Annotated in this window: 59 protein-coding genes and 1 pseudogene (2 of these 60 cut by a window edge); 18 read left to right on the top strand and 42 right to left on the bottom strand. The window is 50.7% G+C overall.

Going from position 1 to position 57,671, the window contains the following annotated elements:
- The 23 genes from AC6B99_RS13450 to AC6B99_RS13340 all read right to left on the bottom strand — a co-directional run.
- Positions 1–28 carry the start of a TP0910 N-terminal domain-containing protein gene (locus AC6B99_RS13450; protein ID WP_496663537.1) on the bottom strand. It extends 1,898 nt beyond the left edge of the window, so 28 of the gene's 1,926 nt are visible here — the first part of the coding sequence; its start codon is at positions 26–28; its stop codon lies off the left edge, out of view.
- Between the two features lie 293 nt (positions 29–321).
- Positions 322–933, bottom strand: coding sequence for a ribonuclease HII (gene rnhB, locus AC6B99_RS13445; protein WP_496663536.1), 612 nt, complete (start codon positions 931–933; stop codon positions 322–324).
- Positions 934–993: 60 nt separating this feature from the next.
- Positions 994–1,869 (bottom strand): ribosome biogenesis GTPase YlqF, encoded by an 876-nt coding sequence (ylqF, locus tag AC6B99_RS13440; protein WP_056038305.1) that lies wholly within the window; start codon positions 1,867–1,869, stop codon positions 994–996.
- A gap of 24 nt (positions 1,870–1,893) precedes the next feature.
- On the bottom strand, positions 1,894–2,565 hold the full coding sequence (lepB, locus tag AC6B99_RS13435; protein WP_081418927.1) for a signal peptidase I: 672 nt from the start codon (positions 2,563–2,565) through the stop codon (positions 1,894–1,896).
- A 100-nt stretch (positions 2,566–2,665) separates the two neighbouring features.
- Positions 2,666–3,007 (bottom strand): 50S ribosomal protein L19, encoded by a 342-nt coding sequence (rplS, locus tag AC6B99_RS13430; RefSeq protein ID WP_056039073.1) that lies wholly within the window; start codon positions 3,005–3,007, stop codon positions 2,666–2,668.
- 171 nt (positions 3,008–3,178) lie between these two features.
- Positions 3,179–3,922, bottom strand: a complete 744-nt coding sequence (trmD, locus tag AC6B99_RS13425; RefSeq protein WP_099520693.1) for a tRNA (guanosine(37)-N1)-methyltransferase TrmD — start codon at positions 3,920–3,922, stop codon at positions 3,179–3,181.
- A gap of 1 nt (position 3,923) precedes the next feature.
- Positions 3,924–4,448 carry a ribosome maturation factor RimM gene (gene rimM, locus AC6B99_RS13420; protein WP_496663535.1) on the bottom strand — a complete coding sequence of 175 codons (525 nt, stop codon included), beginning with the start codon at positions 4,446–4,448 and terminating at the stop codon, positions 3,924–3,926.
- Between the two features lie 275 nt (positions 4,449–4,723).
- Positions 4,724–4,954: a KH domain-containing protein gene (locus AC6B99_RS13415; protein ID WP_056038316.1), complete on the bottom strand. Its 231-nt coding sequence runs from the start codon at positions 4,952–4,954 to the stop codon at positions 4,724–4,726.
- 26 nt (positions 4,955–4,980) lie between these two features.
- Positions 4,981–5,253, bottom strand: coding sequence for a 30S ribosomal protein S16 (gene rpsP / locus AC6B99_RS13410; RefSeq protein ID WP_046230688.1), 273 nt, complete (start codon positions 5,251–5,253; stop codon positions 4,981–4,983).
- Positions 5,254–5,293: 40 nt separating this feature from the next.
- A complete protein-coding gene (gene ffh, locus AC6B99_RS13405; protein WP_430162034.1) occupies positions 5,294–6,670 on the bottom strand; it encodes a signal recognition particle protein in 1,377 nt (458 codons plus the stop codon).
- A 23-nt stretch (positions 6,671–6,693) separates the two neighbouring features.
- Positions 6,694–7,062, bottom strand: a complete 369-nt coding sequence (gene ylxM, locus AC6B99_RS13400; RefSeq protein ID WP_494881228.1) for a YlxM family DNA-binding protein — start codon at positions 7,060–7,062, stop codon at positions 6,694–6,696.
- Between the two features lie 239 nt (positions 7,063–7,301).
- Positions 7,302–8,315 (bottom strand): signal recognition particle-docking protein FtsY, encoded by a 1,014-nt coding sequence (gene ftsY / locus AC6B99_RS13395; protein WP_496663534.1) that lies wholly within the window; start codon positions 8,313–8,315, stop codon positions 7,302–7,304.
- Between the two features lie 62 nt (positions 8,316–8,377).
- Positions 8,378–11,956 (bottom strand): chromosome segregation protein SMC, encoded by a 3,579-nt coding sequence (gene smc / locus AC6B99_RS13390; protein ID WP_496663533.1) that lies wholly within the window; start codon positions 11,954–11,956, stop codon positions 8,378–8,380.
- Positions 11,957–12,106: 150 nt separating this feature from the next.
- Complete coding sequence (gene rnc / locus AC6B99_RS13385; protein ID WP_056038330.1) at positions 12,107–12,808, bottom strand: ribonuclease III; 702 nt, start codon at positions 12,806–12,808, stop codon at positions 12,107–12,109.
- Entirely contained in the window at positions 12,798–14,039 is a 1,242-nt protein-coding gene (fabF, locus tag AC6B99_RS13380; RefSeq protein WP_496663532.1) for a beta-ketoacyl-ACP synthase II, read from the bottom strand. Before fabF ends, rnc begins: the two co-directional genes overlap by 11 nt.
- Before the next feature lie 153 nt (positions 14,040–14,192).
- A complete protein-coding gene (gene acpP, locus AC6B99_RS13375; RefSeq protein WP_046230681.1) occupies positions 14,193–14,426 on the bottom strand; it encodes an acyl carrier protein in 234 nt (77 codons plus the stop codon).
- Between the two features lie 95 nt (positions 14,427–14,521).
- Entirely contained in the window at positions 14,522–15,271 is a 750-nt protein-coding gene (gene fabG, locus AC6B99_RS13370; RefSeq protein ID WP_056038335.1) for a 3-oxoacyl-[acyl-carrier-protein] reductase, read from the bottom strand.
- 13 nt (positions 15,272–15,284) lie between these two features.
- Positions 15,285–16,217 (bottom strand): ACP S-malonyltransferase, encoded by a 933-nt coding sequence (gene fabD / locus AC6B99_RS13365; protein ID WP_496663531.1) that lies wholly within the window; start codon positions 16,215–16,217, stop codon positions 15,285–15,287.
- Positions 16,218–16,232: 15 nt separating this feature from the next.
- Positions 16,233–17,219, bottom strand: coding sequence for a beta-ketoacyl-ACP synthase III (locus AC6B99_RS13360; protein WP_056039075.1), 987 nt, complete (start codon positions 17,217–17,219; stop codon positions 16,233–16,235).
- A 10-nt stretch (positions 17,220–17,229) separates the two neighbouring features.
- Positions 17,230–18,219 carry a phosphate acyltransferase PlsX gene (gene plsX / locus AC6B99_RS13355; RefSeq protein ID WP_056038340.1) on the bottom strand — a complete coding sequence of 330 codons (990 nt, stop codon included), beginning with the start codon at positions 18,217–18,219 and terminating at the stop codon, positions 17,230–17,232.
- Positions 18,203–18,799, bottom strand: a complete 597-nt coding sequence (gene fapR, locus AC6B99_RS13350) for a transcription factor FapR (protein WP_494864019.1) — start codon at positions 18,797–18,799, stop codon at positions 18,203–18,205. The genes plsX and fapR overlap by 17 nt, the downstream gene beginning before the upstream one ends.
- A 306-nt stretch (positions 18,800–19,105) precedes the next feature.
- Positions 19,106–19,279 carry a 50S ribosomal protein L32 gene (rpmF, locus tag AC6B99_RS13345; protein ID WP_042160385.1) on the bottom strand — a complete coding sequence of 58 codons (174 nt, stop codon included), beginning with the start codon at positions 19,277–19,279 and terminating at the stop codon, positions 19,106–19,108.
- Positions 19,280–19,317: 38 nt separating this feature from the next.
- Positions 19,318–19,845 carry a YceD family protein gene (locus AC6B99_RS13340; RefSeq protein ID WP_056038343.1) on the bottom strand — a complete coding sequence of 176 codons (528 nt, stop codon included), beginning with the start codon at positions 19,843–19,845 and terminating at the stop codon, positions 19,318–19,320.
- A 383-nt stretch (positions 19,846–20,228) separates the two neighbouring features.
- On the opposite strand from AC6B99_RS13340, the gene AC6B99_RS13335 reads away from it, so the two are divergent.
- Positions 20,229–21,473, top strand: coding sequence for a nucleotidyltransferase (locus AC6B99_RS13335; protein WP_496663530.1), 1,245 nt, complete (start codon positions 20,229–20,231; stop codon positions 21,471–21,473).
- Positions 21,474–21,483: 10 nt separating this feature from the next.
- Here AC6B99_RS13335 and AC6B99_RS13330 read toward each other — a convergent pair whose 3' ends face one another.
- Positions 21,484–22,587 carry a YlbL family protein gene (locus AC6B99_RS13330; protein ID WP_496663529.1) on the bottom strand — a complete coding sequence of 368 codons (1,104 nt, stop codon included), beginning with the start codon at positions 22,585–22,587 and terminating at the stop codon, positions 21,484–21,486.
- 287 nt (positions 22,588–22,874) lie between these two features.
- Here AC6B99_RS13330 and AC6B99_RS13325 point away from each other — a divergent pair, with 287 nt between their 5' ends.
- On the top strand, positions 22,875–24,101 hold the full coding sequence (locus AC6B99_RS13325; protein WP_496663528.1) for a nucleoside recognition domain-containing protein: 1,227 nt from the start codon (positions 22,875–22,877) through the stop codon (positions 24,099–24,101).
- A 46-nt stretch (positions 24,102–24,147) separates the two neighbouring features.
- Here the strand turns inward: AC6B99_RS13325 and coaD are convergent, their stop codons facing one another.
- Positions 24,148–24,651, bottom strand: coding sequence for a pantetheine-phosphate adenylyltransferase (gene coaD / locus AC6B99_RS13320; protein WP_496663527.1), 504 nt, complete (start codon positions 24,649–24,651; stop codon positions 24,148–24,150).
- Entirely contained in the window at positions 24,638–25,231 is a 594-nt protein-coding gene (gene rsmD, locus AC6B99_RS13315) for a 16S rRNA (guanine(966)-N(2))-methyltransferase RsmD (RefSeq protein ID WP_494863970.1), read from the bottom strand. Before rsmD ends, coaD begins: the two co-directional genes overlap by 14 nt.
- Positions 25,232–25,865: 634 nt before the next feature.
- Here rsmD and AC6B99_RS13310 point away from each other — a divergent pair.
- The 3 genes from AC6B99_RS13310 to AC6B99_RS13300 are packed head-to-tail and all read left to right on the top strand — an operon-like array spanning position 25,866 to position 27,132.
- Complete coding sequence (locus tag AC6B99_RS13310; protein WP_496663526.1) at positions 25,866–26,423, top strand: hypothetical protein; 558 nt, start codon at positions 25,866–25,868, stop codon at positions 26,421–26,423.
- Between the two features lie 24 nt (positions 26,424–26,447).
- Positions 26,448–26,921 (top strand): hypothetical protein, encoded by a 474-nt coding sequence (locus AC6B99_RS13305; RefSeq protein ID WP_496663525.1) that lies wholly within the window; start codon positions 26,448–26,450, stop codon positions 26,919–26,921.
- Between the two features lie 46 nt (positions 26,922–26,967).
- The gene (locus tag AC6B99_RS13300) at positions 26,968–27,132 is read left to right on the top strand and encodes a hypothetical protein (RefSeq protein WP_496663524.1); all 165 of its coding nucleotides are present in this window, start codon (positions 26,968–26,970) and stop codon (positions 27,130–27,132) included.
- Positions 27,133–27,267: 135 nt separating this feature from the next.
- Here AC6B99_RS13300 and AC6B99_RS13295 read toward each other — a convergent pair whose 3' ends face one another.
- The 5 genes and pseudogenes from AC6B99_RS13295 to AC6B99_RS13275 all read right to left on the bottom strand — a co-directional run bounded on the left by AC6B99_RS13295 (position 27,268) and on the right by AC6B99_RS13275 (position 31,801).
- Positions 27,268–27,975, bottom strand: a complete 708-nt coding sequence (locus tag AC6B99_RS13295; RefSeq protein WP_496663523.1) for a DsbA family oxidoreductase — start codon at positions 27,973–27,975, stop codon at positions 27,268–27,270.
- 85 nt (positions 27,976–28,060) lie between these two features.
- Positions 28,061–28,839 (bottom strand): annotated as a pseudogene (locus AC6B99_RS13290) (class I SAM-dependent methyltransferase).
- Positions 28,840–28,895: 56 nt separating this feature from the next.
- A complete protein-coding gene (locus tag AC6B99_RS13285) occupies positions 28,896–30,341 on the bottom strand; it encodes an MDR family MFS transporter (RefSeq protein WP_496663522.1) in 1,446 nt (481 codons plus the stop codon).
- A complete protein-coding gene (locus AC6B99_RS13280; RefSeq protein WP_496663521.1) occupies positions 30,338–31,255 on the bottom strand; it encodes an NAD(P)/FAD-dependent oxidoreductase in 918 nt (305 codons plus the stop codon). Before AC6B99_RS13280 ends, AC6B99_RS13285 begins: the two co-directional genes overlap by 4 nt.
- A gap of 60 nt (positions 31,256–31,315) precedes the next feature.
- The gene (locus AC6B99_RS13275; RefSeq protein WP_496663520.1) at positions 31,316–31,801 is read right to left on the bottom strand and encodes an RrF2 family transcriptional regulator; all 486 of its coding nucleotides are present in this window, start codon (positions 31,799–31,801) and stop codon (positions 31,316–31,318) included.
- Positions 31,802–32,261: 460 nt separating this feature from the next.
- On the opposite strand from AC6B99_RS13275, the gene AC6B99_RS13270 reads away from it, so the two are divergent.
- A complete protein-coding gene (locus AC6B99_RS13270; RefSeq protein ID WP_496663519.1) occupies positions 32,262–33,506 on the top strand; it encodes a TerD family protein in 1,245 nt (414 codons plus the stop codon).
- A gap of 22 nt (positions 33,507–33,528) precedes the next feature.
- On the opposite strand, the gene AC6B99_RS13265 is transcribed toward AC6B99_RS13270, so the two are convergent.
- Both AC6B99_RS13265 and AC6B99_RS13260 read right to left on the bottom strand, forming a co-directional pair.
- Positions 33,529–34,641: a saccharopine dehydrogenase NADP-binding domain-containing protein gene (locus tag AC6B99_RS13265; RefSeq protein WP_494863979.1), complete on the bottom strand. Its 1,113-nt coding sequence runs from the start codon at positions 34,639–34,641 to the stop codon at positions 33,529–33,531.
- Positions 34,638–35,396 (bottom strand): class I SAM-dependent methyltransferase, encoded by a 759-nt coding sequence (locus AC6B99_RS13260; RefSeq protein WP_063892606.1) that lies wholly within the window; start codon positions 35,394–35,396, stop codon positions 34,638–34,640. The genes AC6B99_RS13265 and AC6B99_RS13260 overlap by 4 nt, the downstream gene beginning before the upstream one ends.
- A 148-nt stretch (positions 35,397–35,544) precedes the next feature.
- Between AC6B99_RS13260 and AC6B99_RS13255 the strand changes: the two genes are divergently transcribed.
- The gene (locus AC6B99_RS13255; RefSeq protein ID WP_496663518.1) at positions 35,545–36,630 is read left to right on the top strand and encodes a helix-turn-helix transcriptional regulator; all 1,086 of its coding nucleotides are present in this window, start codon (positions 35,545–35,547) and stop codon (positions 36,628–36,630) included.
- 35 nt (positions 36,631–36,665) lie between these two features.
- On the opposite strand, the gene AC6B99_RS13250 is transcribed toward AC6B99_RS13255, so the two are convergent.
- A complete protein-coding gene (locus AC6B99_RS13250; RefSeq protein ID WP_056038374.1) occupies positions 36,666–37,235 on the bottom strand; it encodes a pyridoxamine 5'-phosphate oxidase family protein in 570 nt (189 codons plus the stop codon).
- 216 nt (positions 37,236–37,451) lie between these two features.
- Here AC6B99_RS13250 and AC6B99_RS13245 point away from each other — a divergent pair, with 216 nt between their 5' ends.
- Both AC6B99_RS13245 and AC6B99_RS13240 read left to right on the top strand, forming a co-directional pair.
- Entirely contained in the window at positions 37,452–38,024 is a 573-nt protein-coding gene (locus tag AC6B99_RS13245) for a nitroreductase family protein (protein WP_056038377.1), read from the top strand.
- 98 nt (positions 38,025–38,122) lie between these two features.
- A complete protein-coding gene (locus AC6B99_RS13240) occupies positions 38,123–38,281 on the top strand; it encodes a hypothetical protein (RefSeq protein ID WP_200931650.1) in 159 nt (52 codons plus the stop codon).
- A gap of 11 nt (positions 38,282–38,292) precedes the next feature.
- On the opposite strand, the gene AC6B99_RS13235 is transcribed toward AC6B99_RS13240, so the two are convergent.
- A complete protein-coding gene (locus tag AC6B99_RS13235; protein WP_056038380.1) occupies positions 38,293–39,063 on the bottom strand; it encodes a glucosaminidase domain-containing protein in 771 nt (256 codons plus the stop codon).
- Positions 39,064–39,375: 312 nt separating this feature from the next.
- Here AC6B99_RS13235 and AC6B99_RS13230 point away from each other — a divergent pair, with 312 nt between their 5' ends.
- Positions 39,376–40,752: a glycosyltransferase family 4 protein gene (locus tag AC6B99_RS13230; protein ID WP_235533220.1), complete on the top strand. Its 1,377-nt coding sequence runs from the start codon at positions 39,376–39,378 to the stop codon at positions 40,750–40,752.
- Positions 40,753–40,997: 245 nt separating this feature from the next.
- Here the strand turns inward: AC6B99_RS13230 and AC6B99_RS13225 are convergent, their stop codons facing one another.
- The gene (locus AC6B99_RS13225; RefSeq protein WP_496663517.1) at positions 40,998–41,951 is read right to left on the bottom strand and encodes a GDP-mannose 4,6-dehydratase; all 954 of its coding nucleotides are present in this window, start codon (positions 41,949–41,951) and stop codon (positions 40,998–41,000) included.
- Positions 41,948–42,994: a mannose-1-phosphate guanylyltransferase gene (locus AC6B99_RS13220; RefSeq protein WP_056038387.1), complete on the bottom strand. Its 1,047-nt coding sequence runs from the start codon at positions 42,992–42,994 to the stop codon at positions 41,948–41,950. The genes AC6B99_RS13225 and AC6B99_RS13220 overlap by 4 nt, the downstream gene beginning before the upstream one ends.
- A 343-nt stretch (positions 42,995–43,337) precedes the next feature.
- Here AC6B99_RS13220 and AC6B99_RS13215 point away from each other — a divergent pair, with 343 nt between their 5' ends.
- The gene (locus AC6B99_RS13215; RefSeq protein WP_056038390.1) at positions 43,338–43,910 is read left to right on the top strand and encodes a hypothetical protein; all 573 of its coding nucleotides are present in this window, start codon (positions 43,338–43,340) and stop codon (positions 43,908–43,910) included.
- 145 nt (positions 43,911–44,055) lie between these two features.
- On the opposite strand, the gene AC6B99_RS13210 is transcribed toward AC6B99_RS13215, so the two are convergent.
- The 3 genes from AC6B99_RS13210 to AC6B99_RS13200 all read right to left on the bottom strand — a co-directional run bounded on the left by AC6B99_RS13210 (position 44,056) and on the right by AC6B99_RS13200 (position 47,126).
- Positions 44,056–45,123 carry a GT-D fold domain-containing protein gene (locus AC6B99_RS13210; protein ID WP_496663516.1) on the bottom strand — a complete coding sequence of 356 codons (1,068 nt, stop codon included), beginning with the start codon at positions 45,121–45,123 and terminating at the stop codon, positions 44,056–44,058.
- A 137-nt stretch (positions 45,124–45,260) separates the two neighbouring features.
- Positions 45,261–45,983, bottom strand: coding sequence for a glycosyltransferase (locus AC6B99_RS13205; RefSeq protein ID WP_494881210.1), 723 nt, complete (start codon positions 45,981–45,983; stop codon positions 45,261–45,263).
- Positions 45,984–47,126 (bottom strand): glycosyltransferase, encoded by a 1,143-nt coding sequence (locus AC6B99_RS13200; RefSeq protein ID WP_496663515.1) that lies wholly within the window; start codon positions 47,124–47,126, stop codon positions 45,984–45,986. It lies immediately after the preceding gene.
- A 200-nt stretch (positions 47,127–47,326) separates the two neighbouring features.
- Between AC6B99_RS13200 and AC6B99_RS13195 the strand changes: the two genes are divergently transcribed.
- The 3 genes from AC6B99_RS13195 to AC6B99_RS13185 all read left to right on the top strand — a co-directional run bounded on the left by AC6B99_RS13195 (position 47,327) and on the right by AC6B99_RS13185 (position 50,528).
- Complete coding sequence (locus AC6B99_RS13195) at positions 47,327–48,001, top strand: class I SAM-dependent methyltransferase (protein WP_056038397.1); 675 nt, start codon at positions 47,327–47,329, stop codon at positions 47,999–48,001.
- An 81-nt stretch (positions 48,002–48,082) separates the two neighbouring features.
- Positions 48,083–49,192: a glycosyltransferase family 61 protein gene (locus tag AC6B99_RS13190; RefSeq protein WP_327204931.1), complete on the top strand. Its 1,110-nt coding sequence runs from the start codon at positions 48,083–48,085 to the stop codon at positions 49,190–49,192.
- A gap of 163 nt (positions 49,193–49,355) precedes the next feature.
- Complete coding sequence (locus tag AC6B99_RS13185; protein WP_494881207.1) at positions 49,356–50,528, top strand: glycosyltransferase; 1,173 nt, start codon at positions 49,356–49,358, stop codon at positions 50,526–50,528.
- Here the strand turns inward: AC6B99_RS13185 and AC6B99_RS13180 are convergent.
- Positions 50,525–52,471 carry a DUF4214 domain-containing protein gene (locus AC6B99_RS13180; RefSeq protein ID WP_494863985.1) on the bottom strand — a complete coding sequence of 649 codons (1,947 nt, stop codon included), beginning with the start codon at positions 52,469–52,471 and terminating at the stop codon, positions 50,525–50,527. The two genes, AC6B99_RS13185 and AC6B99_RS13180, sit on opposite strands and share 4 nt — an antisense overlap.
- 209 nt (positions 52,472–52,680) lie before the next feature.
- On the opposite strand from AC6B99_RS13180, the gene AC6B99_RS13175 reads away from it, so the two are divergent.
- From AC6B99_RS13175 to AC6B99_RS13160, 4 genes are all read left to right on the top strand, one after another.
- Positions 52,681–53,343, top strand: a complete 663-nt coding sequence (locus AC6B99_RS13175; RefSeq protein WP_081418929.1) for an acetyltransferase — start codon at positions 52,681–52,683, stop codon at positions 53,341–53,343.
- A gap of 15 nt (positions 53,344–53,358) precedes the next feature.
- Entirely contained in the window at positions 53,359–54,474 is a 1,116-nt protein-coding gene (locus AC6B99_RS13170) for a DegT/DnrJ/EryC1/StrS family aminotransferase (protein WP_496663514.1), read from the top strand.
- A 304-nt stretch (positions 54,475–54,778) separates the two neighbouring features.
- Positions 54,779–55,303: a histidine phosphatase family protein gene (locus AC6B99_RS13165; protein ID WP_496663513.1), complete on the top strand. Its 525-nt coding sequence runs from the start codon at positions 54,779–54,781 to the stop codon at positions 55,301–55,303.
- Positions 55,304–55,353: 50 nt separating this feature from the next.
- Positions 55,354–56,766, top strand: coding sequence for a hypothetical protein (locus AC6B99_RS13160; protein WP_496663512.1), 1,413 nt, complete (start codon positions 55,354–55,356; stop codon positions 56,764–56,766).
- A gap of 111 nt (positions 56,767–56,877) precedes the next feature.
- Here AC6B99_RS13160 and gmd read toward each other — a convergent pair whose 3' ends face one another.
- A protein-coding gene (gene gmd / locus AC6B99_RS13155) for a GDP-mannose 4,6-dehydratase (protein ID WP_496663511.1) crosses the window boundary here: on the bottom strand, positions 56,878–57,671 show its 3' portion. Its footprint extends 322 nt past the window's final position; the window shows 794 of its 1,116 coding nt (coding positions 323–1,116); the start codon falls outside the window, past its right edge; its stop codon occupies positions 56,878–56,880.

The following is a 57,671-nucleotide window of genomic DNA, read 5'->3' as shown; positions in this document are numbered from 1 at the left end:
TGCTTCTCATCATTTGTCCAATATTCATTGCCATCGCTCCCGTTTTACGATGAAATTCAGCTTACGCCCGTCAGGCTTCATCCTGCTTCGCTATCAAAACATGCTTTATTACCTTTATCGGCTAGTCGCCTGCGTATGATGAATCAGCTTTTTCGCCGCTGGCTCAATCTACTCGATTTAACCCTCATTATACAAAAAAAGACGGCGCATGCGCTGCACCAACAGCACGCCGTCTTTCTTAATTTTAGCAAGTCTAGCAATCACCAGAGCAGCCGATTCTATTATCAAAATAAGCATATAAACTTATAATCTGCTGCTCAGTTAAAATAATTGCTGCTGCTCCGCAAATATTTTCCCAAGAAAGGTTTTGCGATGCAGCGGGCTCGCCCCATACTCTAGCAGCCGCTCGCGATGCAGCTTCGTCGGGTAGCCCTTATGTACAGCTATTCCATATTCTGGGTACAGCTGCTCCCATTCATCCGCACATAAACGATCGCGCGTTACTTTGGCCAAAATCGATGCAGCAGCAATCGTCTGGCTGTTGGCATCCCCTTTGATGATCGCAAGCTGCGGCTTTGGCACATCCACTTTCTCTGCATCAATGAGCAAATAATCAGGCTCTATCGCCAATGATTCGATTGAAAGCTTCATTGCAAGCCTAGCAGCCTGCTTAATATTAATGCGGTCAATTTCAGCAGCTTCTACACGGGTAACCGACCACGCGATACACTTTTCGATAATGATATCATAAAGCTGATCCCGCTTTTTCTCCGAGAGCTTCTTGGAATCATTTACCCCTTCAATGACCAGATCAGGCGGCAAAATGACAGCAGCAGCGACGACATCGCCGAACAGGCAGCCCCGGCCAACCTCATCCACACCAGCAATGGCCTGGCAGCCTTCACTCCACAGCTTACGTTCATACTCCAGCATATCCGCCTATCCCCCGCTTCAAATCCTCAGGACTACAAGGACACTCATTGCATCAAAAATCTAGCTATTTTGCTTCCACGGTGCTTCAAGCGAAATATGGCCGAACTTGCCCGCACGCAGCTCCCGCAAAATAATGCCCGAAACCTTCTCCAGGTCAACTCGCGCTCCGCTCTGCAAACAACCACGCTTGCGTCCGATTTCCTCCATCACCTTGACGATTTCATCAGACTCATTCGTATCCGGCTGTTCCATCGTCAACTCGAAGCGCTCTTTCACACTGTTCCAGTAACGGTCAACCAATTCCTTCAAAGCAAAAAACGCAATATCTTCAATATTCAAAACCTGCTCGCGAATCGCACCTGTCATCGCAAGGCGATAGCCGACAAGCTCATCCTCGAACTTTGGCCACAAAATGCCCGGCGTGTCTAGCAGTTCCATATCCTTGCCTGCTTTTATCCACTGCTGGCCTTTTGTTACTCCAGGGCGATCACCAGTAAGCGCAATATTGCGACCCGCCAGACGGTTAATCAGCGTCGATTTCCCTACATTCGGAATGCCGACGATGAGACCGCGCACCGCTCTTGGATTAATGCCTTTTGCGATCTGACGGTCAATTTTTTCCTGCAGCAGTTCTTTTGCTTTAACCGGAACCTCGTTTACCCGCGTTCCTGTTGAAGAATCGACCGCAATACATTCATGGCCTTCTCCCTTAAAATACGTAATCCATTGCTCTGTCACCTTAGCATCTGCTAGGTCAGACTTGTTGAGCACGATCAGCCGCGGCTTGCCGCCCAAAATTTCATCGACAATCGGGTTGCGGCTGGACATTGGAATACGTGCATCAAGCAGCTCGATCGTTACATCAATCAGCTTGAGCTTGTCCTGTATTTGTCGTTTCGCCCGCGTCATATGACCGGGGAACCATTGAATCGTCAATTTCTCACCTCATTCAAATGCCATTTAATGCTTAATAAAGCTCAGCTTGTTCAGCGGCCAGAAAATAACTTCCGCCCGTCCTACAAGCTCTTTATCCGAAATATAACCAAGGGCACGGCTGTCCTGGCTGTTGCTGCGATTGTCGCCCATTGCGAAAATCGTATCCTCCGGCACAGTCGCTTCCGTTATTCGCTCATTAGGAAAATCTGATTCTGTATTATAAAGCTGACCATTTGCCTGAGCCTGTTTAATGGCATCCGCAATGTATGGCTCTTCCAATTTCACATCATTAATGAAGACGTCATCGCCTTGAACCTTGATCGTATCTCCCGGCAGTCCAATGACGCGTTTAATAAAATCTCTGCCTTGTTCCGGGACATGGAATACGACAACCTCGCCTCTGTCAGGCTCACGGAATTTGTACAAAATTTTATTCACAATGAGACGCTCGCCTGTTTCAAAGTTTGGATGCATGGATTCACCTTCAACCATAAACGGCGCAAACAGAAAACTGCGGATAATGACGACCAGCACGACTGCTATAGCAAGCGCTTTGATCCACTCTACCGTTTCTTTCATCGCTTTTGCTTTTTGGCTAGGCGCTGCCTTGTCAGACTCAGCAGATGGAGTAGCCGTTTCGGCGCTATCTGATGTGATTTCAGTTACATTTTCATCATTACGTGATTGCTGGTCCATAAAAACGCCTTCTTTCCATCCTCGAATTCATACTTTCTGACAAGCTGTAAGAATAACGAAAGGGAGCTTGTTTAACCAAGCCCCCTCTTGTCTATTCGACTTAACGAATTTCTTTAATTCTAGCTGCTTTACCACGAAGGTTACGTAGGTAGTACAGTTTAGCGCGACGTACTTTACCACGACGTGCCACATCGATACGATCGATTTTAGGCGAGTTCAACGGGTAAGTTCTTTCGACGCCAACACCGTAGGAAATTTTACGTACTGTAAAAGTTTCGCTAATACCGCCGCCACGACGTTTGATTACAACGCCTTCAAATAGCTGGATCCGCTCGCGGGATCCCTCGATAACTTTAACGTATACTTTCAACGTGTCACCGGGACGAAAGTTAGGAAGGTCTTTGCGAAGCTGCTCTTGCGTAATCGCTTGTACGAGATTCATCTTGGATTCACTCCTTCCACCATAGACGTTCTTAATAGCTCTCCAACTTCCCATTTGAAATTGGGTCATTACCATTAGCGGACCGTCCGATTAATACGAACAACATTTGAAATCATACCATATTCAAACCCAAATTTCAACATCTTTTTCCGGGCTTGCCAACATTATCGCTTAAGACTGCTGTTTGTCCAAGGAAGCAAGCCATTTACGCTCCTTGGCGGTCAATTCAGCCTTCTCCAGCAGGTCAGGACGCCTGCTCCGTGTGCGAAGCAGCGATTGCTCGCGGCGCCATGTCTCGATGCGGCTATGGTGGCCGGAAATAAGCACCTCCGGCACCTCCATATCACGAAATACAGCGGGCCTTGTATAATGCGGATGCTCCAGCAAGCCTGTGCTGTATGAATCTGTTACTGCCGAAGTTTCATTGCCAAGGACGCCAGGAAGCAGGCGTGCTACGCTGTCGATAACAACCATCGCAGGAAGCTCCCCGCCAGTCAGCACATAGTCGCCAATCGAAAGCTCATCCGTTACTAAATGCTCGCGTATACGCTCATCATAACCCTCGTAATGACCGCAAATCATAATCAGATGCTCTTCCTTCGCCAGCTCCTCTGCCTTCTGCTGGGTGAAGGTTTCCCCTTGTGGACACATTAAAATAACACGCGGACGGGATCCTGTTCCGACCTGCTCCATTAAGTGCTCAACAGCCGAAAATACAGGCTCTGCTTTAAGCACCATGCCTCCTCCTCCGCCATACGGATAGTCGTCTACCGTATTATGCTTATTGCCGGAGTAAGCGCGAAAATTAATGGCATTCAGTGCTACGATGCCTTTTTCCTGTGCCTTGCCAAGAATACTGGCCCCAAACACGCCATCGAACATTTCAGGGAAGAGCGTAAGCACATCTACTCTCACGCTAAATCAACCCTTCCATCAGATGAACGGTTACCGTCTTCGTCGCAATGTCTACGTTCAGCAGTACTTCATCGATAACGGGAATTAGCACTTGGCTTCCTTTTCCTTTAGGGCGGTCCACGACCCACACATCATTAGCGCCTGGCCGCAAAATTTCAGAAATGGTGCCCAGCTCCTCTCCCTCGTCTGTTACGACGCGGCAGCCGATAATTTCATGGAAATAATATTCCCCTTCATCCAGCTTCCCAAGCTGCTCCTCTGCTACCTTCAGCAGCCAGCCCTTGTACTTCTCCACTTCATTAATATTATTATATCCCTTAAGCTTAATAATATAATTGCCCTTATGCTCACGGGAGCCCGCAATCTCTACTTCCAGCTTCGTGCCATGCTCCTCATGAATCATAACGAGCTTATTGCCTACTGCAAAACGCAGATCTCCAAAATCGGTCTGGGACAGCACCTTCAACTCGCCGCGCAGACCATGTGTATTAACGATTTTGCCAACTGTAAACCATTTGCCGCTCATTATTCATGTATCCTTTCTTTCGTGTTTTCTTTTTATTATGATCAGGATTTTGCATAAATCAATGAAGCGCAGAACGCCGATAAGCGGTTGATCCGCTATTCAAGGCCATTTATGCAAAATCCTCATGATACACGCATAAACGGCTGACGCCGGCCCAAAAAAAGGCGGCAGCAGCCGTTTTGCGTAAAAACAGAAAATATCCGCTATGAATATGACTGTTTTTATATTTTGAAAAAGGGTTAGGGTAAACTACCCTAACCCTCTCCGAATACGTTTTACGATATGATGTCCACGATAACCCGCTTCTCTGATTTGACAGCTGCGGAGGTTACAACCGTACGCATCGCTTTCGCAATGCGGCCTTGCTTGCCGATAATTTTACCGACATCCTCCGCATGAACCGACAGCTCATATACGATGCCGCGGTCATCGTCTCTTTCCTTCACGTTTACGTCTTCCGGATGATCCACTAACGCCTTTGCTATGACAAGAATCAATTCTTTCATTATAAAGGCCCTCCGCTGTTCAACAGTTATTTCTGTTGCTTAAGCTCATGGAACTTTTTCATTACGCCTGCTTTGGAAAGCAAGTCGCGAGCTGTATCCGAAGCTTGCGCTCCGTTTTGCAGCCATTTCAAAGCTTTTTCTTCGTTGATGGATACTTGAGCCGGTTGTGCAACCGGGTTATAAGTACCGATCTCCTCGATAAAGCGACCGTCGCGCGGCGAACGGGAGTTAGAAACAACTACGCGATAAAAAGGGGCTTTGTGAGCACCCATACGTTTCAAACGAATACGTACTGCCATGTGAAATTCACCTCCTTCAATTAATAAACCTATTTGCTATTTAAAATGGAAACTTCATGCCTTTGCCCAGCATGCCTTTAAGGCCCTTCTTGCCGCCCTTAAGGCCTTTAGGCCCCATCATGGACGAAAACTGCTTCATCATTTTGCGCATGTCATCGAACTGCTTGATCAGTCGATTGACTTCGGCAACCGACGTTCCGCTTCCAGCAGCAACCCGCTTCCGGCGGCTGTGGTTAAGAATTTCCGGCTTCGTCTTTTCTTCCTTCGTCATCGAGCGCACAATCGCCTCAATACGGCCGATTTGCTTCTCATCGATTTTCATGTCTTTAAGGCCTTTGACCTTGCCCATCCCTGGCAACATATCCATCAACTGATCAATCGGCCCCAAATTGCGAACCTGCGCCATTTGCTCCAGAAAATCATCAAATGTAAACTCGGCCGTGCGCATCTTGCGCTCCATCTCGGCAGCTTTGTCTGCATCAATGTTCATCTGGGCTTTCTCGATAAGAGAAAGCATGTCGCCCATGCCGAGAATCCGCGATGCCATCCGGTCTGGATAGAACGGTTCAAGCGAATCGATCTTCTCGCCCATAGCAGCAAACTTGATTGGCTGGCCTGTTACAGCTTTAACGGATAATGCCGCACCACCACGGGTATCGCCATCAAGCTTCGTCAATACAACACCGGTGAGCTCAAGCTGCTCATGGAAGCTTTGTGCTACGTTGACTGCATCTTGACCTGTCATGGAGTCAACAACGAGCAGCACTTCATCAGGCTTAACCAGCTGATGAATTTGCTTCAGCTCGTCCATCAGCGTTTCGTCAATATGAAGTCGGCCCGCTGTATCAATAATGACGTAGTCATTATGATTATCTTTCGCATGCTGCAAGCCTTGCTTCGCAATTTCTACCGGAGAAGCTTGATCGCCAAGCGAAAACACCGGAGCATTGATTTGCTCGCCGAGCACTTGCAGCTGCTTGATAGCGGCTGGACGATAAATATCACAGGCTACAAGCAAAGGCTTATGATTGCTCTTCTGTAGAAGCTTGGCAAGCTTGCCGGACGTCGTTGTTTTACCTGCGCCCTGCAAACCGACCATCATAATAACCGTTGGCGGTTTATTCGCTTTCGCCAGCTTGCTTTGCGTACCGCCCATCAGCTCGGTCAGTTCTTTATTAACGATGTTAATAATGACCATGCCTGGAGTAAAGCTTTTCTCCACTTCCTGACCAATAGCCTGTTCCTTTACTTTGGCGATAAAATCTTTGACGACTTTAAAGTTAACGTCTGCCTCCAGCAGCGCAAGACGCACTTCACGCATCGCCTCGTTTACATCAGCATCGGATACTTTGCCTTTGCCCTTCAGCTTGCTAAAAACGTTTTGCAATCGGCTTGACAAGCTTTCAAATGCCGCCATGATCCATCACCTCCGTTATTTCCTTACCTGTTGTTCGTCGTTATTAATTGCTCGATTATATCTAGAATTCCCTGCTTGGCATCCATACCTAGGGAAAGCTCTGTTACGCTATTTCCCAGATGTTCGGCAAGCTGCTGCAGCGCTTCATGCTTCTCCAGCAAGCGAAGCTTGCCCTCGTAGCTTTCAAGCACCTGCACCGCGCGCTTCACATGCTCATAAACTGCCTGCCTGCTAATGCCGGATTCCGCTGCAATTTCCCCAAGCGAGAAATCATCGTGAAAATAATATTTAAGTGAAGTCCTCTGCTTCTCAGTGAGCAGGGGCTCATAAAAGTCAAACAATAAATTAATTCGGGTCGTCTTCGCAAGGGCGTCTGGTTCACTAGCATTCATGACCTTTGCTCCTTCCCGTCAAGGGTAAATCCTTTACACCTAAGCAACGTCTCTTATCTTACACGATTGAAGCAGGCACTGTCAAGCTTTAAACCTTGTCATCCCTAGTTGAACGCATTTTAGGCCAAGCGTAAACGGCCGAAAGCCGTCCTCAGGCGGTAAAGCTAACATTTCGCGGTGAAATATAAGCGGAGTATAAGGGGAATCTTATACTCCGCTTATATTTTCAAAAAGCTGATTTATTGCTGCGTTTCAGCCTCTTCTGGCTCTTCTTGATCTTTAATAAGACCAGCAAATAGGGCGTGTACAAACTGCTCCGAATCAAACTGTTGCAAGTCCGTCATCTTCTCGCCTAAGCCTACCAGCTTCACAGGCAAATTCAACTCATTGCGGATAGCAATGACGATTCCGCCTTTAGCTGTACCATCAAGCTTCGTCAATACGAGGCCGGTTACGCCGCTTTTCTCGCCGAACAGCTTCGCTTGGCTGAGTGCATTTTGGCCAGTAGTCGCATCGAGCACCAGCAGCACCTCATGAGGCGCATCTGGAATTTCACGCTGAATGACGCGGAAAATTTTATTGAGCTCTTCCATCAAATTGGACTTGTTTTGCAGCCTTCCCGCTGTGTCGCAAAGCAAAATATCTACGCCCCGCTGCTTCGCCGCCTGCACCGCATCAAACATGACGGCTGCCGGATCGGAGCCGGACTGCTGCTTAATGACGTCAACGCCTACGCGCTGGCCCCACACCTCCAGCTGCTCAATGGCACCAGCGCGGAACGTATCGCCCGCTGCCAGCAGGACGCTTTTGCCCTCATTTTTATACTTGTAGGCCAGCTTGCCGATCGTCGTCGTTTTGCCAACGCCATTGACGCCGACGAACAAAATAACAGTAATGCCGCTACCCGACATGCGAAGCGCTGTTTTCTCGTTGTCATCACCCCTCAGCAACTCAACGAGCTTCTCCGACAATACCGGCTGCAAATCCGCCGCATCTTCGATTTTGCGTTTTTTCACTTCTGCACGCAGCTCGTCAATCAGCTTCATCACGGTATTGACGCCTACATCGGCGCCAATCAAAATTTCTTCAAGCTCCTCGTAAAACTCCTCGTCAATCTTTTTCCGGCGCGTAATGAGCTCTTCTACTTTTTCGACAAACGCTGTGCGGGTTTTGGATAACCCTTCTTTAAATATCATCGTGACCGCTTCCGTCTTGGAAGCGATGCTTTCCTTCAATCTTTTGAAAAAACTCATCGCGATTGCTCCTCCGTCTTCGTAACTATGCTATATGATTTCCTCATTCTTAGAGCCGCATGCTACGCGGTAGCCTGCTCCTCTTCTTCCTCCAGACGCACCGATACGAGCTTCGATACTCCGCCTTCCTCCATCGTTACGCCATACAGCACATCGGCTTCCTCCATCGTGCCTTTGCGGTGGGTAACGACGATAAACTGCGTGAGCTCGGAAAATTCACGCAAATATTGGGCAAACCTCGATACATTCGCTTCATCAAGCGCTGCCTCTACCTCATCCAATACGCAGAAAGGCACTGGCTTCACCTGCAAAATAGCAAACAACAGCGCAATTGCCGTAAGCGCCCGCTCACCGCCGGAGAGAAGCTGCAAGTTTTGCAGCTTCTTGCCTGGCGGCTGCGCTACAATATCGATACCCGTATCTAGCACGCGATCCGGCTCGACTAGAACAAGATCTGCCCGGCCGCCGCCGAACAGCTTTGCAAACACGATGCTGAAGTGACCTCTGATCGCTTCAAAAGTCGTTTTGAACCGTTTCGACATTTCATCGTCCATCTCGCGAATAACTTGATAAAGCGTTGTTTTGGCTTCCACCAGATCATCTTTCTGCTCCGATAAAAACTCATAACGCTCCTTGACGCGCTCATACTCGTCAATAGCGCCCAGATTCACGTCACCTAGCATCGTAATTTGGCGCTTCAAATCACGAACTAGATTTTGCGTGCCAATGACATCTTCAGGCACAGGGTATTGCTCTCTAGCCAGCTCAATGCTCAGCTCGTATTCCTCGCTAAGCTTGCGCAGCAAATTGTCCAGCTCCACATCAAGGCGATTGGCGGCGATTTCATTTTGGCGCAGCTGCTCCTCGATTTGCCGGAGCTGCGTACGCTGCTCCTTCGTCTCGCTTTCGCCCTCTTCCAGCTCACGGATTCGATCCGCTCTTGCCGAACGCTGCAAATCCGTCTGCTCCGAGCATTCCTGCTTCTTAAGCTTCAGGTGATTAAGCTGCTCCACCTGCTGCACGCTCTCCTCTGCATGGCGAGCAATCTCTCCTTCCTGCTGTGCAAGCAGCGAACGGACATTGCCAAGCTCCTGCTTCGCTCGTACAATATCAGCCCGAACACGGGCGGCTTGATCTTCAAACGACTGCTTTTCTTGATCCGTCTTGGCTGAGCTGATTTTCAAATCGGTCAGCTGGCCTTGCAGCGCTTCCTTCGCCGTTTCGCTCGCTTTGCGGCGCTCCTCGGCAAGCTTGATCGCCTCCTGCAGCCTAGCTTCATCTGCTACCAGCTTCTCAAGCTTCGCCTGTGCTTCCTCAGTAGCAGCCTGCATCGTTTGCTGCTCTGCCAAATGGCTGCTGCGATCAGCGGAATACAGCTGTTCCTGCTCATTAAGCTGCTTTTCCTCAGACAGCATCTGCTGAAGCTCTGCCCGCACCTGCTGCTCGTCAATACGCGATTGCTCCGAACGCGAGCGCAGCTCCTCCATATTTTGCGATCGGATCGACTGCTCCTTGCGTAGGTCGCTGAGCTTGTCGCGGAGCTGCTTCATCGTTGCCTCAGCTGCCGTAATTTCCTCATCCAGCCCTTCAATTTGCCGCTGCCGTCCAAGCAAGCTTGCTCCTTTTTTCTGCAAGCTTCCGCCTGTCATCGAACCCCCGGCATTTACAACATCGCCCTCTAGCGTTACAACCCGGTAGCGATATTGACATTTTGAAGCGATACGGTTCGCCTGCTCCAAATTTTCAGCAAGCAATACATTGCCGAGCAAGTTTTGAATAATAGACTTATATTGCGGGTCGCAAGAGACCAGATCAGCAGCAACGCCTACAAAACCTTCTGCGTTTTCAGCAAGTCGTCTGTCATGCTCAGGCACTTGCCTTCCGCGAATGACATCGAGAGGCAGAAAAGTAGCCCGGCCGAGCTGACGCTGCTTCAAAAATGCAATCGCTGCGCGAGCTGTCTTCTCATCCTCCATGACCACATGCTGAAGCGCACCGCCAAGCGCTGTTTCAACCGCTACCTCGATCCGCTCTGGCACGCGAACCAGTTCAGCAACCGCGCCATGAACGCCGCTAATGCCGCCCGAAGTGCGGCGCGACGCCTTGAGCACCTCCCGAACGCCGTGCATAAAACCGTCGAGTGCATCCTGCATTTCTTTCATCGTATCGCGACGGGAAATGCTGGCGTCGATTTTTTGCTCCCATTTGCGAATAGCAGCAGCCGCTTCATCTACATACTGCCCGGTCTGCTTCGCTTTTTCAGCCTCATCTATGTATTTGTTGCGAGCGCCATTAATATCTTTCAAAATCGCTTCCAGCTGTGCTTCCAGCTGCGCACGTCTAGCTCCACTTTTCCGCTTCTGCTCTTTCCACTTCAGCTCATCCTCGCCAAGACGCTCCATCCGCCGTCCAACAGCTTCCTTCTGCTGCTGGGCATAACGAATTTCGTTGCGCAGCTCCGCCATTGCACTAAGCACATCAAGCAGTTCGCCCTTCAGCGTCTCCTCGGCATCCGGCGCAGCTCCGCCAACAACGCCAATAAGACGGTCTTCCTCTTCAGCCAGCTTCGACTTCAAATCGGCAAGCTGCAGCTCCAGAGCAGTTGCACGGCTGCGGAATTCCGCCTCTTCCTGCATCAGCGTGCCAATGCGGGCATCCTGAGACGCAGCAGATTCCTCAAGCTGCAGCTTGTTATGCTCCAAGTTGCGTTTGCGTTCCTTCAAAACCTCGCCGTAGCCTTCGCATTTTTCATAATCCTCGCTATATTGCAGCATCGCTTCATGAAGGCGGTCGAGCTTCTCCTCAATTTCGCGCAGCGCAAGGCGATCCTTCTCCAAATGCGCATCATGCTTGCTCACAACCGTTGACAGCTCCAGCTCGCTTTGCTTGAGCACCTCCAGCTTGGCATTTGCCTCCGACCAAGATTTATGGACCGAATCAATGTTGTGAACGTACATGGAAATTTCTTTCGTTCGCAGCTGCTCCCGCAGCGCTTTATAATGAATCGCTTTCTCCGATTGTTCCTTGAGCGGCCCTACCTGGTCTTCGAGCTCAGTAACCAAATCGTGAATGCGCAGCAGGTTCTGCTCCGTCTCATCAAGCTTCTTCTGCGCTTCACGCTTGCGCGATTTATATTTAACGATACCGGAAGCTTCTTCAAAAATACCACGGCGATCCTCAGACCTAGTGCTTAGTATTTCCTCAATTCGGCCTTGTCCGATAATCGAATAAGCTTCCTTGCCGATTCCCGTATCCATAAACAGCTCTGTAATATCCTTGAGCCGACATGATTGCTTGTTAATCATATATTCACTGTCACCGCTGCGATGGACACGGCGGGTTACTGTCACCTCATTGTACTCCAGTGGCAGTGCTCCATCCGTATTGTCGAGCGTCAGCGACACTTCGCCATAATTGACTGCTTTGCGCGCATCGCTTCCGGCGAAAATAATATCTTCCATTTTGCCGCCGCGAAGGCTTTTGGCGCTTTGCTCGCCGAGCACCCAGCGGATGCCGTCGGAAATATTGCTTTTGCCGCTGCCGTTAGGGCCGACCACTGCCGTAATCCCCGTAACGAACTCCATCTCCGTCTTATCGGCAAACGATTTAAAACCTGCTAGTTCAATACGCTTAAGGAACATAAATTGTCTTTCACCTCACCCGCTATTGTACCACAAAATCCAGACGCCGGATAACCTCACTTTATGCCTTCTAGCATCCTTTCTTACAATAAAAAAAGAGGCTACCAGGATTTGTAACAATCCTGGTAGCCTCTTCCTATAGCTTCCTCTTTACGGCTGAGCGGAAAGGGAGTGCCACGCTTCTTCCGCTGCGCGCTGCTCCGCTTCCTTCTTCGTCCGACCGCTGCCGCTGCCGCATCTGGCATCACCCAAAATCACTTCCACGACAAACTCGCGATCATGCGCCGGTCCGCGCTCCTCGGTAATCCGGTATTCTACCGTACCGAGCCCATGATGCTGGGCGCGCTCCTGCAGCTTGGATTTGAAATCCTTCACGAGCAGTCCGTAATCGTTCGATTCGATGAATGGAAACACATGCTCTTCAAGAAAAGCACGGGCCCGGTCCATACCCGCATCGAGAAAAATCGCACCGACAAACGCTTCAAACAAATCCGCCAGCAGTGCCGGCCTTTGTCTGCCGCCCAGCTGCTCTTCGCCCCGTCCCAGCAGGACGTAGGCGCCAAGAGCGAGCCGTTCCGCAAAAAGGGCAAGTGACGGTTCACATACGACCGAGGCGCGCATACGCGTAAGCTCGCCCTCCGGCCGACGTGGATATGAGCGAAACAGAAATTCCGAGACGAGCAGCTGCAATACCGCATCGCCCAAAAACTCCAAACGCTCATTATGCTCGATTGTGCCATGTTTATGCTCATTTACATACGACGTATGCGTGAAAGCTTGCTTCAGCAGCCTATGTTGTTTGAAGCGTAGCCCCAGACGCGACTGCAGCTCGCTTAGAGAATCATGCTTCATAAACTTTCATCACGATCGTCGCATTATGACCGCCAAAACCGAAGGAGTTGGACATTGCGATACGAACATCCGCTTTGCGCGGCTCATTCGGCACATAATCCAAATCACATTCTGGATCTTGGTTGTCTAAGTTAATCGTTGGTGCAATGACACCGTTTTGCAGCGTCAAGCCTAAAATAACCGCTTCCACTCCGCCGGCTGCGCCAAGCAAATGTCCCGTCATCGACTTCGTCGAGCTGACTGCCAGCTTATAAGCATGGTCGCCAAATGCTTTCTTAATCGCTTTCGTCTCCGAACGGTCGCCTACTGGCGTTGAAGTGCCGTGAGCATTAATATAATCGATTTCTTCTGGAGCAAGTCCAGCATCTTTGAGCGCTTTCACCATACAGCGTGCTGCGCCGTCTGGATCAGGCTCTGTCATATGATGCGCATCGCCGCTCATGCCATAGCCAATAATTTCAGCGTAGATCCGAGCTCCACGTTTTTGGGCATGCTCGAGAGATTCCAATACAAGCACGCCTGCACCCTCGCCCATAACGAAACCATCGCGGTCTATATCGAAAGGACGGCTTGCTTTGCTTGGCTCATCATTGCGAACGGACATGGCGCGCATGGAGCAGAAGCCGGCCATTCCCGTTGGACGGATAGTCGCCTCAGCACCGCCGCACAGCATGACATCAGCGTCGCCGCGCATAATCATCTTATAAGAATCACCAATGGAATGCGTGCCTGTCGCACAAGCGGTAACCGCCGTGCTGTTCGGGCCTTTCGCGCCAGTTAGCATTGATACTTGACCAGATGCCATATTGGCAATCATCATTGGAATAAAAAACGGGCTGACGCGCTTCGGGCCTTTTTCCAGCAAAATATTATGCTGATCTTCCCAAGTGCCCAGGCCGCCAATACCGGAACCAATCATAACGCCTACGCGTTCTTCATCAGCGTTTTCACCGATTTTCAAATCTGCATCCTTAACCGCCAATTGGCTGGCTACCGCAGCGAACTGCACGAAGCGGTCCATACGGCGCGCTTCCTTCTTGTCCAATCCGAAATCCTCCGGATTGAAGTTTTTGATTTCTGCGGCAATGTACGTAGGGTATTCCGAAAAATCGAACGCTTCCACAACGGACACACCAGACTTGCCTGCGAGCAAATTGCCCCAAAACTCCTCAAGCTCATATCCGAGGGAAGTCATAACTCCCATACCTGTAACGACAACTCTTTGCTTCATTTCGATTCACCTCTATGAACTGCAATATAGATAACACGCTGCTGCGCTGTATCTTTTATATATAAATAGCTCTTACGCTCATTTATTCGTATTCATAATCACATGCCCTAGATGGAGAGAAGTCCCGTTTGTGACAACGGGACCCAGGCTTCCTTAGTTAAGAGATTGTATGTATTTAACAACTTCTCCTACTGTTGTGATTTTCTCTGCATCTTCATCAGAGATCTCCATATCGAACTCGTCTTCAAGCTCCATGACCAATTCCACGACATCGAGCGAGTCAGCGCCGAGGTCATCTTTAAATGAAGCTTCAAGCGTTACTTCCGCTTCGTCTACACCTAGGCGGTCTACAACGATACGTTTTACGCGATCTATTACTTCGGACATCCGGTTCACCTCCTCTTTGGTATTATACGAGAATTAAAACTAAAATGCCATACGTAACCGTTTTAATTCCCGGCAAGGCCTTTGCGGCACTTTTTTTACATGTACATGCCGCCATCTACATGAATGGTTTGACCCGTCATATAGCCTGCTACATCAGACGCCAGAAAACGCACAGCTGCTGCAATATCCTCAGGGCTGCCAAGGCGCGCAAGCGGAATTTGACCGGCAAGCGATTCCTTCATTTCTTCTGGAAGCTTGTCCGTCATTTCAGTCTGAATGAAGCCTGGCGCGACGCAGTTGACCGTAATGCCACGCGAAGCCAGTTCCTTCGCGCTAGCTTTCGTAAGGCCAATAACGCCAGCCTTAGCGGCAACATAGTTAGCTTGTCCAGGATTGCCAAGCACCCCAACGACGGATGAAATATTAATAATGCGGCCTGAACGCTGCTTCATCATTGGACGAGTAACCGCCTTGATGCCATTGAATACGCCCTTCAAGTTCGTCTCAATAACTTGGTCAAATTCCTCTTCCTTCATACGCATGATCAGGTTGTCTCTTGTAATTCCGGCATTATTCACCAAAATATCAATAGCACCGAACTGCTCCAGCACATCCTTGACCATAGCCTCGAATTCAGCCGCCTTGCCTACATTAGCCTGCAGTACAATTGCACGGCGTCCAAGCGCCTCTACAGCTTGAGCTGTCTCAGCGGCGGCTGCCTCGCTGCCCGAATAGTTAATGGCCACATCGGCCCCGGCTTCTGCCAGCGCGATCGCAATCGCTCTGCCAATTCCACGGGAAGCGCCCGTTACAAGCGCCTTCTTGCCTTCCAAATTCGCGAACATGATAAAACCTCCCCTATTCGGCTGCTTGCAAAGCATCCAGAGCTGCGATGCTGTTAAGCGAGATCACCTTGACGGATTTATCGATTTTTTTGATCAAGCCGGCAAGCACCGTGCCTGAACCGATTTCCACGAAAGTATCTACGCCTTCCGCGATTAAATAACGAACGCTGTCTTCCCACAGTACGGGCGAGTAGACTTGCTCGACCAGCAGTCCGCGAAGTTCCGCCGCATCCGTCACTGCACTAGCAGTAACGTTAGCTACAACAGGCACAGCTGCATCGCTCATGCTTACGTCTGCCAATACGCCAGCAAGCTGCTGGGCAGCAGGCTTCATAAGCGATGAATGGAAGGGGCCGCTAACCTCAAGCGGAATGACCCGCTTGAATCCTGCTTCCTTGCCGCGTTCGACAATCGCCTGAACACCAGCCGCAGAACCGGAAACGACGATCTGCCCTGGGCAGTTCACGTTCGCAAGCTCGACAACATGGCCTTCTGCCGTCACTGTACGGCATAGCTCGGCAAGCGCCTCGCGCTCTGCGCCAAGCACAGCTGCCATTGCGCCATGTCCACCCGGAACCGCCTGCTCCATAAAGAGACCGCGGGAACGCACTGTACGAACGGCATCCTCAAAGGACAAAACGCCCGATGCTACTAGCGCGCTGTACTCCCCAAGGCTGTGGCCCGCTACATAGTCCGCTTTCAAACCGCGGCCTTCTAGCGCTTGCAGCAGCGCGACGCTTACCGTAAGCAGCGCAGGCTGCGTATTCGCCGTCTGCTTCAGCGTATCTTCCGGCCCGTCAAAAATAATCTCGCTCAGCTTGAAGCCAAGCGCTTCGTCTGCCTGTTCAAAAACCTGGCGCGAACGCGCGAACGCTTCATAAACATCTTTGCCCATCCCTACAGCCTGAGCACCTTGTCCTGGAAATACAAAAGCGGTTTTACCCATCCTGCAATCCCTCCGTTACCAAATCAATACAGAAGCTCCCCAAGTCAGTCCGCCGCCAAAGCCGACGAATACGAGAGCGTCTCCTTCTTTCACACGATTTTGCTCAACCGCTTCTGCCAGCGCAACCGGAATCGATGCTGCGGACATATTGCCGTAGTTGTTCAAATTAATCATGCATTTCTCCTCAGACAAATTCAGACGGTTAAGCGCCGATTGAATGATTCGAATATTCGCCTGATGCGGAATAAGCAGATCGATTTGATCCTTCGTCATATCCGCTTTGCGAAGCGCTTCCTCTGCTGCGCTGCCCATAATGCGCACCGCAAATTTAAACACATCATTGCCAGCCATATGGATAAAATGCTGCCGTGATGCGACACTTTCCTCCGAAGCCGGCATGCGGGAACCGCCGCCGCTTACTTTCAGCAGCTCACCGCCGCCTCCATCCGCTCCGAGCTGGAAAGACTTGAAGCCTCTGCCTTCTGGCACCTCGCCAAGCACAACCGCACCCGCACCGTCGCCGAACAAAATGCATGTATTGCGGTCTGTGTAATCCGTTATGCGCGAAAGCGTCTCTGCGCCAACAACAAGCACATGCTTATACAAGCCGGAAGAAATCATGCTCGTTGCTGTCGCAAGGCCATAAATAAAGCCCGAGCAAGCTGCGGAAAGATCGAATGCTGCCGCCTGCTTGGCTCCAAGCTTCTCTTGAAGCAGACAGGAGGTCGATGGAAACGCCATATCAGGTGTTATCGTCGCCACGATAATGAGGTCGATATCCTCTACCGTAAGTCCCGCAGCTGCAATCGCAGCTTTGGAGGCTTGATAAGCGAGGTCTGAAGTCGCTTCTTCGGGGGCAGCCATCCGGCGCTCGCTAATCCCGGTGCGGGTAACGATCCACTCATCATTCGTTTCGACCATTTGTTCAAGCTGCTGATTCGTAATAATACGTTCAGGCACATATTTGCCTGTACCAATAATGCCTACAGGATGCAAATTCACCACAACACACTCACTTCCCGCTTATTTCCGCTGCGATCGATTCGGTCAGCTTGCCTTGAATGGCAATTCGCGCCTGGCGAATCGCGCTTTTGACAGCTACCTCGTCAGAGGAGCCGTGGCATTTCATGACGAGCCCGTTCAAGCCGAGCAGCGGAGCGCTACCATGTTCTTTATAATCCATTTTGTTTTTGAGCTTGCGCAGCTTCGGCAGCATAATCGCTCCGGCCAGCTTCGTAAGCAGCGTTTCGCCAAAAGCGTCTTTGATGAAGCCAAACAGGCTGCCTGCCGTGCCTTCCATCGCTTTCAACATAATATTTCCAGCAAATCCGTCGCAAATGAGAACATCACAGCTGCGGCTAAGCACGTCTCTTGCCTCAACATTTCCGATAAAATGAATCGGCGACTGTTCGAGCAAATCGTATGCCGCCTTAGTCAGCTCATTGCCTTTGCGAGCTTCCGTTCCAACGTTGAGCAGCCCGATACGCGGCTTTTCCATTCCATGCACTTTGGAGCGATAAATGCTTCCCATAATAGCGTATTGCAATAAATGTTCTGGCTTCGCGTCCATATTAGCGCCCAAATCAAGCGCCAGCATGCCGACATCGTCCATCGTCGGAAGCATAGGCGCGAGCGCCGGGCGCTCAATGCCGTCCAGACGGCCGACAACGAGCAGCCCTGTCGTCATCAATGCTCCGGTATTTCCGGCAGACAGCATCGCATCTGCCCGTTTTTCACGGACGAGCTGTCCCGCCACGACCATGGAAGCCCCTTTTTTACGCCTAACAGCCTTTACCGGCTCATCATCAGGTCCGATAACCTCATCGGCATGACAAAGACTAATATTGGCTGGCTTATTGCCACCCATCAACTGCTCGATGATGGCAGTATCGCCAACCAGTACAAGCTCCGTATCCGGCCACTCGTGCGCGGCTTCAAGCACGCCCTTCACAATGAGCCCTGGCGCATTATCTCCGCCCATAGCGTCAATGGCGATCCGCATGTTCGTCCCCTCCTTCATTCTCCGCCTCCCCCGCGGAGCGGAAAATCACAAAATTCCCTTGAAAAACCATTTCTTCACCAACATACGTGAAAATTTCGACCTTCGCTTTGGAGCGTTCGCCGGAAATGGACCTCACATAGGCTTTCGCTATGCATTTTTCATCTAATTTTACCGGGCGAATGAACCGAATGTCCGCCGTTACCGTTAAAGCGATGGGATTGTCGATAATGGCGACGGCCAGCGAATTGGCTTGGGCAAAAACATGATGGCCCCGGGCAATGCCGGTTCGCGAGAACACATGCTCCTCACGTATTTCAAAGATCGAAATTCCGCTCTTGTCCAGCTGAAGATCAACAATATCACCTATCACTTCATGAAGCGGCAATGACCGTACCGTATCGTACGAACGCTCCGCCATCAGCTTCAGCCGCTCGCGCAGTTCGGGAATACCAAGTTCCATCCGATCCAGGCGGATCGTTTGGATGCTTACCTTTAAATGCCTGGTAAGCTCCCGGTCTGTCATGAACGGATTTTCCTCCATAAGTTTGGCAAGCAGCTGATGCCGCTGCCGTTTGGGCATTCGTTCGATCGTCGGCACCACCTTGGACTGGCGTGAGCAGGCACAAAAACGGCCTTTATCACCAATCATATATTTTATAAAAACGCCGGTCCAACAGACCAACATCTGCTATTATCACCTGGTACTAAACTTCTCTATAAAAAAAAGCCTCTGTAAGCAGCGAAGCAATCCTAGACGGTTACTTCCACCTAACTAAAGGCGGCTTCGTCCCGAGAAGAAACGAAAAACGCTGCTATAAGGAGCTAAACGTGTGCAAAAAAACAGCACCTCACCAAGCGATGAAGTGCCATTGTGAGATCCCGGAAATTATTGAGCAATAATTTCTTTCGTTTTGTAGTATCCGCACACTTTGCATACGTGATGAGCCAATTTCAGCTCTCCGCATTGCTCGCATTTTACCATACCTGGCACAGCCAGCTTAAAGTGAGTGCGACGTTTGTCGCGGCGAGTTTTGGACGTTCTTCTTTGAGGTACTGCCATGTTTAACACCTCCTTCACAATATTCGCGAAGCGATACACTATTGATCCTTGAACAAATCCTTCAATGCTGCAAAACGATGGTCTAGCTTCTCGTTGTTGCAACTGCATGTCTGTTCATTTAAGTTCTGTCCGCATGTGTGACAAAGTCCTTTACAATCGCTCTTGCAAAGCGGGGCAAACGGCATAAACAGTTGAAGCGCCTCTTCCACATAAGGCTGCAAATTCAATCTTTCACCGGATACCGCAATGAAGTCGCTGTCGTCATCCTCTTCCTGCTCATCCTCGTCTTGGCCACGTTTCGGCGCAGGCTCAAACTGCTCGGAGAAAGGAATGACTGTATGCTCCTGAACGGCTTCCAAGCATCTGGAGCAAGCAAGCTCCCAATCGATCGTCATTTGACCATCAACCAAGATCGACCCTGCATTTCCTTCTACCTCAAGCGCTACATGGAGCGGACCTGTGTGAATCACATCAGCCCGTCCTTCAAATAGAGGGGCAACATCAATGGATTCATTGATTGTATGCTTCAACCTCTTGGACATCGTTTCTTCTACATGAAACTGCATATTATCACCTCAAACAAACAAAATTTATTATAGCTATTTTATAAGGGTTTTGTCAACATTTTCACAGAGGATTAGCTATTTTCCACTTTCAACGGTTGAAAATGAGGGTCACGATTCATATGTTGATCATAGCTGTGCTATTCTTAAAATATAAGCAATTATAAGTTGTACACTTATTATAGGCTTATATTTCATCGCGAAACGGCTGCTTTGCCGCCAGAAGACGTCTTCAGTCGTTTACGCTTGAAATATAAGCAATTATAAGTTTTACAACTACAATAGGCTTATATTTCTCGGACTGAAACGCGCCGCACCGACAAAGGACGGAGGGCAGCCGTTTCACCTTGTAATGCAATCATTTTACAATTAAGGAGCACGGTTATATGCGTACGGTAGGATTAATTGTTGAATATAATCCGTTTCATAACGGCCATCGCTATCATTTGCAGCAGTCGCTGCTGGCAAGCAGGTCTGACGCCGTTGTCGCTGTCATGAGCGGGCACTTTCTCCAGCGCGGCGAGCCTGCCGTGATGGACAAATGGAGCCGTACGGAAGCTGCGCTGCGCGGAGGCTGCGATCTCGTCATTGAGCTGCCTGTAGCCTACTCTACTCAGGCGGCGGAATGGTTCTCCTACGGCGCCGTTGCACTGCTGGAGGCAACGGGCGTCGTCGATGGCTTCTGCTTCGGCACGGAAAGCGGCGATTTGGCTCCACTTATGGATGCCGCCTCCGTCATCGCCCAGGAGCCGCCCGCTTTCGCCTCGCAGCTCAAGGAGCTGCTGGCTACGGGAATGAGCTACCCGAGCGCTTACAGCAGCGCGGTAGCCGCTTATTTGGGCAGCATAGGCAAGGCGGAGGCTGCCGCTTTTCCTTTTGCCATGCCCAACCATACGCTGGGGCTGCATTATTTGATCGCCCTTGCGCGTCTTGGCGGGCGTATGGAGCCTTTTACGATTCGCCGCGAGAAAGCCGCTTACAACCAGGAAGACGTAACGGACAGCGCCATTGCCAGCGCTACAGCCATACGCAAACAGCTTCTGCTGGAACGGCAGCTTTCAGGCATTAAGCCATTCGTGCCAGACACAACCTATGACGTATTGGCACGCGAATGGGATGCAGGGCGAAGTCCCGTAAGCTGGGACAGCTTCGCCTCGCCGCTGCTGCATGCCATCGTCACCCGTTCAGCAGCGCAGCTGGCCGAGCTGCATGAAATAACGGAGGGGCTTGAACACCGCATCCGCAAAACGCTGCCTCGCCTAAAGGAGCTTCAGGTGGAGCATTTGCTTGCTGAGCTCAAAACGAAACGTTATACCCGAACGAAGCTGCAACGGTCTCTGCTTTCGATCTTGCTTGGACATGCCAAGTCGGATTTCACACCGGACAAGCTGCGGAGCGGGCTGCAATATATTCGCGTGCTTGGTTTTAGCGAAAAAGGCAAAGGGCTGCTGCGAAAAATGCGCACGACCGCGACGTTGCCTGTCCTATTAAGCGCATCGGCTGCCGAGCAGCCCTACCGTTATTTAGAGCTCGATACGCAAGCTACTGCTGCCTATATGCTCGCTAATACAGGAAGCCAGCAGCCGGTCGCCTTATTTCGCGACTATTATGCCAAGCCGATCATGCTCTAATTCACACGGCCTATTTTTCGCTGACATACTGCTCAATGACCTGCTTAGCCTCGCTAAGACTATTCACGCTGACGACCTTCATGCTCGTTCCTATGTCCTTCGCCTTGTCCGCAGCCTCCTTGTAGTTCGCGGACGGGGCGAGAAACAGCTCAGCTCCCTCGCGGCTTGCCGCAATGACCTTGAACGCAATTCCGCCAATTTCACCGACCGTCCCATCCGCTGCGATTGTACCTGTTCCGGCAATAATCGCGCCACCCGTCAAATCCTGCTTGCCGAGCAGCAAATCAAGCGACTGCAGAGCAAACATCAACCCCGCCGAGGGGCCGCCAATGGCTCCTGCATCGATTTGCAGCTTAAAGCGGCTGTCATCCGGCTGCAGGCTGCGAAGCTCAGCGAGCTGTACACCGCCAAGCGCGCTAGGAAGCTTGTCCAACGTTAAAGGAGCCTCATAGGCGCCCAGCGTAATCGCAACGTCTTGCACCGCTCCTCCCCGTTTTACGGTAAATACAGCCTCATCGCCAGCCTTATAGGCTCCAAGCTCAGTGACGATTTGCTTGGCATCCGCAAATGGCTTGCCGCCTTTTAAGGAAACGAGAACATCTCCAAGCTCCCATCCACTTCCCTCACTGCCGTCACTGTCCTGCAACACATCCGACACCGCAATGCTGTCGACCACTGATTGATAGGAAAGATGGGCGAAGCGGTACGCGGCTTCAATAGCTTGATTTTGCGAGCCTTGCATGACGACGGTCATTCTCTCGGCATATTCCTGCTCCGTATAACCGCGTAAAATCGATGAGCGGCTGTATGTCGCGATATCCTTATCCCATGCCGAAGAGAGGGTTTCCCACCAATTCGCATCCGAGAGCCTGACAGCCGTCATAAGAAAAGCTCCCTCTTCTGGCGTCGAATTGAGCGATGGGCTTGATGAAGGCTTCACCGCTGCATCGTCATTCCGCTCCTCTACCAAACGCACCATCGGCTTCGTCGGAGCAGCAAGCCCAGGCTCGTACATGACATAAGGCGTTGGTGCGTACAACAGCAAATACATGAATAAAGCGGTCGCCAACATAATAAAACCTAGCTGCCTTACTCCAGACGATTTCAAGGACAACTTGCGCCCCTCCGTTCCTCATAAAGCTTCTTTATCACATATAACAACGGTCTAACGGGCCAAGCGAGTGCATACATATCGTACAAGCCGCTATACTAGCTGCCATTTGCAATCTCCCAACGCTCTCAAGCAACCGTAGTATTGCAAAATTTCTCTTTGGCGGCCTTACAGGCGCTGCAAATAGCCCGCATTTTCCATAAGCGCAGCTGTAAAATGGATATTCTCGCCCTTATCGAAGGCATTCCATTCCCTACGATACGATGACCTGAAATGGAGTTGATCGTCCAGTGGCTAAAACCTTGCTCGCAGCGCTAGCATCCATTCTGCTGGTCGGAGCTGTTATTTACCAGTCCGAGGCAGCCTTTCAAGCTTCCCTTCAAGGGCTGACCTTATGGTGGAATATTGTTTTTCCCGGGCTGCTGCCGTTTCTCGTCCTATTTGAGCTCATTACCGCCTTTGGCCTCGTTCACGGAATTGGCGTGCTGCTCCAGCCCCTCATGGGCCGATTGTTCCGCCTTCCCGGTGAGGCTGCACTGCCCTTGCTGTTCGGCTGGCTATCCGGCTTTCCCGCCGGTGCTGAAACGACGGCCGTGCTTCGCAGGCATGGGCATGTTACGCTCCAAGAAGGCCAGCGACTGCTCGCCTTTTCACATATGCCAAATCCTATTTTCATGCTTGTCGTTCTTGGCGCAGGCTTTATGCATCAGCCGGAGCTGGGGCTCTTGATCGCAGCAGCCGTCTGGCTGTCTGCGCTGTGGACCGCCTGGCTGCTGCTGCTCACCAGCAGGTCCGAGGCTTTCCCGGCCCGCGCCGCCCAGGTGCAGGAAGGCCGATTGGTCGAGCGGGCGGCCAAGGCGATCATCGCTGCGCGGGAGAGCGACGGCCGCGGCTTCGGGCGGGTGCTCGGCGAAGCCGTATCCGGTGGCGTGCAGAAGCTGATGCTGATTGGCGGACTGATCATTTTCACCGCTGTCATCGCCCGGCTTATGCAGCCGCTTTGGCTTTTTATCAGCTCAGGAAGCTGGTGGGAAGCGCTCTTCCTGCCCGCGCTGCTCGAAAGCCATATCGGCACCTACACAGCTGCCGTATTGGAAGCACCGAACCTGGCACCTGTGCTGAGCACAGCAATCACCGCCGCGATACTCGCATGGAGCGGCATCAGCGGGCTGCTGCAGGCAGGCTACTCAACGAGCGGCACAGATCTTAAGCTGCTCCCGCTCGCTGGCGCCAAGCTGCTTCATGCCGGGCATGCCGCTTGGTTCGTGGTGCTCTTGTGGAAGCCGGCGCAGCTGATTCTCGCCAGCGCCCCTTTTGATTTTTTGCGGCAAGCCGCTAGCGCGCTGCCAGCTGTTTCATCAAACGGGGCGTGGATGAATAGCCCTTTTCCGGGCTATTTTCACGCGCAGCATTTCCCTAATATATGGCCCTATACGTTGGCTGCATCAGCGCTGCTCGTACTGCTGCTCGCAGCGTTGTATATGCTGGCACGAAGAGAGGCTGAAACACCTAAATAATGCCTGGTTTCAACTATGGATACAGCTTAATTAAGCCAAGTGCCTTCTACTGTTTCGACATGTACTTCTCAGTCAGGCGCTTCTCCACCGCAGGCGGAACGAGCTCAGATACCGCACCTTGAAACTGCGCGATCTCTTTCACGATGCTGGAGCTGAGATAGGAGTATTTCGGATCGGTCATCATAAAAATTGTATCAATATCCTCATCGAGCAGCCGGTTCGTCGATGCCAGCGTAAGCTCGTATTCAAAATCCGTCACGGAACGAATGCCCCGTACAATTACGTTGGCGTTGCGGGACTTCATAAAACGCACAAGCAGATCGCGGAAGCTTTCAACCGAAACATTCGTCAAGTCCGATGTCAGCTCAGTGATCATTTCCTTGCGCTCCTCCAGGCTGAACAGCGGATTTTTGCTCGTGTTATTAAGTACAGCTACTATTAAATGGTCGAACTGCTTCGCCGAACGGCGGATAATATCCAAATGCCCAAAAGTGACAGGGTCAAAGCTTCCAGGGTATACGGCTACGCGAATCTGGTCATTCGTCTGCATCGTTAAGTCCTCCATTTTGAGCTTCATTCGGCTCGTAGCGATAAATTGTTACCGTCGTGTCGCCGTATTTGTTTTTTTTCATTTGAAAAAAGCCGTTCCACTGCTCTTCATAGCTATGGGCTGCGTCATGTTCAACGACAATCGTTGCCCCGTCTTCAAGCATGCCATGGTCAGCCATATACGTCATGAGCTTGTCCGCCGTTATGATTCGGTAAGGCGGGTCCAGAAAAACAAGCGAGAAAGCGATTCCACGCTTTTCCAGTAATTTTAGCGCCCGTTCCGCATCGTTGCGGTAAATTTCCGCTTCCTGCCCCATGCCGGCCGCCTGCGTATTGTGGCGAATGATGTCGATGCTATTTTTCTCCTGATCGATAAAAATCGTCCGCTCGGCCCCCCTGCTCCAAGCCTCTATGCCAAGCCCTCCGGTTCCAGCAAACAAATCCAGCGCAACGCCCCCATCAAAAAAAGGCCCTATCATGCTGAAAATCGCTTCCTTCACCTTATCGGTCGTAGGTCTTGTATTGTTGCCAGGCACCGCCTTCAGCGGTCGTCCCTTGGCTGCGCCCGCAATGACTCTCACTGCCAAATGCCCCCTTTATTCGCTATCCCGCCTATCGTACCATAATTGCCCCGGGATGTTAAAGAGGATGAAGCTTTTGTAAAAAAAGCTCGACTATCGCCAATTTACAGCTTCTAAGGAATAAAAAACCACAGCCCGCAATTGTTGCTGACACTACGCGGCTCGGGACACAGCCTCCTTTTTTTGAGGACAGAGGTTCCGCTATTCTGGCTTTTGATCCGATTTTATGACGTATGCGGACAGGAAATCCGTTATCTCCCTCAATATCCTGACAAAATGGCTGTTTGCAGCGTATTAACGTCCCCTGAGTCCGCGGGCTTCCGTTAACACGTGATTCTGTCGAAATAACCGCTGCTGTGTCCGCCAACTATCTTTGTGCAGGGAGTAAAACCCGGAAGCGAAGTGCATAGAGCGACCTTTCGGTATATAGGTTCACGTTGGTCAGAGGCGACATACCCGGCAGGAGAGGCAATACGTCTGGTACTAAAATCGATCTAGATCAGGCTTGCATACACGGACTAGCTAAGTGGATTGATAGAAACTACCATACTCTCTACTCCTTCTTCCACATATCGCCAAAACATAACTTTTGTAGTATATTGGTGTCGAAACAATGATAAAGGGAGCGGACACATTGCAAACGAGAAAAACATTTTACAAAAAGATTAGTTATGGCCTATTAACAGTGGTCGCTATTGGCGTTCTGAGTGGGTGCTCTTCGGATGAAGCGGCTACTGCATCACCAAGCCCTTCAGCGAAGATTGAGACTTCGGCATCGCCTTCACCAGAAACCGAGGCAACTGCCGCACCGACCGCCGAGCCTGAAAATGACTTGAACGTAAGTGAACAGCTTACGCTTGGTTATATTAACTCCTACTACAACGAAACCGATGTAGAGGCCAGAAAGAAATTTGCTCAGGAGTATATGCATCCTGATGTTCAAAGCATATTTGCATTTGCCGCATCTGCGGTTATTGATGAGAAGGATCATTTTTTAAATCCGAAAGTTGTGGAAACGGTCGACTATGAAAAAGACGGAACGAAAGGCTCCTTGACCTTGGTTAAAGGAGACGGGGATAAGGAGTTTATCGGCCTTATTATAGAAGATAAATTCAGCTTTGGATTCATTTCAACCGCAACTAGCGATGATATGAAGGCCGCTTTTGAAGGGGTTCGCGAGCAATTCAAGTAGATTTTAGTATAGGAGTCGGTATTGTTGAAAAGAAGAACACTGTTGTTCAATCAGACCCGGTTTATCATTGTCGCTCTCGTGGCAGGCAGTCTGGTTAGGATCATTTATACGGGGAATAAAGATAAGCAAATAGCGGATGAAGTGCCATCTCCCCCTTCAATAACAACGAGTTCGGAGCGGCTGACATCCTTTTCCCCTTCACCAGAAGTGCAGCTGCCTGAATACGAAATAACGGAAGAACGTATGGATGACTCCGGTATTTGGCATGTTACGCTCGGTACGCTAACCGTCAATCAACAAGAGCTGAAAAAGCTTGTGCAGCATGCCTGCTCAATCGCACTCACTAAATCGCAGATTGTCAATTCTGTGTTTGTTGATGTCGTCCAGAACGATAATTCTTCCTCTAAGCTCGCTACCGGTAAAATAGCATTAACGAGTACAGGCGAAGCCCAAACCGGATCGAAAAAGCTGGAAGTCGCCTTCCAGCTAAACAGTTAATTTATATTATTTCATAACGAATACACGATAGGAGCAAGCATGAACAATGAAGAGCCAGCCGTTTTATAAAAAATGGTTGTTTTGGGTAATCACCGTCATTTTGATTGCTGGCCTTGTTAATGGCAGGCTGCGTGATGATGATTCCGCAGGCACATCTTCGGTGAGAAGTAATGAAAGCGAGCTCGATAAGGCTTCGTCCAAGTCGGAATAGCTGTACTAAGAAGGACGATTCCTCGAACGCTGAGAACGCAAAAGCTGAAAGTGTCGTTGTTAAAGATGTAGAAAGCTTCTCTATAATATAGCAATAATAAATTTGAGCTCAGCTTTTTTAGCTGAGCCCAACAAGCTAAACGCTGCAAGCCCCATCCGAGCAGCTATTATCCCCTTCTGAACGATTTTCTTCTTCAAACTTTATGGATTTACGTTCCTCCTCCCAGATCGTGTTTATGGCATTTAAAAAGACATCCTCAGACTGAGCGCCTGAAATGAAATATTTATTATTTAAAACGAATGTCGGTAAGCTTGAAATGTTTAACTTCTTAGCCTTGGCGATGTCATCCAACACCTCAGCTTTATAAGCATCAGAGGCCAACATATCTGCCACTGCCTGTTCGTTAAGCCCCACTTCTTTCCCCAAGGAAACAAGGACTTTGTGGTCGGCAATATTCAAGGATTGGGAAAGGTAAGCGCGAAAAAGACGTTCGGTTAACTCCGCTCCTTTTTCCGACTTCGCTGCAAAATGAACCAGACGATGCGCATCAAACGTGTTGGCAACAATAACGGGATCGTAATTGGCTACTAGCCCAGATTCTTTTTTAATCATTTCTGCTACCTGCGCTTGCTTGGCTTTCAATTGCTCGACAGTCATTTGCTTTTCAAAGGCTAGCTGCTGCACGCTTAAAGTTCTGTTTTCTGCATGAGGATGGAGTTGAAAGCTACGATATACAACGTCAACTTCATCCTTCATTGCAAATCTTTCAAGCGCATTCTCAAGTTTTCTTTTACCGATCACGCAAAAGGGACAACCGAAATCTGACCAGACCTCTATTCTCATCGTTCATTCCTCCATTGATAAAATAATTAGTTTCTTAATACTCAACGAGTCGTATATGAACTCCGTTTTTCCTCGTAGACATGGGCTAATCCTGCAAACGGATTAGAACTTTGCCATAACGTCCGCCCACTTGAATAACTACTTTACTGGAAGGATACGCTTGTTCCATCTAGAAATTTCTTTCGTTTTCTTTTCGCTTGTAATGAGTGATTCGTAGACGTAACCTTTAAGATAGAGCAGATGCAGCAAATATCCCATTTCAGTAAGCTTCGATCTGTACGATTGACTAGTGACGAGCGGCCAAATCTCATTCACTAAACTGTGCTCCGTTGGAACGACCGGCATACTGATATAACAGTACTTTCGAGAGCACTGAAGCAGTTTCTCCACACTTTTCCAATTGTGAACAACCGGACTCATTGAGACAAAGACAAGGTCAAAGGACTTCTTCCATCCTTTGGTCTCCAAATCAATATCTTCAAACGGCAAGGATACAATATTCACCTGGTCTTCTGCGAATTTCGAGGTATTCTCCTGCAGCAACTCAATTAGAGGGGGAGAAGTCTCTACAGCCGTTATTCGGGCGCCCCGCTCAGCGAACGGCACAGAGAACACACCTGATGCAGCGCCAATATCGAGGATAGAGGCGTTTTCGAATCGAACCCCCTGTCCCTCAAGCCAATGCATAATTCGTAAAGTCCGCTCTCTTCCCTCTTCACTAAATGATTGCTCGTTGAAAGTCTTGGCCTTATGGTCAAAAGACCGGGTAGGATCAATTCCCTTCCTTCTCATCCTATCTAGTGTCAAATCGGAATCTTCTTTCCACGCTTTTTCCCATATGGCTGCATTAAAGAAATCGTTCATATGCGCTCCTCATTCTTTCTTGTGTTTTTTATGATTTTCTAGAGGCAAGTACCGAATCAAGACTCACCCTGCCCCAGTTCCTTTTCCTGTTCTGTCGCTTTTCCTTTTCGCAGGAAAAGACCCAGCACCAGTGCAACGAGCGCAACGACAACGCCGAACCAAAAAGCATTGTTTATACCGGCAGCCAGACCCTTGATGATTTCGTTTGGTGACTGTGCATCGCTCACGTTACTCAAATATTGTTTCTGACCATTCGACATAATACTAATGTACAGGGCAATACCGATTGCGCCAGACACCTGCTGCAAAGTGTTCAGGATCGCCGTCCCGTGCGGGTGCAGATGACGCGGCAACTGGTTAAGCCCAGCGGTCTGTACAGGCATCATCACTAACGCGATGCCCACCATCAGCGTGATATGTGCAGCGATGAGGAAGCCAGTCGCTGTCGTTTCGCCGAATCGGGTAAATAGCCACAACGAGACGACAGCTATGGCCAATCCGGGAATGACAAGAACGCGGGGGCCGAATTTATCAAATAGCTTGCCTGAGATGGGAGCCATCAGCCCGTTCAGAATTCCACCGGGCAACAATACCAGACCCGACTTGAATGCCGTCATCATCAACACCCCCTGCATAAACATCGGGAGCATGATCGCGGACGAGAAAAACGTCATCAAAAGCACGAACATCAGTACGGCGGCAAGCGCGAATACGGGATAGCGGAACGCCCGCAAATCCATGACGGGCTCATTAAGCAACAACTGCCGCCAAATAAACAGCGCAAGGGAAACGCCCCCTGAGGCTATCATCCAAATTACTAAGGGCTCCGACCAACCCTGTTCACCGGCACTGCTAAAACCATAGACGATTCCGCCGAAGCCGATAGTTGACAATAGGATGGACAGAATGTCCACTCGCGGTTTGGTTACTTCCGACACATTCTTCAGAACGGCGGCTCCTACAATAATGGAGAGCAGCGCAATCGGCAATACTAGATAGAACAACCAGCGCCAGGAAAGCCCGTCAACAATCAAGCCCGAAAGCGTAGGTCCGATAGCTGGCGCGAACATGACGACGAGCCCTAACATCCCCATTGCGCCTCCCCGTTTTTCCGGCGGATAGATGGTCATGATAATGTTCATAATAAGCGGCAGCAGCATGCCGGTACCAATCGCTTGAATGATTCGCCCTACCAGCAACACTCCGAACTCCGGCGATATCGCTGAGATGAGCGTACCCGTGAAGAACAGGCTCATTGCTGACAAGAACATTTGTCTGGTGCTGAACCATTGCTGCAATACTGCTGTGACCGGAACAAGCACGCCAACGACCAGCAAGTAGGCGGTGGTCAGCCACTGAACCGTCGTTGCAGACGCCCCGAACGATTTCATCAATTCAGGGAAGGCATTGCCCATTAACGTTTCATTCAAAGCGGCGACAAACATGCCGACAATCAGTGCGACCATAATTGGACCGCGTTTTAAGTTGTTTAAATCGATCATAATTTTTTCCTCCAAGCTTCTGCATTTAGTTCATTGTTGATGACCGCGGCGGTGAATGCCCCCATTGAAGCTGCTGCTATGGCCTGATGCAATTGCGATGCCACATCCCCGGCGCTATAGATGCCAGGAATGTTCGTTCTTCCAAATTCATCGATAACGATCACACCCGTTTCCGTGATTTGGCAGTCCATCTTTCTCGGCAAATCCGATCCCGTAACCAATTCCGGCTTGAAAAAGATTCCCCTGCATGGAACGGTCGTGCCGTCTTCAAGAACAACCTGCCGTACGATCCCGTCACTAGAGTCGATCTGCCGAATCGGTGAGTCAAACAATGGCACTTGATTTCGCCTAAGTTCCTCGCGTTCGATATCTGTCAGTTCGTGGGGGCCATTCGTGCAGACGGTAAAATGATTCGTCCACCCGGATATGAGTGGAGCGAAATGCATAAGCTCATATCCCCTCGTAATGACGACAAGCGGCTTATCTCTTAACTCCCAGCCATCGCAATACGGGCAGACAAAGGCGCTTTTTCCATAGACCTCCTCGAGCCCTGGAATGCCCGGCAGCCGATCCTTCATCCCGATAGCAAACAATACTTTTTTGCTTATAAAGAATACTCCTTGCTTAGTCTCTACTTTAAAACGGCCATCAACTTCCAAAATTGATATAGCTGTATCCTCCACAAATGATACGGAAGGATAGGCGCTGATCTCTTCCTTCGCCATTCGTCGAAACTCGCTCGGAGAGATTCCATCACGGGTAAGAAACCCATGGACCTCTCGAGTCACAGCGTTGCGGGGACGGCCTTCATCAATCAACGCCACATTTTTCCTTGCCCTTCCAAGCACCAGGGCAGCGCTCAGTCCAGCCGGTCCACCACCAATAATAGCCACATCGAAAAGTTGTTTTTTCACTTCATAAAAACCTCCACATTAAAGATCCATAATATCCATAATTAAAGCGCAAGAAGTGCATTACTTCTTGTTTGACCCTTGGTTACAACGTTTGAAAGTTTCATCCATTACCGACTGAATCGTGTGCTCCCGCAAGTATTGGTGCAGTTGCTGCTCCGCACCGTTCATCACTTTCTCAACCAAACATTCATTTTTGCCCGAACGTTTCTGATCCCGCAGTGCAAGCCCCTGTTCTGCTAACAATTGATGCTGCTGCGAACTCGAATTCGAGCATTCGAATAGCTGCTGCCTTCCTTCAATAACTTGAATCACATCAAAAAACGAAATCTGTTCAGCTCGCCTGGCAAGTTCGTAACCACCGTTCACTCCTGGTACTGCACGTACGATTCCATCCTGCCTTAGCTTTGACATGATTTTGGATAAGTAACTTTCAGAAACACCAAGTGCCTTAGATAATTCCTTAATCCCGACATTGTGGCAACGCTCTGAAAGTCCCAAATGAATTAAGGCATGCAGGGCATAATCTGTGCTTTTAGAAAACTGCAAACTCCCCTCCTCCCTTCAAATAAGGTTGCTATTACGGATCTATAATATCCATAATAAATGATTCCATTTTGAATTGCAATGACTTTTTTCATCCAAAGGATTGGATGCATCGTGTTCGACTATTTCATGGAGTTCTCACCTTCCGGTTCGTTCGTGGGGTACAAACCTTTTACCGGGTTGACGGTACATTTTAATAAAAAACAAAAAAATCGAGCGCCCCTTTCGGGACGCTCTATTCATGGGAGAGGAGAAACCGGACGAAGAGCTTATGGGGAACGTAAGTCTTCTCCGCGGTTGTCTACGACATCTTGCGACGCCGATAATTTTATTTTGTCCGTTTTGCGGACATTTATACCTTCACTACAAGAAAAAGGTGGAAAGTCGGCCAAAAAGCTTCGGACATCCTGTATAATTCACAGTAAGAATTAAAAAACTTACACCAAATTAAAGGGGATGCACCATGGACTTTGTGGCAATTGACTTTGAAACCGCCAACTCCAATCGCTCCAGCGCCTGCGCGGTCGGCATCGTCGAGGTGCAGGGCGGCAAAATCGTTTTCGAGCAGGTTTGGCTCATTAATCCGCAGCAGCATTTTGACCGGATGAACATCGAAATTCACGGCATCACTCCGGCTATGGTGGCGGACAGCCCTACTTTTTCCGAGCTATGGCCTGTACTAGAGCCATTATTGAATAATAAGCAGGTAGTCGCGCATAATGCTTCCTTCGATATGAGCGTCCTGCGTTATTGTCTAGATGATGCGGCTCTGCCTTACCCAGCATTTCATTATTATTGCACCTATCAGCTTAGCAAAAAACTGCTGCCGGACATGCCTTCCTACCGTTTGAACGTATTAGCTGGCCATTATCAAATTCCGTTGAATCACCATGATGCGCTAGATGATGCAAGAGCGGCAGCGTTAATTTTAGCAAGACTGCTCGAGCGTGAGCAGCAGCCAAGCCCTACCGAGCTTGCGCTCGACAAGGGCTATAAAATCGGTAAAATGCATGCTCGCGGTTACTCGCCCTTCTCAACAACAGCTGCTAAAAGCAAAAAACAAGCAAAGCCAGCCGCCTCTGCCAGCGCTAAACGTGCTGCAGCTAGCGCAACAGTAACAGCAGCCGAAAAATCTGGGCTGCAGCTGATCAGCGGGCAAAAAGCTGACATTACCCTCCATTTGGGGTTGAATCAGCTGGTTGCTCGCGTTTCATGGAAATTGTTAAATCCGGCGCTTGAAATTGACGCCACGGCCTTCCTGCTATCTGCTGCAAGACGGTGTGAGCGGGATGAAGATTGTATTTTTTACGGAAATCCCGTTTCATCTGATAACTCCGTCTCCTACTCCAAGCTAGGCCCCAATGCAGCACAGTTTAAAATCGATTTCAGCAAGCTGCCGCTGCAGATCCAGCGAATGGCCTTCACTCTCTCGATCTACGAAGGCGAGACACAGCAGCATGATTTCAGCCAGGTGGCCGAAATCAGCATCTGTCTGCTGCATCCGCAAACGGAACAAGTGGTAGCTCAATTCGATTTTGGCGAAGATCTGCTTAAAGAAACAGCTATCGTCATTGGGGATTTATATTTGCACAACGGCAATTGGAAATTTGACGCCATCGGCAAAGGTTTTTTTAGCGGCTTGCAAGCTTTATGTGAAAATTTCGGCCTGGAAGTTAGCCATATTTCAAATGAGGCACATTCATTATAACAACCTTGATAACGCTCTGGCCTTACTCCCAGCTGTCATATCTCAAGCCTTCAATGATCTGCGGTCGTTTCGTAATGCCCGCAGCGGCTTGCAGGGCTATTTTGCCTTTGCCGCTCTTCACCAGCTCAAATAGCTGCTCCGTATGGAATACACCGCCTGGCAGGCCGCCTTCATAAACAGCGGTGGCAACAGCGGTCGCCACTTTAGCGGTCGCTGCCGCCTCGTGGGAACCATCGACCAAATATTGAACATGCTTCTTCTTACCCGCTTTCATTCCCCAGCCATCTACTTTAACCGCATAGCCGTCTGAGCCAAAACGCATCATCCCAAAGCTGCTCACAGCGGCAGAGCGAATCCATTTGACTTTCAGCAGCCGGAATAATCCCGTTGCGCGTATCCACGCAACCAAGCGGGTGACCGCACCTGAATCGAAACAAAGCCTTGTTGATACGGTCGGCACTTTCAGCGTTCTTGGCAGCGACTGCTGATCGGAGAACGGGAAACGGTAAGCCATGCGGCTGCCCAGCTCCTTGCCGAAGTCGGTGCGCTTGCCGCCGCTAAAGCTGACCGTCTGCGCGACACCGCCATTTTCAACAATTGAAAATGCACTGCCAATGCTGTCGACCGTCCACTCTATCGCCGCCTTGCCATGCTGATCGCCAAGCCCCAGCATAATTGCGATATCTACGCTATCGAGCTGATCCAGCTCCTGCTGCGCCTTGCGTGCGAGCAAATTCGTTACACCTGGCGCTAGCCCGACGCTCAGCACCGCTGTCGCCTGTGCCTGTGCAGCTTCCTCTGTATGCTTCTCTAAGCTGGTCAGGAAAGGGCCATACGCTGAAATATCCACGTAATGCGTTCCACTCCGCAGGCTAGCCTGTACAAAGGCATCATCCGTCTGATCCATACACATGACAATTAGCTTGACACGTTCGAAATCCATTTCCTGCTTCCAGTTGCTTAAATTAAATGCCATTGGTTTCACCTGGCCGCCCGTCTGGTCCGCGAATTGTTTCGCACGCTCTAAGCTTCTGCCCGCCGCATACACTTTACCTGGAAATTTTGCTCCGAGCTGCTTGCTTATATCTCCGCCCACATGGCCGTAGCCGCCTATAACAACGATGTCTTGTTTCATTTGTCCTGCCTCTTCTCTTCTATGTTATGCTCCCCGTCTGCTTTGACAGCAAACCATCCTGTAATAAGGTAGGAACCGAAAAATTTTGAAATATGGTTAAAGCCAACTTCCCGAAGCAGCTCTTCCACCTGCTCTGGCGGCACAGGATCTGATTCGGCGCCAAGAGAGGCGGCAAACCGCTCCCAATCCTCCAGCGGAATGCCATTATCCAGCATGTGGCTTTGCCAAGCGCTCATTTGCACGGCGAATGCTTCCTCCTGGCGATCACAGCTTATTGCGGCAATCAATAACGGCGCTCCCGGCTTCAAACGTTCGGCTATGCTGCGCAGCAGCTTCCTTTTCTGATCCAGCCCCTTTATAAAATGCAGCACTAGCAGGGAAGTCGCTGCATCATACAGCTTGTCCTTCGGCAGCTCGTCTGCCGTTCCCTCGTGCAGCGTTACTCCCGCTTCCAATCGCTCCATCCGAATGCGCTGCTCGGCTATTGCCAGCATGCGTGCAGACGGGTCAACCCCGGTAAAGCTCCACGCTGGATGCGCACCGCCGAGCGTCACAATCTCCTGCCCGCCGCCTGCGCCAACAACTAATATGTCCTGTTCCCTTTCAGGACCAAGCATCGCGTTCATTAAACGATCTGTCATATCATACAGCATGAAATAGCCGGGTATTTTTAAAGAAATCGTTCGTCCATAGCCCTCCACTTGGGGATCATTCCAACTCATTGTTTTCTGTTGTTGCGGCTGCTTCTCATTCATCGGTACAGCTCTCCCTTCAACTCTGTATATGGTCCACCCTTTTCAATTTGGCGGGTATTCTGTAAAATGTAATCTGTAATTAATGTTAATTATATCGGGTCGCCACAAAATCACTATCCCATAAATGTGGGTAATCAGGAGAGCTGGAATGAACAAGCAAAGAGAAAGTGTACGGAAACAGCTCGCCAAATTAGAGGAGGCTAACCTCCGCTCCAGCGAATATAGGGAGAGGCTGCTTGCAGAGCTGCGAACGACGATGCCTTTTGCAGCTGCATGCTGTACGCTGGTCGATCCGCATACGATGCTGTCTACTGGCGCAGTTACGGAGGAAGGCGTAGAGGCCATTCATAATCTATTGTTTGAATATGAATATTTGCGGGAGGATTTCAATTCGTATGAGGAGCTTGCCAAGCTTGCGGAGCCCGTTGCTACATTAAGCGGCGCAACCGAAGGCGATTTAAGTCGAAGCCTCAAATATACAAAGGTGCTGCAGCCTGCCGGCTTTGGAGATGAGCTGCGTGCAGCACTTACGGTGGATGGGGCTTGCTGGGGGTATTTGACGTTATTTCGGCAGCTCAATGAGCCGTTTTTTCAAGAAGAGGAACGCTTGTATATCGCTTCCTTAGTCCCAAGCATGGCCCGCACCTTGAAAAAAGCGAGCTTGCTGCTGCCAGATAGCGAGGGCGCCGCCTTTCAAGACGATCCTGGCATTCTGATTCTGTCTGAGCAGCTGCTGCTTCTATCGAGTAATGACGCTGCAAACAGCTGGCTGTCGCTGCTCCGCGAATGGGAGTTCATCGACGAGCAGACACTGCCGAGACCAATCCGTGCCGTTTGCTCGCGTGCTTTGGCTGCAAGCACCTCGGATAGGGAGCCACAGACCGACGCAAAAGTATGTATCCGCATTCCTGATGGCCCCTACTTATCGCTGCGAGCCAGCAAGCTCCAAGCCGCGGATCACTCGGTTCAGCTTGCGGTATGGTTCGAGCTTGCGAAGCCTGGCGATATTTTGCCAATCATTGCTGAAGCTTATGCGCTAACTTCGCGCGAGAAGCAGCTGGTCGAACGGTTATGGCGTGGCCTTTCCACGAAGGAACTGGCCAGTTCCTTGCATATTTCCTCGTATACGGTGCAGGATCATCTCAAATCTATTTTTGCGAAAACGGAAGTGTCCAGCCGCAGAGAGCTGATCTGGAAGCTTTTTTCCCGTTACAATCTCCCTGCGAATGAATAACGAATCGATAACAGGTTCATAAAGCAGCTATTTGCCTATGTTTCAGCTGTCTGCCTCTGAATGCCAAGAGGGGTAGGCAGCCGATCGAGGCTGTAGCTGTTTTTTTCATTTTGATAGTCCGTTAGCTTTTGATCACCTACCTTCTCAGCCCAGTCTTTCAGCTGTTCCCGCTCGCCCTGATAGTCATAAAAAGGGATGCTGAATCCGCACGCCGTCGTCACCTTATGAATATCTAGCACAATAATTTGCCTAGCGCCTGGCAGCAGTTCAAACCTCCCAATCAGCTCATTCCAGCGCTCAGTTCCTGGCAATACAACTTTCCCTGTGCCGAAAAGTCGCATAATAACGGGCTTCCCCTCCATTGCTATAAACATAATCGTCATCCTGCCATTTTCCAGCACATGCGCACTCGTTTCATTGCCGCTCCCCGTCAAATCGAGATAAGCGACCTCCTGGTTCGACAATATGCGAAACGTATCGTAGCCTTTCGGAGATATATTAACATGCCCTTCCGCCGTCAGCGGAGCCGATCCTACAAAAAACATGTGCTGCCGCCCGATAAACTCCTCGTGCTCCGGCAATAATTTATCAAATGCTTTACCCATTATTTTCAGTTCCTCCTTGTGCAGCTAGCTAACCAAATCATAAATGCCGACTGGATATGTAAGCTTATTATCTTATTATATATCGTTTTTTCTTATTCTATATTCTACTTCTGTATCCCTTTCCTCATCGCCTGTTCCACTGTATAGTATACAGGGAGAGCTTATCCATTTTGTTGCACCCATACGCTGCAGCACTCTATAGAAGGAGAGAAAACAATGACTACCACCACCCTTACCTTGCTTGATGCTTTGAAACAAAGACGCGCAGTGCGTAATTATTTGCCGCAGGAAGTAGAGGAAGAGAAAATCGCCGCTTTGCTGGAAGCTGCAACGCTCGCCCCTAACGACCGCCTGCGGGAGCCTTGGCATTTTTATGTCGTTCGCGGCGAAGCAAAGCAGCGTTATGAGCAATTGGCGCGTACCTATCTGGAGGAGCGTTTTCCAACCAAGCCGCATTTAGTAAAAGAATCGATTAAAGTGCTGGAAACGACGCCCCTTGCCATTGTTGTAACGGCCGATATCATTGAAGGGGACGAAGCTTCCTCCAAGGACAACGAATATGCCGCAGCCTGCGCCATTCACTCGATGTGGCTGACCGCCGAAACGCTGGGACTTGGACTTGTATGGCGTACACGCGGCATCGGCCTCGTCCATGACGAGCGGATGTTTGCCTTTATTGGATCGCCGGAGGGCAAAAAAATAATCGGCACCCTTTTCATCGGATACCCGCAAGGGGAAGCGCCAGCTACTGCGCGCAAGCCTTATGCAGAGAAAACAACCTGGCTGTAACGCTTAATTTTGCGCAGCTCCTATTTTCATGCAACCTGCTAAAGATTGCTTCGTATGATAAGGGATGAGTTCCTTATGCTAGGAGGTGCGCAGATTTTATGAATACTTTCGGAAGAGGCTGTCTGTATATTATTATCGGCTTCGTGCTATTGTTTATTTTCGCTTTTGTTGCTGGCAGAACCATTCACATTCCGTGGTTTATAACGATTCCGCTGATTGTGCTTGCTTTCTGGGCAGCCTCCCAGCGTAAAAAATAGCTGCCTTGCCCTTATATAATCGTCACGGTGCGTGTGCTCGGCTCCCATTCGATTTTTTTATTCAGGGAAGCAGCCAGCGCACGCATCGTTACATACCCCGTTCCTCCATCCAGCAGCGACTCCAGCTCCTGGCTATTCACCGTTACTTTTGAACCTGTCCAGCCAATTTTTCCGCCGAGGCGGCTGCCGAGCGCTCTCGCTGGCACCCACACGGTGCCATCACGCTCATAACCGATCACCTCCACCATTCCTCCTTGCAAAATCGGCACCGTCTTCGCGCCCTGAAATACCGTTGTCTTTACAGCCGCTGCAGCCTCGTTATCATACTGTCGAAGCCCATTGCTGTTTATGATGGCGATCAGCTTGGCTGCATACGCCGGATCGGTTGCATAGCCGCAGGCCAGCAGCATTTGCGCCTGTTCCTCTGGCGTCTTCGCAAGCCTCACTCGATCATACCGCGCTTTCATAAACAGCAGATCCTGATCCTTCATAAAATGATAGACACTGCTGTATGCGCGAAAGGCCGCGCTCGTATTTATATTTCGGCCATCGACATGCTCCCATGTTCCTTTGACGACCGCTTGGCCCTGCCAATAGGCATTGGGCGAAGCTCCCAAGACTTTAATTCCACCTAAATTATACCAGGAATGAATGACACCTCCGGTTTCCAAAATATACTGCGCCAGTCGTACAGATGGCAGCATCGGTGAGCCCTCGCGCCGTACTTGTATGACGGCAGGCACCAATGCCGCAATAAATTGCTGTCTTGTCATAGCCACCATCGCTCTCTCCCCCTTCTTTTTCCCAAGTTGTTTAATCGTCAAGTTGTCCATCTATTATGGCTTATGCAGCAAACCTGTTTGGCGGCACGGCCACCGCACAACCTCCCACACTCAGTGTATAAAGCAAAGCTTCCTCGATGAGTACCGCTCGGTTATTGCCGCACATTCTGCATGCTTCTAGTCATACGCCGCTTTTTACTATCCATTAGGTCATTGTCCATGAATCTGAGGTCCATTGTGAATACAATATAGTCAAGCGCGTATCCGCTAACGATTTCTCCACATGCAAATGACGAGAAAGGAAGGAAACAAGTGGCCAAATCACTTAAGCGCAAGCGACATCAAACGTCCGCCAAACGCAAGCAGCACAGTTCTTCCACAAAATCGCTTCTGGCCAAACGCCGTAAACGCAAAGCTATCAAACCGCGGGCCAAGCGGCGGGCCGAACGCAGAAAGAAAAATAACGGCGGCCTTCGAAAAACAAAAAATCGCGCCTCCTCCAGCCTATCGCAGCAAGTCAAACAGACCCGTCAAGCAGAAGATCACCCATCTGCCGAAGAGGTAATTGATCCGCAGCCTTGGACCGCACAGGGCATAAATCTTGTCGGCTTTATTCATGCGGAAATGGGCATTGGCGAATCGGCCAGACTTGCGGCAAGAGCGATTGAGCGAGCCGAGATTCCTTTTGGCATTTTAAACTTCCCGCTTCAAGTCGCTACCCGGATGTCGGATATGAGCTGGGAGCATAAAAAAACAGAAGACCGCCCCTTTAACACGAACCTGTTTCATATGAATGCGGATTATATGGCGCCGGCTATGGACCATTTTGGACGCAGCCTGTTCCACAACCGCTACAATATTGGCTACTGGCACTGGGAGCTCCCTGATTTTCCAGAAAAGTTCGTTCCAGCGTTCAAGCTGGTGCAGGAGGTGTGGGTATCCAGCCGCTTCGTGCTTGATTCGGTCGTGCAGAAATCACCTGTCCCTGTCGTCATCATCCCTCATGGCGTGGAGGTTGAGACTTCTCCTGAGGTTACGAGGGAATCACTTGGACTGCCAACCGATCGCTTCCTATTCATGATGATGTACGATGTACAAAGCTATACGCATCGCAAAAATCCGCAAGCTGTTATAGAAGCGTTCCGGCTCGCTTTTCCGAAAAATGATCCAACGGTCGGACTCGTACTCAAGGTCAACAATACGAATTTCCGCCCGGAGGATATAGAACCGCTGCAGCAGCTCGCTGCCGAGCACAGCAATATTTTTATTATTGATCGTATTTTCTCCCGCCTGGAAGTCAACTCGCTGCTGAGTGTCACGGATTGTTTCGTCTCGCTGCATCGCGCTGAAGGCTTTGGACTGGGCCTCGCAGAAGCGATGTATTTGGGGAAACCGGTCATTGGCACGAACTGGTCCGGCAATACCGACTTTATGAACGAGACCAATTCCTGTCCCGTCAATTACGAGCTGGTGCAAGTCGGCACCGATTGGGGACCGTATCAGGGATATCAGACTTGGGCTGAACCCGATGTGCATCATGCCGCCTTTTATATGCAAAGGCTTATTCAAGAGCCGGAGTGGCGCCAAGCCATTGCAGCGCAAGGGCAGCATACGATTCATACGTCCTTTTCGCCGCAGGCGGTTGGCGGCATGATCCGCGCACGCCTGACCGAGCTTACGCTTCTCTAACTTTAAAATCACACGAGACACGGACTGCCTCTGGCGTAAATGCTGGGGCAGTTTGCTTTTTCCAGCTTATGCTCAGTTCTCCACCACGCCTGCTTAGCAATTACATAATAGCAACGTAAAAACACCCTCTACACCTTTATCAGACAACGATAAAGCCGCCGTCCGATTTTCCGTCTAGAGGGTATTAGCCAAAAAGTACTCCAAGCTATGCTGTTCCCCACAGACGTGGTCATTCTACATGCAGCCTAACCTAATTCCGCCCGCCAGTAGCTTAACAAATCCTGCATCGTCTGCTCAAAAGGAATTTCCGGACGCCAGCCCGTACGATGATGAAATTTAGAATAATCGCCGACTAGCTCGGGCACATCCGCAGGCCGCAGCCGCGCCGGGTCTTCCTGAATCGAAATGGTGCTGCTGCTAAGGCCGACCAGCGTCTGCAGCATCTCGCCAATCGCCCGCGAGCTTCCCGATGCAATATTGTATACTTCTCCAGGCTCGCATTTTTCAATAGCCAAGTGGTACGCTCGCACAACATCGCGCACATCGGTAAAGTCGCGCTTTGCCTCCAAATTGCCCACATATAGAACGGGCGGCTTCAGTCCCCGTTCGATTTCGACGATTTGCTTCGCAAAGTTGGAGGTTACGAACTGCTCGCCGCGCCGCGGTCCCGTATGATTGAAAGTTCGCATGCATACAATATGCATCCCATAGCTGCGATAATATTGGTAGCCTAAATAATTTTGCGTAATTTTGCTGACAGCATAGGGACTGAGAGGACGCAGCGGCGTCGTTTCCTTAATCGGAATATCCTGCGTGTCTACCTGGCCATATTCCTCACTAGAGCAGGCGAGCAGCAGCTTGCAGTTGATTCCTGCCTTTCGTACAGCTTCCAGCAAATGAATTTGCCCGGCAATATTGTTGTAGATCGTCGCAAGCGGCGATTCCCAAGACTTTGGCACGAAGCTTTGCGCTGCCAGATGAAAAATCATGTCCGGCCTAACGTCCGCTATCATTTTTTTCACATCGGCTTCATTAGTCAGCTCGCATTCATACAGCCTCACAGCGGGCAGCAAATGAGCGATATGCTTAATACTGCTGGTCTTTCTTACGGTGCCGGACACTTCCATTTGATGCGCCAGCAAATACTCTGCCAAATGGCTTCCGGCAAAGCCGGTTATGCCTGTAATCAATGCTTTCACGGCATGCCTCCCTCTCGCTCAGCATCCATCGCGGCTATCGCATGTTTAACCGCCTGCTCCTGTGTTTTATGACAAATCAGCAGTCCTTCGTCCGTCGATACGACGATCAGATTATCAACGCCAATGACTAGCACCCGCTGCCCCTCCGCGTAAACAATGCTATTGCTCGTGCCCGTCGGATAGATTTTCCCGAGCAAAATATTCCCATCAGCATCCGCCCCGAATATGCGTTCAAGCGACGTCCACACGCCAACATCGTCCCATGTAAAAGCAATCGGCAGCGTATACAGTCGTTCCAGCTTTTCTATCAGTGCATAATCGATAGATTGCTTCGGCAGCTGCACATAAGCTTTTGCAAGCTGCTCTCCTTCAAGTTCAAAAACACGCCACATATCTGGCTGGTAAAGCTGCATGTAACCTGCAATAGTCGACGGCTTCCATATAAAAATACCGCTGTTCCAGTACATATTCGGTATCGCGATCAGTTCCTCCGCCCGCGAGAGCGTCGGCTTCTCGATAAAGGCTTTTACCGTCTTAATGCCTGGCCCATATTTGCCATCTTCATGCTCACCCGCTTCAATATAGCCGTATCCCGTCTCTGCTCTTGTTGGCACAATCCCCATCGTTACGACAACGCCTTCATCCCGAGCTGCCTGTTCCGCTGCCCGCAGCGCCTCCATCAGTTCGGCAGCATCTGGAATGTATTGATCCGAAGGAGCCGTTACAATGACTTCATTTAATCCCCGTTTCTGAAAAAAACTCGCCGTCAGCGCAATGCAAGGCGCTGTATCCCGCTGCTCCGGCTCAATAATGAGCTGTTCCTCGCTAAGCTGCGGCAGCTGCTCCCGAACAAGCGGCAAATAGTTGCGGCTTACTGCTACATAAACATCCTCCTCCGGCAAGCAGCTGCGAAAACGGCTGTACGTTTCCTGCAGCATGGTTGCCTCGCCGGATGTTAAGGAAAGGAACTGCTTCGGCTTTGCCGTCGTGCTTCTCGGCCAAAAGCGCGTCCCTTTTCCCCCTGCCATAATAACCGCCTTCATGCCGGTTCACCCCAAAATAAATGGCTTTCTATTATACATGTGCGTGTAGCCAATGTGCAGCTCCTTCCTACCATAGCCGGTGCCGAAAGTATAGTATCGTCTCTTCAACATCGTATGCTTTGCTAGAGCTTTCATAGTGGACGAATTGCCTGCCCTTGCCGCAAATCGGGCATTTATCGCCGCCTTTATTGCATTTTCCAGGAGAAGACTGATCGGATCGCTTGAGTCAGACTTTAGAATCTATCATTTTGTAAAATATACGATTATTCTTGGACAAATACCGTTGCTATTACGCTCTATCAACATATGATGTGATATATGATTGAAAGGAGATGAATCAATTATGGGTGAAACTGGATTAACTGGTTTAACTGGCCTTACAGGACTTACTGGTGCGACTGGCCCTACTGGCCCTACCGGACCAACAGGACCTACTGGTGCGACTGGTCTAACAGGCGCAACTGGACCTGCTGGTCCCGGTTCTCATGTTGTAGGTATCCAAGGTGCTGTTCCGACTGCTATCCCAGCTGCTGCTACAGCTGTCACTGCTGCAACTCTGATTGTTCCGGTAACGGCCACTTCCAACCAGGTGATTATTGAAGGTACCGTTAATGTATCCCTTAACTTTACTGCTCTTCTGGTTGTAGCGCTCAACCCGACCATTACTGTAGACCTGCTGCAAGATAGCGTCACTGTAGCTACAGTAGTAAGCACCGACTTGCTTGCAATCACATTGCTCGGATTGTTCTCTTTAGAAAGAGCGATTCCGATCACTTACTTCAACGGCGGTCTGGCTGCTGGCAGTCACACGTACGAACTGCAAGTTACAGTATCGGGCGTCGTCATCGCGGCAGGTACTACAGCTGACATCACTTACTCGTCGCTTACTGCTACAATTGGCACTATCCCTTCCTAAGCTGCTGCGTCCATTACAGCAAAACAACCGTCCCTCACGGGACGGTTTACATAAGATCGCTTTAAGAAAGAGCTTTACGGTGGAGTTTCGCTTCACCGGCTTAATTATGAGGAGAAAGAGTCTGATTAACGCTGCTGCCACCGATTTAAGCCTGCAATGGCGCCTCCCCTTTGATGATTGCATTAGCCATATGGCCGAAATCAAGCGCAGCCTTGCCCATTTCTGCTGCTATCGCATCCGCAAGGATTACAGCCGCAATGCCCGCTGACACTAACGCCAGATCAAAGTTTTGCCCTCTGATCTCCCCCATCACCCGGTCCACATCATGGATTCCTTGAACCTGCGCAACAGCTCCTGCAACCGCCACGCCGCTCTCAGCGAGCACTTCGGCGAGCGGCTGCGCCAAATTCCCAACAACAAGCACTTTTCGTCCTTTCATCAGGCGGGACAAATGACCGTCCTGATACAAACGATAATTGACGAGCGAATCTGTCAGCACTTTGCTGCGAAAGTCAATGCCATACGATTGAAAAACGTCCGTGGCCAGCCGTTGGTAGTTCGGCTGCCGCAGCTTTGGAATGCCTACAATGTCAGCCCGCTTTACCGCTGCCAGCAAGCGGTCGCGTGCAGCAATGTCCGGCACCTTCACTCCGGCATACTCTAAAAACCCGCCCTCCTGGCGAATCTGTTCAGTCGGCAGCACACTCTCCTGTGCCAGCGTCAACAGCTCACCATCACCAAGACGCACGACAGATAGCGGCTTGCGCTGCTCCAGCGCTTCCAGCAATCGCCCTGCCACCTGCTCAGCAGTCAAAAGGTGGATGATGCGTTCTCCTAGCGCAGCGATGCCCGATGCGATTACCTGTGCTACGGATGTATCTGGAAGCACATGAGTTTCCGGCAGCTGCTCGTCGATGATGGCATCGCCGCCCTCGTAGCGTCCGATTTTCAGCCCTTTCTCGTAGCCAGCCTTCTCAGCGAGCTCCCAGCCGTGTGAGTGGTCTGTCTTTTCTTCCTCTGCCTGCTTGCTTCCATCTTCATAGCCTTTGCTGTAGCCTTCCTGATGACCGATTTGATAACCATCCTGATAGGGTGCCTTAGCCGCCTGCGGCTTGTCGGGCTTTGCCAAGCGATTTTTCCTCTTTGAAACGGCACGCCTCTTCCGCCGCTTAATCGGAATGCTGGAGGCTTTGCGCCTTCTCGCTGTTTTCATGCTGAACACCTCCTGCTTTGGTGCAAAATTTGGATTTGGTCAAGGTGAAACGGCTGTCGCCGGCCTTTGGCGGCGCAGCGCGTTTCATTCCGAGAAATATAAAGAAAGGATAGCTTTACGATATCCTTTCCTATATTTTAAATAAACTGCTGCGGATCCACGCCCCATTTGTCTGAAAACAGCATCCGATTGCGGGCAAGCAGACGCTCTACCGCATCCTCGCCCTCCTGTTTAAAGCTTGCACTGCCATGATGATAAACGAATGTATCCTTAACCATCAGCAGTCGGTAGCCTGCTTGCCGCGCACGATAGCAATAGTCATCATCCTCATAATGGCCTGGCGAGAAACGCTCATCCAGCAGACCAATTCGGTCCATCAGCTCCCGTGAAAACAACAGGCAAAAGCCAACCAATCGGTTGACCTCCTCATAATTGCCTGCCGCCTCTGTGCCAAGCTGCTCCGCCATCTCCATATAATTGCCGCGCATTTTGATTTGCTGCCTGCCGCTTACAAAGTTGGACATCGGCCCCGCGATGCCAACCTGCTTGCTGCTGCATAAAGCTTGCCTCAGCTTGCCAAGCCAACCAGGCGCCACTAGCACGTCATTGTTCAGCAGCAGCAGTTGCTCCCCGCGGGCCAGACGCAGCCCCCAATTACAGGCGGCGGGAAAGCCCTGATTGCTCGGCAAGCCGACAAATGTAATATGCTGCTCACGTAAAAATTCGATTGTGCCATCCGTTGAGCCATTATCCACAACGATCAGCTCATAAGCTTCCGGTGTACTGCTGCGAATGGAATAAATCGCCTCCTGCAGCAGCGGCAAGCGGTTGTAGGTTGGAATAATAATACTGGTCAGCATCTATTCCCCTCCTCCGCCAGCACTTCTGCGATCCCTTACTCCGTCCGTATATTGCAGGCGGGCATTTCCCGCGTTCATCATCCACGCCAGTGCTTCCAGATGGTCGCCTACAATAAGCCTCGCTACCTGGTTGCCCATGCCTACATTTCCCGGACGCAGCCGATTATGTCGAATGACATCCACCATGCTCGCTGTACCTACCTTGAGGCCATATCGGAGCGCAATCGCCTGCGCCTTCGGCGGAACGGCCAGATGCGCTGCTCCAATCGCCTCAATCGCTTTGCGGGAGAGCGCATGCGGAACGGCAGTCAAGGAATTAACCGTAAGATCGGACCGGTTCACCGAGCGGTTAATAAACTCCTTCAGCATCATAACTTCATCTCTTCCCGAAAAATTTCCCATATAAGATGATAAATTATTGAGCACCATATCCGTCCCTCCAGCGACTGCTTCAATAAAAGGCAGCAATTGCTCCGCAGCAACCGGAATATCCGCATCGACGAACAATACGATATCCGAAACCGTTGTTCTTGCGCCCACCGCCCGTCCCACATCATGACCGAGTGCTCCAGCGTAATGAATGAGTACAGCTTTGCCGCTCTCCCGAACTTTGCTCGCCGTCATGTCGGTCGAGCCGTTCACGACGACGACGATTTCATGTAGAGGAAGCCTCTCCAATTGTCGAATCATGGAAGCCATGGATTCCTCTTCATTCATCGCCATCACGACCGCCGCCACCGTCCGATTAGTCGGCAGCAGCACCCAATTTGGCGCCGGGCTTCCCGTAGCGGCAAAATATCCCTCTATGAAGGCCTTCATACAGGCCAAATATGCTGATTTAGAAGCTGCTCCGCCCGCCGCAAGGCAGTAGCTATGCCATAACCGCTGCAGATGCTGCTGCTCATCGGCTGGCTCAGGCTCCTGTCTCGTCGTTAAGCCCGCTGCGAGCCCGCCGTTTTGTGCTTTTGCACACATTCCTCGGATGATCGCAGGCTGCAGCGCCCCCCCGCGCTGCGCCTGACCCCTGCGCTGTCTGCGCCTGCGGACCGCCGGACGTCTGGCCGTGCGGCGGCGAATGCCGCCTTGTGAGCTGCGCGGGGTTCTTCTTCCCGCACGGCCGCTTTTTCTACTGCGGCTTCTCAACCTATTCCACCTCGCATCCATTCGGATATATTCGTTTATGTTGTCATTGTATGTAGGGGAAAAGCGCGCGCAACGGCGGCTGTACGTCTATAAAGAGGAGAAATGTGCGCTTTGACTTGGCGCAACTGCCCTATCCTATCTGGCAAGCTGCACATAGGATAGTGTAGTTATGCTTCTATTTTGCAAGGCAGGGGGATGTTATGGACTGGACGTTTCACAACCCGAAATTTATTGCAGATGCAGCACCTGAGCTTCCCGCAAGCTTTATTGCAGGCGGAGCTTGGTCCGGGCATCGAAAATTTGCTTATGATCTTGTCCGTTTTGCACGCCCAAGCCTAATTGTGGAGCTAGGTACGCTGTACGGCACATCCTATTTCAGCTTTTGCCAAGCAATTAAGGATGCTCAGTTGAAAAGCGCATGTTATGCGGTGGATACATGGATGGGCGATGCCCATACCGGAGCTTACGGTTCGCTTGATGATTCGATGTATGCTGCGGTCAATGCTGTAAGCGCTCGTGAATTTCCCGGAATCGGAACACCGCTGCGCGGCACCTTTGACCAGGCGCTGGCTGCCTTTCCCGACGGTTCCATTCAGCTATTGCATATTGACGGCTATCATGTGTACGAAGCCGTTCTGCACGATTACACGACTTGGCTTCCGAAGCTTGCGGAGGGCGGCATCATTTTATTTCATGACACCGTTGTTCGGCTCGCAGATTTTGGTGTTTATCGGCTTTGGTCGGAGCTTTCGGCAATGCCTCATTTGCATTTCGAGCATTCCAACGGTTTAGGTGTTCTGTTCCCTAAAGGCTGCCCAGCCAGCTTCCAGCCGATCATTGGGCGGCAGCAGGAGCTTGCCGATCATTACGGTTAGAGATAGAAGCATATTTTGCAATTCTAGGATTATGCAGCGCGCAGAACGATACGCTACGCCAAGCGCGCTGCATAATCAGGATTGAAGGAGGCGATCCCTATCTACACTATCCCTCAGCAGTTTTATGAAAAAACGAGAGATTGGGCGCAGCAAGCGGCTGTCCCTCCCGATCTGCTTTCCTATTATTATCAAGTCATTTACCCAGCTGAAATGCTGACGCTTCCTTCGGGCAAAGGCATCGATCAGCCCCGCTGGGTGACGACTTCTGCCTTTGACGAAGCTTTTGTAGCGGCCATTCCTGGCGGACGGCTGGTGACGAGCAATGCTTATGTTGTTACGCCGGACAATAAGCGGCTGCGTGATGTCGAGCTCGACTGTCCGCTCATTGATTTCTCGGAACTGCCAGAGCCTCAGCATTTCAAGGGAACGGTCGCCACGCTCATTTGGGGCTGGAACATGCCGCATATTAAGGCGTGTACGCAAAACATTTTTGGACACTGGTTTTTCGACCTGCTGCCTAGGCTCCATTTGCTGGAGAAAAGCGGCATTCCAATTGACAAATATGTCATTGGCAAGCTGTTTCACCCCTTTCATTATGAATCGCTCGCCATGCTCGGCATTCCGCTCCATAAGTGCATTCAGGTCGAGGATGCAGACTTCCATCTGCTCGCCGACCGCCTAATCGTGCCGGCGGTGCCGCTGATGGTCGGCAAATGTCCGCCGTGGGCATCGCATTTCATGGCCAAGCGGCTTAAAGCTGACCGGCGTGTGAAAGCCAAAAAAGGCTTTGAGCGTCTTTATATTACCCGCAAGGATGCCGCGGCCCGCTTTGTCGCCAACGAGGACGAGGTTCTCCGTTTTCTCAAAGGCAAGGGCTTCAGGGAAATCGTCCTCACACCGCTCTCTACCGCAGAGAAAATCGCGATTTTCTCGTCAGCGCAGCATATTGTGGCTCCCTTCGGGAGCGGCAGCATCAACATCGCTTTTTGCGAGCCGGGCGCAGCTCTTTTTGAGCTTGCTCCTTCCACCTTCGTTGACCCTTATTTCTGGAAGCTATGCGCACATGCTGGCGTAGACTATTATGAAATCGTATGCGAGGTGGAGCAGCCGCCCAAGCCCTTCGTTGGAACAGACAATATTGTCGTTAATATCAATAAGCTTGAACATGTGCTGAAGCTCGCAGGCATTTAGACCCGCTGCGGGCCTGGACATTGCTCCTGCTGCGAATAACTGCCCTCGCGCCAACATATATTGAATTCGCAAGCGCAACACTTATCATATTTCACGGAGCAACGGCTGGCATCCTTCCTATTAGGCAGGAGACAGCATCGTCGCCAGCAGGAGGTTTATAACAATGCGGATTCTTGTATGGTCTGTCCATTTTTCCATCGGCGGTGGGATGAGACTGCTCCATAATTTAATTTCGGCTATGGCCAGGCAGCCGGACGTCGAGCAGATCAGGCTCGTCCTCTCACCCGATTCCCTCATACGCAACGTGGCGGAACTGCGTGCATTAGGCAAGGTTGAGATGGTATCCACCCAGTACAGCATCGATTCCGACCAAAATTCCTATTTGCTCGCCGGTATCGACGTCGTCTATTACTACTGGCCGCACACCCACCCCTATCACGCGCTTGACCGTCCAACCGTCTGCACCTTTCACGATACGACGATGTTCGATTATGTACCGCCATTTATGGATGGGGAGCAGCTTAAGAGCCACTGGATTTTATCGAAAAAATGGCTGGACCACGTCACGTCCGTCGTCGTTTCTTCGGAGCATGTGAAAAATCGCCTCATTGCCCATTTCGGCGCCCGCAATCAATCGGCAACTGTTGTGCCCCATGCCATTACACCGATTGCCGCACAATATGCAAGCCAGGTCTCTCCAGCCACCGCTGCCCGCATTCCGTCCAAATACATCATTTACCCATCCAATACTTCGCCGCATAAAAACCATAACAATCTGCTCGAAGCCTTGTCCCACTGGAAGGGGCGCACGAAATGCCCGCTAGTGCTCACCGGCTATTTAACTGAAACGCTGCGGCAGCCGTTTCCGGATTGCACACCGCAGCACAGCTGGATTCCAACGCTCATTTCCACCATTCGCCGAACAGGCCTTGTCGTCAATCGTGATCTTTACCCGCTCGGCTTTGTAGGGGATGAGGATATTCCCGCGCTCATTAAAAATGCCTGGGCGCTCATTATGCCCAGCCTTTCAGAAGGTGGCGGGAGCTATCCTGTCGAAGAAGCGCTTCGCCTCGGTACTCCGGTGCTCTGCTCGGACATTCCGGTCATGCGCGAGCATCTGGCGCGGCATAGTGCCAAAATCGCCTGGTTCAACCCCCATAGCCCCGATTCCATCGTTCAAGCGCTTGAAGATTTGACTGCAAATTATGATGAATACAAAAATGCCGCTGTAGCGGGCATTCATGATCCAGCTGAAAGCTGGGATGATGTGGCAAAGCGTTATTTGAACGTTTTTCGCGATACGTATTGGCGGTATTATGGCAAGCAGCTGCGCTAATCGGCAGCTGCTTGCACCTCATCAATGACGTTTGCATAATCTCCTGCGACATCCAGCCATCTCCTGTTCAACGCGCCGCTAAGTGCGGCCTGCTGAAGTGGGACAACCTCTTTTCCCTCCAGTGACAGACGTGCAATAGCGTCCGCCATCTCCTGGATATTATGCGGATGGAAGGTTGCGAAGCGGCTCATGTCACTGATAACCTCCTGCACCACTTCCAGTCTTCCGAAGGCGACTGGCGTATTCATCAGCAGCGACTCGAGTATAGGAAAAGGGCAGCTTCCCTCGAAGAGCGTCGGGACGATTGTGCCTGCGGCATAGCGGTATAGGGAAGGCAAATCTGCCGAAGCTATGCGCCCCATAAACACAATTGAGCCGCGGATAACGGGATCGGCAATTTCGTTGAGCGCTGCCAAAATTTCCTGCTGCCGCGGGCGGTTTCCAAGATCATCTGTAAAAACAAGCTTCATCCCAGAAGCTCTTCCTGCTTCCGTCTGCTTGAACAGCGAAAAGGCTTTGATGAGGCCTTCATGATTTTTATGCAGCCTTACCACCGACGGGAAGGTCAAATATGGACCATCCAGCTTATAGGCATGGCGGAACTTCTCCTCGCTATGCGTTTGAAAAACCGCATATTCCTCATGCGGCGCTGCAAAGCGCACGACAGCCGTTTTATGGACAGCCAGCTTAAGAAACTCCAACCCCTCATGATTGCGCGTAAATTCGGAAGCGAAGACTACCTTCGCCGCTTTTTCCGTCACCTTTTGCGCTACAGAATGGATATATTGGTAATGCTGGGTATACGCGCTGTACAGCTCAGGCAAATGCAAATATACGAGATCATGCAGACAAACCATATAAGGTTTTTCCAAATATTGCGCGAGCGCCATCCCTACATACGGCACAATCCATATATCCGCAGGCACGCTGCGATTTACCGTATCCATGCTGTCTGTACGGTGCAGCCTCAAGCGATTGCCATAAACCGCGAGCAGCGGGGCATAAACAGCCGCAGCCTCGGCATAATTTGCTTCCGTTGTCGCCACATGAAGTGTGAACTCATGCTCCAGCGCCAGTAAACCTTCCGACAAACGAACGATGAAACGGCCAATGCCTTCGCCATCCATCGCAATTTGCACCCCAAAGCAAAGGAACATACCGATTTGACGGCTGTTTACACGGGCTGCACTTGCTGCAAGCGGAGGCAAATAAGCCATTTCAATGAGCAGGCCGAACTCCTTCGACATGACAAGGCTCGCTATCCATGCGCGCCGCAGCAGTCCTTGCTTCAAGGCCGTCGTGTATCGTCCTACTTTATTGCTATCCGGTGCCCGATTGAGCATTTGCACGTGAATGCCATGAATAAAATCCAAATCCGCAGCGGGGAACAAATGCTGAATCAGGTGGGCAGTCGTATTCGCTTCTCCAGATGGCACGCGGGAAAAAATAGCTTCCGCCTCTGCACTCTGAAGAAGAGCCGCAGCAATAACCGCCCGAGGCGTACCGTGGGCCAAATGGCTGCGATGGCCGTTGAAGCCTTCGATATCCGGTTCGCGCTGGAGTACCTGACGATACAGCTCCCATATAAAATCTTCGTCCCCCAACCGGAATACCCGGCGCAGCAGCTCTACAATTGGTGCCCCTGCGGGCAATCCGTGCCGGAATGCCGCATTATTCGCTTTTAACTGCTCCGTATCTATTGGTGCTGGAGGCGGCTCGACCGGTGCCGGCGGCTCGACTGCAAGCTGTATCTGTTCGATTGCCTTCTGCCTATTCCTGCTTTTTTTCGAGCCGCGCAGTTTCCTGCCGCCCCGCTTGCCTTTGCGTCTTCCTGTCCTTGCTACTTTTCCAACTCGCGCCTGCTTGCCGCGTTTTCTTCGCGATATGCGGCTATGCGAGCCGCGCTTCGCTGTTCCTTGTTTACGAGCTCTTTTGCGTTTCATATCACGCCTCCAATCGCTCTGCCTTCTCCATAGCGTATTGTCCCGCTGATAAATAGCAACGGCACATGCCCCCGCCTGCTAGGGATTTCAACTATATTTGAAAAAATGGACGACTGCCCGGCTGCATGTGAAGCAATTTTCCGGCCTTTGAATATGATGGGAGTAGCTGCATCACCCCCTCATTTTATAGTTGAAGGAGCCTATACGGCATGAATGCTGTTTCAGCGAATCCTTATCGTACCATTGTTGTTGGAGCCGGCGGACATGCCAAAGTCGTCGTTGATATTTTTCGGACCAGCCAGACATATGAGGTTATTGGCTGCATCGGTCGCGAGCAAGACGGGCAGATCTTGAATGTCCCTGTGCTTGGCGATGATGCCCTGCTCCCTCTGCTGCTGGAGCAGGGCGTACGCCATGCTTTTATCGCGATTGGCAATAATGCGACGCGGCTGCGGCTCGCCCGCCATGTGCAAAGCCTCGGCTTTGAGCTGATTAATGCCATAAGCCCTTTAGCTTACATCGCTCCCAGCGCCACGCTTGGCTATGGCATTGCGGTTATGCCGGGAGGCATCATTCAGCCGGATGCCCGAATTGGCTCCCTCACTATTATTAACACGGCTGCAACAGTTGACCATGATTGCATCATTGGCGAGGCTTGCCACCTGGCACCTGGCACCACGCTGTCCGGCGGCGTAACCGTCGGCGACGGCTCTTTTCTTGGAACAGGCACCGTTGTCATCGATGGCATTCGCATTGGCGCAGGCTGTATGATTGGGGCCGGTGCCGCCGTCATTCGGAATATTCCGGACCAAACGCTTGCCGTTGGCGTTCCCGCCACAGTGAAGCGTCTTTTGAACCAAGAGCGAACGTAACACGGAGGAGGCATAATGTTGGGCGACAAATTTTATCCGGTTGCCGTTCCGATTTTTAATGGAAATGAGAAAAAATACGTGATGGATTGCCTGGATTCCACCTGGATTTCCTCAACAGGCAAATATATTCATACGTTCGAGGAAGCTTTCGCCAACTATTGCGGGACGAAATTTGCTGTCTCCTGCAGCAATGGCACAACCGCTCTGCATTTGGCGCTGCTGGCTCACGGGGTAGGCCCGGGAGATGAGGTCATCGTCCCAACGCTGACGTTTATCGCTACAGCCAATGCCGTCACGTATTGCGGAGCCACTCCGGTCTTCATTGACAGCGAGTCGGATACGTGGAACATGGACCCGGAGCTGCTGGAGGGACTTATTACTCCGAGGACGAAGGGCATCATTCCCGTCCATCTGTACGGGCATCCTGCCAATATGGATGCTATTTCGGCAGTTGCGGAGCGGCATGGGTTGTTTGTGCTGGAGGACGCTGCGGAAGCGCCCGGTGCAGAATACAAGGGCAAGCGAACCGGCTCGCTTGGCCATACGGGAACGTTCAGCCTATTCGGCAACAAAATCATTACAACCGGCGAAGGCGGCATGATTACGACCAATGACGAGCAGCTTGCCCGCAAAATGCAGCTTTTGCGCGGACAGGGCATCGATCCCGCCCGCAAATATTGGTTTCCTGTCATCGGCTACAACTACCGCCTGACGAACTTGCAAGCGGCGGTCGGCTGCGCGCAAATGGAAAACATCGACTGGCATGTCGGCGAGCGCATACGCGTCGCCTCGCTTTACCGCAAGCAGCTCGAAGGAAACAGCGCCTTCACGCTGCCTACCGAGCAGCCATGGGCGAAAAACGTTTACTGGATGTTCAGCATCCTGCTGAACGGCTATAACGAAGAGCAGCGCGGCGCTTTCATGGAACGCCTGAAAGAACGCGGCATTGAAACGAGGCCGTTCTTTTATCCGATGCATGTGCTTCCGCCGTATCAAGGCATGCAGCGCAACGAGGAATTCCCCGTCGCAAATCGCATTGCCGCGCAAGGACTGAATGTGCCGACCTACGGCGGCTTGAATGAACAGGACATCGCCTACATTTGCGATTGCCTGCGGGAAAGCCTGTTATAAAGCGGCTGATTAGCTCCAAAACAATAAGCTTCCGGCTCCACGCTATTGGTGGGGACGGAAGCTTATTTCGTCATAATTCTTTATTCCATTACCTATCATGTTGGGCATATCATTTTCTTGCCTATCACTCCCAAAAATTTTTCCTTTCCCGAAACTGTATTATTAGGTGTGCAGTGCTGACGAGAATATTCTCGCAAATTATGGAATGGATTAAGTTATGAGACATTACACACTATAGTCGAAGCAGAAAATTTACTGCCTAAAACAGAAGCTTAAAATCTTATTTAAAAGGTGACGTTAGCTAATGCATGATGAAGTAACCTTGTATTTGGTCAGACATGGACGCGCTACTGGAAACCAGACAGATGCCCCTCTTAGCACAGTCGGAGTAACGCAGTCTGAACAACTGGCAAATGCTCTTGCAAGCATGGACTTGCACTTGGAGAAATTAATTTCCAGCCCTTATCTGCGGGCTTGGCAAACAGCGCAAATCATTGAAAAACGGCTGAACCTCCATCTAGATCCGGCGGAAAACCGTCTTCGAGAGCAAGGAGTACCCGGTATAGACAGAGAGGAAAGCGCACAAGAAGTGTCCAAACGTGTTGTTGCATTAACGAACGAGCTATTGAATAGCGGCGGTCAAACGTTTCTGCTGGTTAGCCATCGTTTGACTTTAACACTGCTGCTTCAGCATTACGTGCCCGATTTCACCGATCAGCAGGGAGAACAAATGACGAACCCTGATCTTTATGAGCTCCACTTCAAAAACGGAATAGCGCTTCAAAGACGGCTATGGAACCCTGAGGCTCACCATTTGATCGAAACTTAAGCTGGTGGTAGGCTTCTGTTCATACAAAACTTTCAGGAGGTAACCTAACTATGCAAACAACACTTGAAAGAAACCGCATAACTACTGTTGTAATGCCGGATATCTCCAATTTGCCTGCATGCATTCAGGATGTAAAGAAAGCTGTACTTTCTAACATTCAGGGGCCGCTTGATCCTACCGATTATCACCAATTGCGAGGAAGGCTAGAGTCAGCAAAAGGCAAGCTCCCGATGCTATATCAACAGGCGGTTGCCATTCCATTTATCCGCAAGCTGGATAATCTTGGCCAGCAGGGCTTCATGGAAATTTTACTGCGGGATCCGAACAGAAATAATACTGCCAGACTCATGCTGGATATCGCCCATAGCATTCTCCAAAATGGTGAAGGCTTTCACGCTCTGGCAAACGATGCCTTTCAAGAGGTGGTTAGCGATCTTTACGACGGTTACCTAAGTGCAGGTGACCGGATAGGCATCAAGCTTCCGGATCTCAGTGTTACTCCGGCCTTGGTAAAGTGGGGAGAACCCGACTCCGGCCCTTATACTTGGCCTATCGACGCTACAGCTGTATTTGATCTGGAAGCTGCGATTGTCAGTCTTCCTCCTGCCCATTCAACTACTGGCTTGCTGGCATGGTCCAGCATCCCTCATGAGGTGTGTGGTCACGATATTCTGCACGCAGATGTTGGGCTGCTGGAGGAATTGGCAAATGCTGTTCGTGTCAGTCTCACCCAAGAAAATATCGGTCAAGGTCTTCCAGATTATTGGGCTTCCCGCATGGATGAAACCGCTTCGGACATTCTAGGCATCCTGAATTTGGGGCCAACGGCGGCGATTGGTCTTGTCGGTTATTTCCGCGGCATGAACGCAGCTTTTACCGGACAAGCCCAGTTGCGAAATGAAGGGCCTTCTGGTGATCCTCATGCGGCTGACATTTTACGTGGATATTTAGGCGCCTATGCTGCCGGTCTGCTTGAATTCGATCAAGCCGCTGAGTGGGAGAAAATGATTGAAGCAGAAACCGACAAGGATCTATCCGTTATTCATTTAGGCGGCAGCCTAATGGATACCGATACAGCTAAGCGCTCCGCACGAATCGTCGCTTGGACAATTATGAAAACCAAACTTAGCAGCCTTGAAAATCACTCGCTGGATGAAATTCAAAATTGGAGAAACAAGGATGAACGCATCGTCTCTTCATTGCGCATCTTAATGCGGACTACAGGCTCGCTTGCGGACGAATTCCGCTCTGGTTATTATGCTGCACATATCGTAGCGGCAGCTCTAACTGAAGGCTTGTCCAGCGAAGCGGATGTCCAACTGGTATTTGATCGCATGCTCTCACTGCTCAAGCTGATGCACGATACGAATCCTGCTTGGGGGCCACTTCTAGTACAGCATCCTGGTGATATTACACGCCATCTTGTTTATCACCCGGTCGAAAAAAGCCAGTTTCTCCTTTAATCGACGCCTTAAAATCAAAATCCCTCCGGAAACTGCTGGATTGATGCAGTGTTCCGGAATGATTTTTTCCAATTTAAAAGTCCTGTAATATGCAGAATAGACATATTACAGTTATTCCATATCCAAACTCACATCATAACCCAGCTTGCGCAAATTTGCTACGCGCTGCGTCTCCTCCAAGTCGGCGGCGACCATATCCTTGACGAGATCAGCAAGGCTGCTCGCTGGCGTCCAGCCGAGCTTCGCCTGCGCTTTTCCCGGGTCGCCAAGCAATAGCTCCACCTCGGTCGGGCGGTAATATCGCGGGTTAACCTGGACGACCAATTGGCCAACTGGAAGCTGGTATTCAGGATGCTTGCAGCTGACCACATGGCCCAACTCATCCGCTCCCTCGCCCGTAAAAGCAACCTCGATGCCTGCCTCGGCAAAAGCAAGCCGCACAAACTCACGCACTTCTGTTGTCTGCCCCGTGGCAATGACATAATCCTCCGGCTCGTTTTGCTGCAGAATGCGCCACATCGCTTCTACATAATCCCTCGCATGGCCCCAGTCACGCTGGGCCGACAAGTTGCCCAGCTCCAGCGTCTGCTGGAGGCCAGAGGCGATGCGGGCAACAGCGCGGGTTATTTTTCGCGTGACGAACGTTTCTCCGCGCACCGGGCTTTCATGGTTGAACAAGATGCCGTTACAGGCATACATGCCGTATGCTTCCCGGTAATTGACCGTAATCCAATAGCCATACAGCTTGGCGACCGCGTAAGGGCTGCGGGGGTAAAATGGTGTCGTCTCGCTTTGTGGAACCGCCTGCACAAGTCCGTACAGCTCTGACGTGGACGCCTGATAAATTTTCGTTTTATGGGTCAGACCAAGCAGCCTTATGGCTTCGAGCAGGCGCAAAGTACCGA

It is taken from the genome of Paenibacillus liaoningensis (genome assembly GCF_059609455.1).
The sequence above is the reverse complement of the archived record's forward strand: the minus strand, read 5'-3'. Positions and strand labels throughout refer to the sequence as shown.

Coding starts and splice junctions, on each gene's coding strand:
- ffh (WP_430162034.1), bottom strand. CDS start 6,670: ATGGCGGCATTTGAAAGCTTGTCAAGCCGATTGCAAAACGTTTTTAGC.
- AC6B99_RS13210 (WP_496663516.1), bottom strand. CDS start 45,123: ATGAAAACAGCGAGAAGGCGCAAAGCCTCCAGCATTCCGATTAAGCGG.
- AC6B99_RS13185 (WP_494881207.1), top strand. CDS start 49,356: ATGCGGATTCTTGTATGGTCTGTCCATTTTTCCATCGGCGGTGGGATG.
- AC6B99_RS13220 (WP_056038387.1), bottom strand. CDS start 42,994: ATGAAGGCGGTTATTATGGCAGGGGGAAAAGGGACGCGCTTTTGGCCG.
- rnhB (WP_496663536.1), bottom strand. CDS start 933: ATGCTGGAGTATGAACGTAAGCTGTGGAGTGAAGGCTGCCAGGCCATT.
- AC6B99_RS13340 (WP_056038343.1), bottom strand. CDS start 19,845: ATGCAGTTTCATGTAGAAGAAACGATGTCCAAGAGGTTGAAGCATACA.
- smc (WP_496663533.1), bottom strand. CDS start 11,956: ATGTTCCTTAAGCGTATTGAACTAGCAGGTTTTAAATCGTTTGCCGAT.
- AC6B99_RS13255 (WP_496663518.1), top strand. CDS start 35,545: ATGAACAAGCAAAGAGAAAGTGTACGGAAACAGCTCGCCAAATTAGAG.
- rimM (WP_496663535.1), bottom strand. CDS start 4,448: ATGAGCGGCAAATGGTTTACAGTTGGCAAAATCGTTAATACACATGGT.
- AC6B99_RS13335 (WP_496663530.1), top strand. CDS start 20,229: ATGCGTACGGTAGGATTAATTGTTGAATATAATCCGTTTCATAACGGC.
- ftsY (WP_496663534.1), bottom strand. CDS start 8,315: ATGAGTTTTTTCAAAAGATTGAAGGAAAGCATCGCTTCCAAGACGGAA.
- AC6B99_RS13195 (WP_056038397.1), top strand. CDS start 47,327: ATGGACTGGACGTTTCACAACCCGAAATTTATTGCAGATGCAGCACCT.
- fabF (WP_496663532.1), bottom strand. CDS start 14,039: ATGAAGCAAAGAGTTGTCGTTACAGGTATGGGAGTTATGACTTCCCTC.
- AC6B99_RS13165 (WP_496663513.1), top strand. CDS start 54,779: ATGCATGATGAAGTAACCTTGTATTTGGTCAGACATGGACGCGCTACT.
- AC6B99_RS13295 (WP_496663523.1), bottom strand. CDS start 27,975: ATGAGAATAGAGGTCTGGTCAGATTTCGGTTGTCCCTTTTGCGTGATC.
- AC6B99_RS13300 (WP_496663524.1), top strand. CDS start 26,968: ATGAAGAGCCAGCCGTTTTATAAAAAATGGTTGTTTTGGGTAATCACC.
- lepB (WP_081418927.1), bottom strand. CDS start 2,565: ATGGACCAGCAATCACGTAATGATGAAAATGTAACTGAAATCACATCA.
- acpP (WP_046230681.1), bottom strand. CDS start 14,426: ATGTCCGAAGTAATAGATCGCGTAAAACGTATCGTTGTAGACCGCCTA.
- coaD (WP_496663527.1), bottom strand. CDS start 24,651: ATGCAGACGAATGACCAGATTCGCGTAGCCGTATACCCTGGAAGCTTT.
- AC6B99_RS13260 (WP_063892606.1), bottom strand. CDS start 35,396: ATGAATGAGAAGCAGCCGCAACAACAGAAAACAATGAGTTGGAATGAT.
- AC6B99_RS13240 (WP_200931650.1), top strand. CDS start 38,123: ATGAATACTTTCGGAAGAGGCTGTCTGTATATTATTATCGGCTTCGTG.
- ylxM (WP_494881228.1), bottom strand. CDS start 7,062: ATGAATGCTAGTGAACCAGACGCCCTTGCGAAGACGACCCGAATTAAT.
- fabG (WP_056038335.1), bottom strand. CDS start 15,271: ATGTTCGCGAATTTGGAAGGCAAGAAGGCGCTTGTAACGGGCGCTTCC.
- rpmF (WP_042160385.1), bottom strand. CDS start 19,279: ATGGCAGTACCTCAAAGAAGAACGTCCAAAACTCGCCGCGACAAACGT.
- AC6B99_RS13170 (WP_496663514.1), top strand. CDS start 53,359: ATGTTGGGCGACAAATTTTATCCGGTTGCCGTTCCGATTTTTAATGGA.
- AC6B99_RS13235 (WP_056038380.1), bottom strand. CDS start 39,063: ATGGTGGCTATGACAAGACAGCAATTTATTGCGGCATTGGTGCCTGCC.
- fapR (WP_494864019.1), bottom strand. CDS start 18,799: ATGCCCAAACGGCAGCGGCATCAGCTGCTTGCCAAACTTATGGAGGAA.
- rpsP (WP_046230688.1), bottom strand. CDS start 5,253: ATGGCAGTACGTATTCGTTTGAAACGTATGGGTGCTCACAAAGCCCCT.
- AC6B99_RS13245 (WP_056038377.1), top strand. CDS start 37,452: ATGACTACCACCACCCTTACCTTGCTTGATGCTTTGAAACAAAGACGC.
- rnc (WP_056038330.1), bottom strand. CDS start 12,808: ATGAAGCATGATTCTCTAAGCGAGCTGCAGTCGCGTCTGGGGCTACGC.
- AC6B99_RS13270 (WP_496663519.1), top strand. CDS start 32,262: ATGGACTTTGTGGCAATTGACTTTGAAACCGCCAACTCCAATCGCTCC.
- plsX (WP_056038340.1), bottom strand. CDS start 18,219: ATGCGGATCGCCATTGACGCTATGGGCGGAGATAATGCGCCAGGGCTC.
- AC6B99_RS13180 (WP_494863985.1), bottom strand. CDS start 52,471: ATGAAACGCAAAAGAGCTCGTAAACAAGGAACAGCGAAGCGCGGCTCG.
- AC6B99_RS13265 (WP_494863979.1), bottom strand. CDS start 34,641: ATGAAACAAGACATCGTTGTTATAGGCGGCTACGGCCATGTGGGCGGA.
- AC6B99_RS13415 (WP_056038316.1), bottom strand. CDS start 4,954: ATGAAAGAATTGATTCTTGTCATAGCAAAGGCGTTAGTGGATCATCCG.
- AC6B99_RS13250 (WP_056038374.1), bottom strand. CDS start 37,235: ATGGGTAAAGCATTTGATAAATTATTGCCGGAGCACGAGGAGTTTATC.
- AC6B99_RS13205 (WP_494881210.1), bottom strand. CDS start 45,983: ATGCTGACCAGTATTATTATTCCAACCTACAACCGCTTGCCGCTGCTG.
- AC6B99_RS13175 (WP_081418929.1), top strand. CDS start 52,681: ATGAATGCTGTTTCAGCGAATCCTTATCGTACCATTGTTGTTGGAGCC.
- AC6B99_RS13285 (WP_496663522.1), bottom strand. CDS start 30,341: ATGATCGATTTAAACAACTTAAAACGCGGTCCAATTATGGTCGCACTG.
- rplS (WP_056039073.1), bottom strand. CDS start 3,007: ATGAATCTCGTACAAGCGATTACGCAAGAGCAGCTTCGCAAAGACCTT.
- AC6B99_RS13215 (WP_056038390.1), top strand. CDS start 43,338: ATGGGTGAAACTGGATTAACTGGTTTAACTGGCCTTACAGGACTTACT.
- AC6B99_RS13160 (WP_496663512.1), top strand. CDS start 55,354: ATGCAAACAACACTTGAAAGAAACCGCATAACTACTGTTGTAATGCCG.
- fabD (WP_496663531.1), bottom strand. CDS start 16,217: ATGGGTAAAACCGCTTTTGTATTTCCAGGACAAGGTGCTCAGGCTGTA.